Annotated in this window: 49 protein-coding genes, 6 tRNA genes and 2 pseudogenes (2 of these 57 only partly in view); 22 read left to right on the forward strand and 35 right to left on the reverse strand. The window is 71.2% G+C overall.

Going from position 1 to position 56,775, the window contains the following annotated elements:
- From ABZ801_RS38235 to ABZ801_RS38250, 4 genes are all read left to right on the forward strand, one after another.
- A protein-coding gene (locus tag ABZ801_RS38235; protein WP_360707972.1) for an alpha/beta fold hydrolase crosses the window boundary here: on the forward strand, positions 1-164 show its 3' end. It extends 592 nt beyond the left edge of the window; the window shows 164 of its 756 coding nt (coding positions 593-756); the start codon falls outside the window, past its left edge; its stop codon occupies positions 162-164.
- Positions 165-217: 53 nt separating this feature from the next.
- The gene (locus tag ABZ801_RS38240) at positions 218-931 is read left to right on the forward strand and encodes a hypothetical protein (RefSeq protein ID WP_344953750.1); all 714 of its coding nucleotides are present in this window, start codon (positions 218-220) and stop codon (positions 929-931) included.
- Entirely contained in the window at positions 928-2,031 is a 1,104-nt protein-coding gene (locus ABZ801_RS38245) for an XRE family transcriptional regulator (protein WP_360707975.1), read from the forward strand. Before ABZ801_RS38240 ends, ABZ801_RS38245 begins: the two co-directional genes overlap by 4 nt.
- Positions 2,032-2,229: 198 nt before the next feature.
- Positions 2,230-3,039: an alpha/beta hydrolase gene (locus ABZ801_RS38250; protein ID WP_360707978.1), complete on the forward strand. Its 810-nt coding sequence runs from the start codon at positions 2,230-2,232 to the stop codon at positions 3,037-3,039.
- A gap of 361 nt (positions 3,040-3,400) precedes the next feature.
- Here ABZ801_RS38250 and ABZ801_RS38255 read toward each other — a convergent pair whose 3' ends face one another.
- From ABZ801_RS38255 to ABZ801_RS38275, 5 genes are all read right to left on the reverse strand, one after another.
- Positions 3,401-4,381 (reverse strand): sigma-70 family RNA polymerase sigma factor, encoded by a 981-nt coding sequence (locus ABZ801_RS38255; protein ID WP_360707981.1) that lies wholly within the window; start codon positions 4,379-4,381, stop codon positions 3,401-3,403.
- A complete protein-coding gene (locus ABZ801_RS38260) occupies positions 4,378-4,641 on the reverse strand; it encodes a hypothetical protein (protein WP_344953762.1) in 264 nt (87 codons plus the stop codon). Before ABZ801_RS38260 ends, ABZ801_RS38255 begins: the two co-directional genes overlap by 4 nt.
- Before the next feature lie 85 nt (positions 4,642-4,726).
- Complete coding sequence (locus tag ABZ801_RS38265) at positions 4,727-5,485, reverse strand: cellulose binding domain-containing protein (RefSeq protein WP_360707984.1); 759 nt, start codon at positions 5,483-5,485, stop codon at positions 4,727-4,729.
- A gap of 757 nt (positions 5,486-6,242) precedes the next feature.
- Positions 6,243-6,455, reverse strand: a complete 213-nt coding sequence (locus ABZ801_RS38270) for a DUF397 domain-containing protein (protein ID WP_360707987.1) — start codon at positions 6,453-6,455, stop codon at positions 6,243-6,245.
- A 273-nt stretch (positions 6,456-6,728) separates the two neighbouring features.
- Complete coding sequence (locus ABZ801_RS38275; RefSeq protein ID WP_344953771.1) at positions 6,729-7,601, reverse strand: helix-turn-helix transcriptional regulator; 873 nt, start codon at positions 7,599-7,601, stop codon at positions 6,729-6,731.
- Positions 7,602-8,542: 941 nt separating this feature from the next.
- Here ABZ801_RS38275 and ABZ801_RS38280 point away from each other — a divergent pair.
- Positions 8,543-9,829 (forward strand): cyclic nucleotide-binding domain-containing protein, encoded by a 1,287-nt coding sequence (locus ABZ801_RS38280; RefSeq protein ID WP_360707990.1) that lies wholly within the window; start codon positions 8,543-8,545, stop codon positions 9,827-9,829.
- 108 nt (positions 9,830-9,937) lie between these two features.
- Here the strand turns inward: ABZ801_RS38280 and ABZ801_RS38285 are convergent, their stop codons facing one another.
- The 6 genes from ABZ801_RS38285 to ABZ801_RS38310 all read right to left on the reverse strand — a co-directional run bounded on the left by ABZ801_RS38285 (position 9,938) and on the right by ABZ801_RS38310 (position 16,271).
- Entirely contained in the window at positions 9,938-10,525 is a 588-nt protein-coding gene (locus tag ABZ801_RS38285) for a nitrile hydratase subunit alpha (RefSeq protein WP_360707993.1), read from the reverse strand.
- Positions 10,512-10,799 carry an SH3-like domain-containing protein gene (locus ABZ801_RS38290; RefSeq protein ID WP_344953780.1) on the reverse strand — a complete coding sequence of 96 codons (288 nt, stop codon included), beginning with the start codon at positions 10,797-10,799 and terminating at the stop codon, positions 10,512-10,514. The genes ABZ801_RS38285 and ABZ801_RS38290 overlap by 14 nt, the downstream gene beginning before the upstream one ends.
- Positions 10,792-11,055 carry a hypothetical protein gene (locus ABZ801_RS38295; protein ID WP_360707996.1) on the reverse strand — a complete coding sequence of 88 codons (264 nt, stop codon included), beginning with the start codon at positions 11,053-11,055 and terminating at the stop codon, positions 10,792-10,794. Before ABZ801_RS38295 ends, ABZ801_RS38290 begins: the two co-directional genes overlap by 8 nt.
- A 122-nt stretch (positions 11,056-11,177) precedes the next feature.
- Positions 11,178-12,065, reverse strand: a complete 888-nt coding sequence (locus tag ABZ801_RS38300) for a glycerophosphodiester phosphodiesterase family protein (RefSeq protein ID WP_360707999.1) — start codon at positions 12,063-12,065, stop codon at positions 11,178-11,180.
- A gap of 656 nt (positions 12,066-12,721) precedes the next feature.
- Positions 12,722-14,572: an adenylate/guanylate cyclase domain-containing protein gene (locus ABZ801_RS38305; RefSeq protein ID WP_360708002.1), complete on the reverse strand. Its 1,851-nt coding sequence runs from the start codon at positions 14,570-14,572 to the stop codon at positions 12,722-12,724.
- Positions 14,573-14,816: 244 nt separating this feature from the next.
- Positions 14,817-16,271: an amino acid permease gene (locus ABZ801_RS38310; RefSeq protein ID WP_360708004.1), complete on the reverse strand. Its 1,455-nt coding sequence runs from the start codon at positions 16,269-16,271 to the stop codon at positions 14,817-14,819.
- Between the two features lie 371 nt (positions 16,272-16,642).
- Here ABZ801_RS38310 and ABZ801_RS38315 point away from each other — a divergent pair.
- From ABZ801_RS38315 to ABZ801_RS38330, 4 genes and pseudogenes are all read left to right on the forward strand, one after another.
- Positions 16,643-16,720: transfer RNA gene (locus ABZ801_RS38315), tRNA-Asp, on the forward strand.
- A gap of 27 nt (positions 16,721-16,747) precedes the next feature.
- Positions 16,748-16,821, forward strand: a tRNA-Phe gene (locus ABZ801_RS38320).
- Positions 16,822-16,960: 139 nt separating this feature from the next.
- Positions 16,961-17,312: pseudogene (locus ABZ801_RS38325) on the forward strand (type II toxin-antitoxin system RelE/ParE family toxin).
- Positions 17,309-17,638 (forward strand): helix-turn-helix domain-containing protein, encoded by a 330-nt coding sequence (locus ABZ801_RS38330; protein ID WP_360708007.1) that lies wholly within the window; start codon positions 17,309-17,311, stop codon positions 17,636-17,638. Before ABZ801_RS38325 ends, ABZ801_RS38330 begins: the two are co-directional and overlap by 4 nt.
- 568 nt (positions 17,639-18,206) lie before the next feature.
- Here ABZ801_RS38330 and ABZ801_RS38335 read toward each other — a convergent pair.
- The 3 genes from ABZ801_RS38335 to ABZ801_RS38345 all read right to left on the reverse strand — a co-directional run bounded on the left by ABZ801_RS38335 (position 18,207) and on the right by ABZ801_RS38345 (position 21,719).
- The gene (locus tag ABZ801_RS38335) at positions 18,207-19,910 is read right to left on the reverse strand and encodes a sigma-70 region 4 domain-containing protein (RefSeq protein ID WP_360708011.1); all 1,704 of its coding nucleotides are present in this window, start codon (positions 19,908-19,910) and stop codon (positions 18,207-18,209) included.
- Between the two features lie 546 nt (positions 19,911-20,456).
- Complete coding sequence (locus ABZ801_RS38340; RefSeq protein ID WP_360708014.1) at positions 20,457-21,158, reverse strand: SMI1/KNR4 family protein; 702 nt, start codon at positions 21,156-21,158, stop codon at positions 20,457-20,459.
- Positions 21,159-21,308: 150 nt separating this feature from the next.
- Complete coding sequence (locus ABZ801_RS38345; protein ID WP_360708017.1) at positions 21,309-21,719, reverse strand: hypothetical protein; 411 nt, start codon at positions 21,717-21,719, stop codon at positions 21,309-21,311.
- Positions 21,720-22,679: 960 nt separating this feature from the next.
- Between ABZ801_RS38345 and ABZ801_RS38350 the strand changes: the two genes are divergently transcribed.
- Positions 22,680-23,219 carry a TNT domain-containing protein gene (locus ABZ801_RS38350; protein WP_360708020.1) on the forward strand — a complete coding sequence of 180 codons (540 nt, stop codon included), beginning with the start codon at positions 22,680-22,682 and terminating at the stop codon, positions 23,217-23,219.
- 19 nt (positions 23,220-23,238) lie between these two features.
- Here the strand turns inward: ABZ801_RS38350 and ABZ801_RS38355 are convergent, their stop codons facing one another.
- Positions 23,239-24,975, reverse strand: a complete 1,737-nt coding sequence (locus ABZ801_RS38355; protein ID WP_360708022.1) for a GMC family oxidoreductase — start codon at positions 24,973-24,975, stop codon at positions 23,239-23,241.
- Positions 24,976-25,198: 223 nt separating this feature from the next.
- Positions 25,199-26,212, reverse strand: a complete 1,014-nt coding sequence (locus ABZ801_RS38360; protein ID WP_360708025.1) for a hypothetical protein — start codon at positions 26,210-26,212, stop codon at positions 25,199-25,201.
- A gap of 441 nt (positions 26,213-26,653) precedes the next feature.
- Between ABZ801_RS38360 and ABZ801_RS38365 the strand changes: the two genes are divergently transcribed.
- Together ABZ801_RS38365 and ABZ801_RS38370 are read left to right on the forward strand one after the other, a co-directional pair.
- Positions 26,654-27,148 (forward strand): ATP-binding protein, encoded by a 495-nt coding sequence (locus ABZ801_RS38365; protein ID WP_360708027.1) that lies wholly within the window; start codon positions 26,654-26,656, stop codon positions 27,146-27,148.
- 233 nt (positions 27,149-27,381) lie between these two features.
- Positions 27,382-27,966: pseudogene (locus ABZ801_RS38370) on the forward strand (alpha/beta hydrolase-fold protein); the annotation flags it as partial.
- Positions 27,967-27,974: 8 nt separating this feature from the next.
- Here the strand turns inward: ABZ801_RS38370 and ABZ801_RS38375 are convergent.
- The 11 genes from ABZ801_RS38375 to ABZ801_RS38425 form a co-directional block, all read right to left on the reverse strand.
- A complete protein-coding gene (locus ABZ801_RS38375; protein WP_360708030.1) occupies positions 27,975-29,165 on the reverse strand; it encodes a VWA-like domain-containing protein in 1,191 nt (396 codons plus the stop codon).
- On the reverse strand, positions 29,165-30,373 hold the full coding sequence (locus ABZ801_RS38380; RefSeq protein ID WP_360708032.1) for an AAA family ATPase: 1,209 nt from the start codon (positions 30,371-30,373) through the stop codon (positions 29,165-29,167). Before ABZ801_RS38380 ends, ABZ801_RS38375 begins: the two co-directional genes overlap by 1 nt.
- A complete protein-coding gene (locus ABZ801_RS38385; RefSeq protein WP_360708034.1) occupies positions 30,370-32,166 on the reverse strand; it encodes an ankyrin repeat domain-containing protein in 1,797 nt (598 codons plus the stop codon). Before ABZ801_RS38385 ends, ABZ801_RS38380 begins: the two co-directional genes overlap by 4 nt.
- On the reverse strand, positions 32,163-33,311 hold the full coding sequence (locus ABZ801_RS38390; protein WP_360708037.1) for a gala protein: 1,149 nt from the start codon (positions 33,309-33,311) through the stop codon (positions 32,163-32,165). The genes ABZ801_RS38385 and ABZ801_RS38390 overlap by 4 nt, the downstream gene beginning before the upstream one ends.
- The gene (locus tag ABZ801_RS38395) at positions 33,311-34,723 is read right to left on the reverse strand and encodes an SDR family oxidoreductase (RefSeq protein WP_360708039.1); all 1,413 of its coding nucleotides are present in this window, start codon (positions 34,721-34,723) and stop codon (positions 33,311-33,313) included. The genes ABZ801_RS38390 and ABZ801_RS38395 overlap by 1 nt, the downstream gene beginning before the upstream one ends.
- 32 nt (positions 34,724-34,755) lie before the next feature.
- Positions 34,756-34,828: transfer RNA gene (locus tag ABZ801_RS38400), tRNA-Gly, on the reverse strand.
- Positions 34,829-34,874: 46 nt separating this feature from the next.
- On the reverse strand, positions 34,875-36,623 hold the full coding sequence (locus ABZ801_RS38405; protein ID WP_360708042.1) for a tetratricopeptide repeat protein: 1,749 nt from the start codon (positions 36,621-36,623) through the stop codon (positions 34,875-34,877).
- Positions 36,624-36,712: 89 nt separating this feature from the next.
- Positions 36,713-36,787: transfer RNA gene (locus ABZ801_RS38410), tRNA-Gly, on the reverse strand.
- Positions 36,788-36,826: 39 nt separating this feature from the next.
- Positions 36,827-38,236: a hypothetical protein gene (locus ABZ801_RS38415; protein WP_360708045.1), complete on the reverse strand. Its 1,410-nt coding sequence runs from the start codon at positions 38,234-38,236 to the stop codon at positions 36,827-36,829.
- An 18-nt stretch (positions 38,237-38,254) separates the two neighbouring features.
- Positions 38,255-38,328: transfer RNA gene (locus tag ABZ801_RS38420), tRNA-Ala, on the reverse strand.
- Between the two features lie 19 nt (positions 38,329-38,347).
- A tRNA-Arg gene (locus ABZ801_RS38425) sits at positions 38,348-38,423 on the reverse strand.
- A gap of 68 nt (positions 38,424-38,491) precedes the next feature.
- On the opposite strand from ABZ801_RS38425, the gene ABZ801_RS38430 reads away from it, so the two are divergent.
- Complete coding sequence (locus ABZ801_RS38430) at positions 38,492-38,854, forward strand: DUF488 family protein (RefSeq protein ID WP_360708048.1); 363 nt, start codon at positions 38,492-38,494, stop codon at positions 38,852-38,854.
- 505 nt (positions 38,855-39,359) lie between these two features.
- A complete protein-coding gene (locus ABZ801_RS38435; RefSeq protein WP_360708050.1) occupies positions 39,360-40,367 on the forward strand; it encodes an asparagine synthase-related protein in 1,008 nt (335 codons plus the stop codon).
- On the opposite strand, the gene ABZ801_RS38440 is transcribed toward ABZ801_RS38435, so the two are convergent.
- Positions 40,364-40,753 carry a hypothetical protein gene (locus ABZ801_RS38440; RefSeq protein ID WP_360708053.1) on the reverse strand — a complete coding sequence of 130 codons (390 nt, stop codon included), beginning with the start codon at positions 40,751-40,753 and terminating at the stop codon, positions 40,364-40,366. The genes ABZ801_RS38435 and ABZ801_RS38440 overlap by 4 nt on opposite strands.
- Before the next feature lie 97 nt (positions 40,754-40,850).
- Between ABZ801_RS38440 and ABZ801_RS38445 the strand changes: the two genes are divergently transcribed.
- The 7 genes from ABZ801_RS38445 to ABZ801_RS38475 all read left to right on the forward strand — a co-directional run bounded on the left by ABZ801_RS38445 (position 40,851) and on the right by ABZ801_RS38475 (position 48,129).
- Entirely contained in the window at positions 40,851-41,414 is a 564-nt protein-coding gene (locus ABZ801_RS38445; RefSeq protein ID WP_360708056.1) for an HD domain-containing protein, read from the forward strand.
- Positions 41,415-41,894: 480 nt separating this feature from the next.
- Positions 41,895-42,809: a hypothetical protein gene (locus tag ABZ801_RS38450; RefSeq protein WP_360708059.1), complete on the forward strand. Its 915-nt coding sequence runs from the start codon at positions 41,895-41,897 to the stop codon at positions 42,807-42,809.
- A 39-nt stretch (positions 42,810-42,848) separates the two neighbouring features.
- Positions 42,849-43,385, forward strand: coding sequence for a MarR family transcriptional regulator (locus ABZ801_RS38455; RefSeq protein WP_360708062.1), 537 nt, complete (start codon positions 42,849-42,851; stop codon positions 43,383-43,385).
- 165 nt (positions 43,386-43,550) lie between these two features.
- A complete protein-coding gene (locus ABZ801_RS38460) occupies positions 43,551-44,744 on the forward strand; it encodes a cupin domain-containing protein (protein ID WP_360708065.1) in 1,194 nt (397 codons plus the stop codon).
- A complete protein-coding gene (locus ABZ801_RS38465) occupies positions 44,741-45,574 on the forward strand; it encodes a hypothetical protein (RefSeq protein WP_360708067.1) in 834 nt (277 codons plus the stop codon). Before ABZ801_RS38460 ends, ABZ801_RS38465 begins: the two co-directional genes overlap by 4 nt.
- On the forward strand, positions 45,571-46,761 hold the full coding sequence (fahA, locus tag ABZ801_RS38470; RefSeq protein ID WP_360708070.1) for a fumarylacetoacetase: 1,191 nt from the start codon (positions 45,571-45,573) through the stop codon (positions 46,759-46,761). Before ABZ801_RS38465 ends, fahA begins: the two co-directional genes overlap by 4 nt.
- Before the next feature lie 291 nt (positions 46,762-47,052).
- A complete protein-coding gene (locus ABZ801_RS38475) occupies positions 47,053-48,129 on the forward strand; it encodes an Ig-like domain-containing protein (RefSeq protein ID WP_344953873.1) in 1,077 nt (358 codons plus the stop codon).
- Positions 48,130-48,219: 90 nt separating this feature from the next.
- On the opposite strand, the gene ABZ801_RS38480 is transcribed toward ABZ801_RS38475, so the two are convergent.
- The 6 genes from ABZ801_RS38480 to ABZ801_RS38505 form a co-directional block, all read right to left on the reverse strand.
- Positions 48,220-49,470: a DUF4032 domain-containing protein gene (locus ABZ801_RS38480; RefSeq protein ID WP_360708073.1), complete on the reverse strand. Its 1,251-nt coding sequence runs from the start codon at positions 49,468-49,470 to the stop codon at positions 48,220-48,222.
- A gap of 7 nt (positions 49,471-49,477) precedes the next feature.
- Positions 49,478-50,782 (reverse strand): ABC transporter ATP-binding protein, encoded by a 1,305-nt coding sequence (locus tag ABZ801_RS38485; protein WP_344953878.1) that lies wholly within the window; start codon positions 50,780-50,782, stop codon positions 49,478-49,480.
- A gap of 27 nt (positions 50,783-50,809) precedes the next feature.
- The gene (locus tag ABZ801_RS38490; protein ID WP_360708076.1) at positions 50,810-51,640 is read right to left on the reverse strand and encodes a carbohydrate ABC transporter permease; all 831 of its coding nucleotides are present in this window, start codon (positions 51,638-51,640) and stop codon (positions 50,810-50,812) included.
- Positions 51,640-52,575: a sugar ABC transporter permease gene (locus ABZ801_RS38495; protein ID WP_344953883.1), complete on the reverse strand. Its 936-nt coding sequence runs from the start codon at positions 52,573-52,575 to the stop codon at positions 51,640-51,642. Before ABZ801_RS38495 ends, ABZ801_RS38490 begins: the two co-directional genes overlap by 1 nt.
- 55 nt (positions 52,576-52,630) lie before the next feature.
- Complete coding sequence (locus tag ABZ801_RS38500) at positions 52,631-53,896, reverse strand: extracellular solute-binding protein (RefSeq protein WP_360708079.1); 1,266 nt, start codon at positions 53,894-53,896, stop codon at positions 52,631-52,633.
- 612 nt (positions 53,897-54,508) lie between these two features.
- Complete coding sequence (locus tag ABZ801_RS38505) at positions 54,509-55,228, reverse strand: hypothetical protein (RefSeq protein WP_360708082.1); 720 nt, start codon at positions 55,226-55,228, stop codon at positions 54,509-54,511.
- A gap of 322 nt (positions 55,229-55,550) precedes the next feature.
- On the opposite strand from ABZ801_RS38505, the gene ABZ801_RS38510 reads away from it, so the two are divergent.
- Positions 55,551-55,991 carry a GNAT family N-acetyltransferase gene (locus ABZ801_RS38510; RefSeq protein ID WP_360708085.1) on the forward strand — a complete coding sequence of 147 codons (441 nt, stop codon included), beginning with the start codon at positions 55,551-55,553 and terminating at the stop codon, positions 55,989-55,991.
- Positions 55,992-56,182: 191 nt separating this feature from the next.
- Here ABZ801_RS38510 and ABZ801_RS38515 read toward each other — a convergent pair whose 3' ends face one another.
- Positions 56,183-56,775, reverse strand: the 3' portion of a protein-coding gene (locus ABZ801_RS38515) for an SCO0930 family lipoprotein (RefSeq protein WP_360708088.1). The gene runs 391 nt beyond the window's last position; 593 of the gene's 984 nt are visible here — the last part of the coding sequence; the start codon falls outside the window, past its right edge; its stop codon occupies positions 56,183-56,185.

Here is a 56,775-nt window from a genome sequence, read left to right on the forward strand (position 1 = left end):
CGACGCTGGTGCTGTCAGGTGCCAAGGACAACGACAACGGCTCCGGGGAGGCCCTCGCCGACTCCCTGCTGAACGGCAGCTACGTCGAGATCCCCGGCGACCACATGAGCGCCGTCACCAAACGCGACCTCGGCACCGCCATCGCCGACTTCCTCGCGTCCTGACCCGGACGCCGCGGCCCGGCGGAATTGTCGGTGGGCGTGTCTATAGTCGCGGCATGGCCGAGGATCAGGAGGCGTGGGACGAGCTGCACGCGGCGGGCTTCCTGCATGCGGCGCGTGAGGCGCACCGGGAGGCGACGCTGGCCGTCTTCGGCACGCTGAGCCGTTCGGCGGGGTTCAAGGAGCGCTCGTTCGGTTACGCGTCGTTCGACGTGCTGGAGAGCTGGCTCGACCGGGTCTTCCGCATCGGCCGCCGCGCCGACGGCGGCGACCGTCCGGCGGTGGTGCGGGACGACCTCAACGGTTCGCCCGGGTGGCGGTACGGGCGGTACCGCGTGCTGCTCAAACGGCACGAGTTCGGCGCCGTGCGGGCCATCCGCTGGGACCGGTCCAGCCCCACCAAGCAGGCCGTGGCGCGGCAGGACTTCCCCGACGACCCGCAGCTCGCCCTCGATCTGGGCATCGAGCCCGCGCGCGACACGCCCGGGGTGGTGACGCTCGTCCTCGCGCACAGCGCCACCGAGGAACCGCTGGACATGGAGCTGTACCTGGGGCGTCCCCGGCTCAACGCCGACGGCGGCCCGGCCTGGCACTGGCTGCGGCCGTTGGACGACGACGCCCTCGGCCCCGATCCACGGCGTAAGCTCGTCGAGCCCACCCTGCCGTTGTGGACCGACGACGAGGCGGACGCCCCCGTACGCCTGCGCGAGCGGCAGCAGCGGCGGCACGGCACCACGAGGAGACGGACGAGCATCGAAACGGCCAAGTGAACGACCCCACCACCGACGACCGCACGGCCAGGCGGCTCGCCGAGGCACGGCTGCTGTTCGACTGCGAACGGCTGACCCTGGCGCGCCGGCTGCGCGGGCTGCGCAAGAACCAGCTCGCCCAGGCGGTCGGCACCACCCCGGCCGCCATCGGCCGCTACGAGGGCGGCGTGCATCCGCCGTCCGAGGTCACGCTGTCGCGGCTGGCGATCGCGCTCGGCGTGCCGGTGGAGTTCTTCCACGCCGGACGCAGCCCCGTCACGCTCGACACCGCGCACGCCCACTTCCGGTCCCTGCGCTCGGCCACCCAGATCGAACGCGACCAGGCTTTGGCCTTCGGGCGGATCGCCGCCGACATCGTCGCCGCCCTTGAGGACCTGGTGGAGTTCCCGCCCGCCGACCTGCCCGAGTACCCGGTGTCGCCGGAGGAGATCGCCGGGCCCGGCCCGGTGGAGGCGGCGCGCCTGGCCCGCAAGGCGCTGCTGGACGAGCCCGGCCCCGTCCCGCACGTCGTCCGGCTGCTGGAGAAGCACGGCGTGATCGTGCTGATCCTGCCGCCGTCCACCGAGCGGGTCGACGCGTTCAGCATCGGCGCCCACCCCCGTCCGATGGTGCTGTTCAACCCGGCCAAGGGCGACTACTGGCGCAACCGCTTCGACGGCGCCCACGAACTCGGCCACCTGGTCATGCACGCCGACGCCGAACCCGGCAGCAAGGTCATCGAGGACCAGGCGCACCGCTTCGCCGCCGAGTTCCTCATGCCCGAAGAGGACATCGCCGACCAGCTCCCCCGCACCGCCGACTGGGACCGCCTGGCCGACCTCAAGGCCACCTGGGGCGTCAGCATGGCCGCCCTCCTCTTCCGCGCCCGCACGCTGGGCATCATGACCGAGTCCGCGTACCGGAACGCGATGAGCGCCATGAGCCGACAGGGCTGGCGCCGCCAGGAACCCGGCCCCGCCCGCCCCCTGGAAGGCCCCACCATGCTCACCCGCGCCGTGGAACTGACCACCGAGACGGGCATCGACCGCGACCACCTGGCCGAACGCGCCCACGTCACCCGCGCCGACCTGGACCTCCTCGTCCCCACCCGCCCCCACTAGCCCCTCCCCCGCCCAGGCACCGCCCCAGCCACCGGCACAGCCCCAGCCACCGCGCGACCCGACCACCGCGTGGCCCAGGTTGGCGGGGTGCCTGGTGGTGGGGTGGGTTGCTCACATCCTCAGCGTGCATGGGGGGCGGTCGCGGCGGTTGTGTTGAACGGTGTTTAATGCAATTGGACATCGTTCAAGGAGGGTGTGGTGACGGACATTCACGTGACCGTGTGGGACGACAGCGGGGGTTCGGCGCGGGTGGCGGCGGTCTTCGTGCACGGTGTGATCAGTTGGGGTACGGACGACCGGTACGGGTTCGGGGCGCAGCGGCCGCTGGCGGACGCCTACCGGCTGTTGATGGTCGACCGGCGCGGGCACGGCGCCAGCCCGGACATCGACCGCACGGACTACGAGGTGGACGCCGACGACATCGTCGGCCTGCTGACGAACGTCCCCGGCGGCGCGCACCTGGTGGGGCACTCCTACGGCGGGGTGGCCGCGATGCTCGCCGCGGCGCGCCGGCCGGACCTGGTGCGTTCGCTGACGCTCATCCAGCCCGGGGCCCTTCGCCCGGCGGCCGACCATCCGGTCGTGGCGGAGGCGCTGCGCCGCAGCCGCCAGGCCACCGCGGAGCTTCCCCCGGACCTGTCGCCGGAGGACTATCTGCGCATGTCGACCGAGGGACTCGGCCTGCCCATGCCCGAGCCGACCCCCGAGCGCCTGCGGGCCACGCGGGCGGCGATGCGCGAGCGCCCCTGCTGGGACGCCGACGTGCCCCTCCAGCCGCTGGCGGACGCCTCATGGCCCACCCTGATCATCACGGGGACCTGGGAGGACGCCCCCGAGGCGTATCGCCGGTACGCGGGTGAGCCGCTGCTGGCCGCCGCCGACTTCATCGCCGACAGGATCGGGGCCGAACGGCTGCGCGTCCCCGGGTTCTATCCGCACACCGAGCAGCCGGGGCTCATCAACGACGCGCTGCGGAACCTGTGGCGACGCGTCGACGCCGCGTCCTGACCCGGGACGGCACGAACGCCCACCGCACCGGCCATGCGCCGACGACCTGGGGGTCGACGGAAAGGCCGCCGGCCTTCCGGACGCGGTGCGGTGGGCAGGCCTCGCGGGACAGGAATCCGCCGTCCGGATGTCCGCTTACCGAACGACGGGAGACACGACACCCCGACGAGACCACTTGATTACTCTACGCGATGATCGCATTACCCTGGGCGGCGTTTCTCGATCCTCCGCTTGAGATTCTCAGCGCGCCGCCCCGTCCAGCAAAGGACGGGAGGCCGACGCCCGCCATCCTGAGGGCAGCGCACGCCCGTGACCTGGGCATGCCAGACGGCGCCCGGTCTCGCCGCGCGTGGTCTGGCGGTCAGCTCACCCAGGCCAGAAGAGGATCCCGCCGGGACGGATCGCGCAGGCGCGCCAGCGCGCCCTTCTCGAGCTGGCGGACGCGTTCGCGGGTGAGGCCGATCCGGTCGGCGATGTCCTGGAGGGTGTGCGGACGGCCGTCGTGCAGCCCGTACCGCAGGGTCAGGATCAGGGCCTCGCGCGGCGGCAGCTCGTCCACCAGGGCGCGCAGCTCCTGCGCGAGGTTCTCGAACTCCAGGACCTCGGACGCCGGCACGGTGGTCGCGTCGGCGATCAGGTCGCCGACGCGGGTCTCGCCGTCCTCCCCGACCATGGTGTCGAGGCTGAGCGTCTCGCGCGCGGCCCGGCGCAGGTCGACGACCCTGTCGACGGGCTGTCCGGCGGCCGCGGCCACCTCCTCGGCGGTCGGCTCGTGGCCCGCCGTCTCCAGGCGGCGCTCGATGCGCGCCAGCCGGGTCAGCTCCTCCAGGACGTGGGCGGGCAGGCGGACGGTGCGGGCCTTGTCGGCCAGCCCGCGGCCGATGGCCTGCCGGATCCACCACATGGAGTAGGTGGAGAACTTGTATCCCTTGGCATAGTCGAACTTCTCGACCGCGTGGATCAGCCCGAGATTGCCCTCCTGGATCACGTCGAGCATCGGCAGCCCGCGTCCGGCGTACTTCTTGGCGGCCGACACCACGAGCCGCAGATTGGCCCTGATCATGTGGTCCTTGGCCAGCCGGCCGTCCCGGGCGAGCTCCTCCAGTTCCTCGCGCGTGGCGTCGGCCGTACGCGGCGTACGCCCGCTCTCTCCCGCGTCGAGCAGGTGCCGTGCGTACAGCCCGGCCTCGATCCGCTTGGACAGCTCGACCTCCTGCTCGGCGGTCAGCAACGCCGTCGCACCGATCTGCGACAGGTACTGCCCCAGCAGGTCCCGCTCCTCGTCGGGCCCGGACGGCTCGTACCGCGGATGGTTCTTGTAAGCGCGGGCCACCCTGCTCACCCTCGCTCGTCGCGATGGCGTTTGGACGCGGGCACCCCGTAGCCGGGCTTGGGGTGGGGCCCGCCGTCCTGCTGCTTGCCGCGGTGGATGTCCTCCAGCCGGTCGGCGTGCCGGTGCGGCTCCTGGCCGGGCCGCGTGTGGGGCTGTTTCGAGGCGCCGGTGGTGACGTTCTCGGCGCTCGGCGACGAACCCGCCGCCCTCGCCTCACGGGCCTTCTTGCGGCGCTGGGTCTCGTCGCCTTCCATCTTCTTGCGAACCATGGGCGTCCCCTCGGCTCGACTGCCTTTTCCGGGAGGCGCCTTAAATACCCGCAGAGCACACCCCAAACCCGGAGAAGAGGGATTCTCAGCCCGGCGTGCAGGCGGTTCCGTTGAATGTGCAGGAGTACGGACGCAGCGGATCGCCGTTGCCCTGGAAGAAGATCGTCGTCCTGCCGCCCCTGGGCAGCGCCCCGCCGCTGACCACGATCGTGTGCCCGAAGCGCTGCCACGCCTGCGGCCACAGCGCCGTCAGTTTCCTGGGCGGATAGCTGAACGTCAGCCGCCACGACGACAGGTCGGAACCGCTCTCGTTCGCCACGACGTAGGAGCCGTGGAAGGTGCCCCGCCAGTCGTTGGCGGTGACGTACCTGATTGTGACCCGCCCGTTCGTCCGGGACGGCTTCGACGGGGACGGCGAGCGGGTCCGGCTCCGCGTCGCCCGTGGCGTGGGTGACGTGGAGGAGGGCGAAGCGGAGGACGGCGACGCGGACGGAGAGGGGGACGCGGAGGCCGACCGCGTCGGGCGCGGCTCGCTCTTGTGATCGCGTCCCGTCGGCCCTTCGCTCACCTGCGGGACGGCCGGCGACTCGTCGGCACACGCGGACGGCTCGCACTCCGCGGCGGCCTGCGGGACGCGTGCGTCATCGCCGCCCCCGCCGCCCCCGAAGACCATGCTCATCACCAGGATCGTGGCGACGAAGGTGACCAGCCCCACCCCGCCGGCCGCCCACGCGACCCCGGACGGCCGGAAGCCGTGCACGCTCGCCAGCGTCCCCGCCTTGGGCCGCCGCCGCGTTCCCCCCTGGCGGCGGCGCCCCGTCGATCCTGCCCTGCGTTCTGCCATGGCGTCCCTTCCGGTCGTACCAAGAAGGCCACCGAGCGTCGTCCCTCACCCGGGGAACACCGTCCCCGCGCCCCCACCCACGCACAATGCCGCGAAGATCTTAATGGACGAAGGGGGCTCGGAATGCCCAGAACGCGTCCGTTCTCGCCGGCTGCTTGCATCTCCGCGACAAAGTCCAACCCATCGCGAACAAAACGACACGTTGGGTAGAACTTTCGCCGCTTCCGTCGACCGGCAAGTGCGCATGACGTCGCACCTCCCGCCCAGGGCGATGGCGCACAATCCACAGAAGACGACGCCCACCTTGTTGCGGAAACACATTCCGCTATGCCTCACGCACACCCCGCGACTCCGCCGCTCATCCCAGGACGCCGCTGCACCTCCGGCACAACTCCACCTGTTCACGCACGTCAGCACCGCAGACGGAGGGCCCGGCCAAGGCCCACATTCCGGGGCGATCAGTTGATGCGGCCGTCCGCATCGTCACCCACCGTTTGATCCCACGCAGTCACCCCCCGTGCAGTCTTCTTGCGCCCGCGCGGGGGTTTCGCGATGCGCAACAGGCCCGTTGGCGGTACGGACGCTTTGCGGAAGCACGCCGCCGTCCGTTTCGGCCGATGGCACGGCTACGTAAAACTGTGGACGCCTAATCGTGCGTTAGTCATGTCGGCATGGACGGGAGCGCGTCCGGGAGGGCGTCACCGAACGACCTCGGACCGTCCCGGACGTGGACACACGGCGGGCCTGGCCGAGCCGCTCATCGCGGTTCGGCGTCGCCGTTCTTGATGTGGTGGAGGAACGCGCGCCACTGCGTCCGTTCCAGGACGAGCATGCCGCCGGAGCGATCACGCGAATCCCTCACGAGCACGCGGTCTTCGTGCGCCGCCACCTCGACGCACTCGTCACCCTCCTGGCTTGCGCCGCTCTTGCGCCAGGCGAGCCGGCTCCTCGACGACGGACGATCGGCCATCCAGCACCCCTCTGTGAATGTCGCCGGCGGGGCCTGTCGCACGAGTCATCCAGACAAGATCACCCACCAGGCCCAAAGCCGAGCAGGGCATGACAAACCACGACCTTGTGGAAAATTTCCCGGACAAGAGTGTAAACGGTTTCAGTTATCCCGCCTACACCGGGAGCACAAGATCACATGATGTCGCTATGACGCCCACTCGGCCTAGGGGTGTCGGTGCGGCGCTCACCTCCGCGTCGATCGAGGTCAGGGATGCCGGAGCGGCATTCTCGGTCAGGTCATCAGGTCCTCGGCGGCCTGCCGGATCAGCTCGAGGGACTCGCCCGCCGGCAGCGCCTCCTCCAGCAGCACCTCGAAGTTGTCGCGGTACTCGGCGATGCGCGGCTCGTCGCCCGTGATCATCGCGCTGGTGCCCGGACGGCCCTCCAGATACAGGACGTCGCCGAGGCCGCCCTCGAACTCCAGGAGCGTGAAGGGCCCGTAGATGCCCAGGTGGGCCCCTCGCGAGAAGGGGATCACGCGGACGGTCAGCAGGTCGCTGCGCTCGGCGGAGTCGGCGATGTGGCGCAACTGGTTCGGCATGATCACCGGGTCGGTCTGGATGCCGACATGGCGGCGGATCACGGCCTCGTCGATGATGTAGTACTGCCGGGGCGGGTTCTCGCGTCTGGCGAGTTCCTCCTGGCGCTGCATGCGCAGCTTCACGGCGAGCGCCCGGCTCGTGGGATTGGCCATGCCGGTGGCGAGCACCTCGGCGTATTCGCGGGTCTGCAGGAGGCCGGGCACCACCGTGCCGTGGAAGTTCCGGATGAAGGACGCCCCGGCCGCGTAGCCGACGAAGTTCAGGAAAGTGTCGTCCAGCTCGTTCTTGTAGGCGTTCCACCAGGCGGGCTCGCGGGCGCCGCGGGCCAGGGCCTGCAATCGCTCCTGCCGGCTCTCCGACGTCACGTCGTAGACCATCAGCAGGGCCTGCAGGTCGGTCCGGGTGATGGCGTTCTTTCCGCCCTCGATCCGGATGACCTTGGACGGGGACCACTCCAGAGCCCGTGCCACCTGCTCCTGCGTCATTCCCTTCTCTTTACGGAGCCTGACGAGCTCACTGCGCAACAGCGCGCTCTGTACAACCGGGCCCTGATCACTAGCCATCGCAAACGCTCACTCTAGGTAGTCGCAGTGTGGTCGATATCACATGCCGATGTGCCACCTGGCAGTCGGGCACCTGGCGCGCCGGTCACCTGCAACTCGACAGCTGACCCCCGGCGTCGCCGTTCCGTTGTACCCCAACACCCCTCCGTCACGTGGCCGGTAACGCGGAATTCAGCTTGCGTACTGCTGCGCGGCACTAGACCATGTTGTACGGTGCTAGGTAGCAGATTAACAGGATACGCGCTGACATACAGCGTCACGGCATGTTAGAGTAAAGAAACGATCTTGACGCAGGGTCAGGATTCCGGGTCGACGCTCCACTCGGCCGGCCCGCACCGGCCCCGCCACGCCCGGGGCGCCCACGCCGGGCCGTCCGCACAAAGGAGGTCCCGCAGGCATCGACATTCCGAGCATTCACCTGGAAAAGCCAAGGGCCACCCTGCGCTCTCCATCGATCACCGGTAGCCAGCCAAGCGAATCGAAGGAAAGCGGAGGGCGACCCTTCGGAGCCGTCAGATGAGTTCGCCGAGCCGTGACCGCCCCGCGTCATCGCCGCAGTTCGGCCGTTTGACCAGGCAAAACACCTCCAGCGGACTCACCCAGTCTAACCGCGATCAAGCGGCAGAGGCTATAGGTGACCGCGACTTGCGCATTACACACCGCTCCATCGCCCGATATTCCCAGGCCACGCGACCGGATCCGGGTGCCCGCGCAAGCCGCCTTCGAGACTTGGGATTCTCGACCATGCGTACACAGCAGAATCCGCGTCGGAAAGCCGACGTCATTTCTGTGCGCCGTCGTCCCGCGGCCCCGACCGGGCCGTCGAGCTCCCTCACGACGTCGCTCCGCACCCCTCGCCGTACGCCCGTCCCGTCCGGTGTCCCCTCGCCCGGCCGCCCGCGCGCGGCACAGAGGGACGGCACCCGGCTCGGGAGGGCGCGATGATGACCTTCCACCCCCACCGGCACGACCCGGACGCGATCGTCAGCCGTCCGTCCCTGCGATCCGTGGACAGGACGCGCCGCCAGCAGGCCGTGCGCGAACATCACCACGCCCAGCCGGCAAAGCCCGCCGCTCACGTCCAGCCGACCACGGCGGCCCATGCCCAGCCCGCCACCGGCCGCGGGTTCTGGGGAGCCCTCACCCACGCCGAACGCAAAGCGTTCGCCAGGGACGCCGAGACGGTCGGGCTGCCGATCGGTCATGTGCTGTGGCGCGAGGGCGACGCCGCCGGCCACGTGCTGGTCATCCGGTCCGGCTGGGTGAAGATCTGCGTCCGGCGCAAGGGCTGGGAGCGGATCATCGCCGTCCGCGGTCCCGGCGACCTGATCGGAGAGCGCGCCGCCATGCAGGTGCGGCGGCGTTCGGCCACCGTGGTCGCGCTGGACACCGTCCACGCGCTGCGCGTGTCCACCGGCGCGTTCGCCGCCGTCCTGGCCGAGCATCCGCGCATCCTCCGCGTCATCGAGGAGCAGATGTACGACCGGCTCACCGAGCAGACCGCCACCTCCGCCTACGCGAACGACTCCCCGTGGCCCGTGGTGGCCTCGGCGGTGCCCCACCCGCGCGCGGCGGACGACGCCGTGGCGCCCTCCCCCGAGGCGTCCGCGCCGGTGACCGCGCCGGTGGCCGACATCCGCGCCGGGCAGAACTGCACGATCCTGTTCACCGACATCGTGCGGTTCAGCGGAACGCACCGCACCGACGACGACCGGCTCGTCGTGCGCCGCGTCATGTACGACCTGCTGCGCGGCGCGCTGGAGGACTCCGACGTCCCCTGGGAACCGTGCCACCGCGAGGACCGCGGCGACGGCGCCCTGGTGATCGTCCCCGCCGAGATTCCCACCCGCCGCCTCGTCGATCCGATGCTCGCGCTGCTCACCGCCGGGCTGCGCCGCCACAACCGCGCCGCCGGCGAGGCCACCCGCTTCCAGCTGCGGGTCGCGCTGCACGTCGGCCCCGTCGTGCCGGACGACCAGGGCGTCTCCGGCCTGGCGATCATCCAGACGGCGCGGCTGCTGAACGCGCCCATCCTGAAGGAATGGCTCGACCGGACCCAGGCCGACGTCGGCTTCATCGCCTCGGCCTTCGTCTACGAGTTCGTCATCGCGCACGCTCCGGGCCTGGTGAACCCGGCCAGCTACCAGCGCGTGACCTGCAAGGTGAAGGACGCGGAACTGACGGGCTGGATGCACCTGTCCAGCGCCACCATCCCGCCCGCGGCCTGACCGCCGCCTCTCACCGCTGCGCGCACCGCCGGGTCCACCCCGCGCCCGGCCTCTGCGCCCCCCGTCTCCGCCGCCGGGCGCTCATCATGAGGCGTCACCGGCCGCGTGTCACAGGACGGCCGTGCCGATGAGACCCTCTCGCGTGACCAGGGCCGCCAGCGCGTCCTCCGCCAGCCCCTCGGTGCCGTCGGGACGGCGCGGCAGCACCATGTAGCGCACCTCCGAGCTGGAATCCCACACCGCGATCTCGACCTCGTCCGGCAGGGTCAGGCCGAACTCGGCGAGCACCTCGCGCGGCTCCCGCACCACCCGGGCGCGGTAGGCGTGACTCTTGTACCAGGACGGGGACGGCCCCAGCAGCGACACCGGATAGCAGGAGCACAACGTGCACACGATCACGTTGTGGACGCGCGCGGTGTTCTCCACGACCTTCAGCCGGTAGCTCATCGGCACCGAACCGGACGTGCCGAGCCTCACCTCCGCGGCCGCGGCGTTGCCGTCGGACAGCAGGCGTTCACGGAAGGCGGGGTCGGTCCAGGCGCGCGCCACCAGCCGGGCACCGTTCGTGGGCGACGCGTCCCGCATGAACCGGCCGAGCGTCGCGTCCAGTTCCTGGTCACTGGTGAGCCCGGCCGCGATCGCCCGCTCCTCCAGGCGGCGGACGCGCGCGGCCACCGGCGAGTCAGCATGGCTCAAGGTAGGACTCCCACAGGTCGACGGCGACGGTGTGCCGGCCTGTCCCCCACAGGTCGCGGGCGGCGAAACGCACGCTGTAGACGGTCTCCACGCGCGGCGGGTCGATGCCGCGGACGCGGTCGTCCGGCAACGGCCACGCCCCGTGCGTCTCGACGACCTCGCCCACCTGGCCCCGCACGTAGCGCGGCACACGAGTGTGGTGCGGCGGGTCGACGGCGCGGACCCGCACCCGGTCCCCGGGCCCGTACACGGCGGCGCGTCCGTCGTCAGCCAAGGCCCTTCTCCTCCAGAAGGTTCTCTATGGCCTGCAGCCAGCGCTCGTAGTACGAGCTACGCAGATAGACCTCCGGCGGAAGCCTCTCGATGGCGTCGCGAAGCTCGTCCAGGTGGTACGCCCCGTTGCGCACCAGCGTCATGTTGAGCGCGTACACGCGAGCCTCCCAGTCGGCGTGGAACGGCGGCTCGTCCCCCACGACGACCGGCACGGGACCGAACCCGTCCTGGCCGCCCATGTCGTGCACCCTGCTCATAACCCGACGCTACCCCGCCCCCCGCCTCGATGCACAGGCCGCTGTGCGGGCCGGTAAATGGCCGCGCCGCCGACTACCCTTGCGGGGGTCGGCGGCGCGACGTACAGCCCGCGTGCCGAAGATCAGGCCGCCGCCCGCTCCCGCACGCCGCCGGTCAGGACCTGACGCAGCACGTCCGGCTTGTCGGTGATGACGCCGTTCACGCCGAGCCCGATGACGTTGCGCATCGCGGCCGGGTCGTTCACCGTCCAGGTGAAGACCTCCATGCCCAGCGCGTGCACCCGCTTGACGTACGCCGAGGTCAGATCGGTGTGGCGCGGGTTGATCTGGTCGGCGTCCGCGGCCAGGGCGGGCAGCTGCTCGACGGTGGGCGTGCCGAGCAGGCCGATCGGCACCCCCGGCATGATGTCGCTGAAGCGCTCCATCGACTCCCAGTTGAACGACTGCACGACCAGCCTGCGCTCACGCGGGTCGGGCAGCAGCCACAGCGGGTTGCGCCTGAGCTCGTCGGCGATCCGCTTCTCGATGCCGGGGTACAGCTCCGGCGACTTCACCTCCAGCAGCAGCCCGATACCGCTGTGCCGCATGGCGCGCAGCGACTCGCCCAGCGTCGGCACCGGCTCGCCCGCGTACTCGGCGCCGAACCACGACCCGGCGTCCAGCTTGCGGATCTCCGCGAGGGTGAAGTCGGCGACCCGCCACGGCGCCCGGTCGGGGAAGACCTCCTCCACGTTGGTGGTGCGGGCCAGCGTGGTGTCGTGGATGACGACCAGCTTGTGGTCCTTGGTCTCCTGCACGTCCAGCTCGAACATGTCGGCGCGCTGCTTGCGGGCCAGCTTGAACGCGGCGATGGTGTTCTCCGGCGCGTACGCGGAGGCACCGCGGTGCGCGACGACCGTGACCTTCCCGAGGTTCGACGTCGATGCGGCCGCGTCCGCGTCCGCCGCTGTACCGGTGACCAGCGTGGCGGCCACGGCGGCGGCGAGGGTGAGACCGAGCCGTCGGAACATTGGCACCCCTTGCAGGTAGGCGATGTCGGTCCAACCCTTGAGCCGTCCGGTGACACTCAAGTAACAGATCGATAGCAGCTCGCGTAATCCAGATGGACGAGACACGCCGCACCCGCCCTATCGGCCCGCCTTAATCCGCCCGCCTGCTCCCCCGCCACACCACCAAAGGCGACACATCACCCCCCGACACGCGCTCTGCGGCCCGCGACCCAAAAACGCCATCCGCCCACATTCCACCCGCCGCACGACACGGCCCCAATCAGCGAAAAGCCCCCCACCGGGTCCCGCCGCCACCGGCCCCACCCACCGCCCTGCCACTCAGCAACGCGTCGCCCCTCCCCTGGGCCGTACTACTGCGCTGGCGCCCCCGGCCCTCGCCAACCTTCGCTGCTGCTACACACACTGACCGCCTCGTCGCCCCCGCCCACCATCGTGCGCCACACCACGCCGCCCTGAACACCAATCCACCAACCGTCACCGGCAAAGACGCGCTCTCCCACACCTCACGAACAGGCCAGCACGAGCAGACACCAGAAAGGGAACCCACCAGGCACAACCACCGAACACCGCACCGGACGCCTCGACGCCGACAACCCCAACACCACGCGAACAACGCCAAACGGCCGCCGCCTATCACCCGGCCCGGCGCGATGAAATCAACCGTCATCCACCGTCGCGTCAACACCGGACAACGGCATCGACTCAACACCGCGCGACGGCATCGACACGGCCCCGGGCGAAGGTTTGGGTTCGGTGCTGGGCGAGGGTGTGGGTTCGGTTCTGGGTGGGGGCACTGGGTGGTCGTTCGCTATGGGGCGTGCAGGGGTGGGCGCGGACTTGATCTGGTTTGGGCGGGGTGCATCGTCTGCGGATTCGGATCGCTTGAAGGGCCTGAGGCCGGGGATTCTCGTGCGGGACGGCTTCGCCTGCCGGACGATCCCCGGCCACGGCGACGTGTCGCCCGCAGGAAGCCGTCGGCGGCGGACGACGCGGGGGCGCGGGAGAAGGCGCCGCCGGGCGGTGGGGACGAAGGGCGGACGAGGCATCGCGAGCCTGGTCGGCTTGCTGCGGCCGCGCAGGATGACCGAGGCGCCGAGCTCCCACTCCTCGGCCTCGGCCGGGCGGGCCTCCCGTAGCAGGGCGCCGGAGGCCAGGACCCGGCCGGGGAAGGTCTTGGCGAGGTCGCTGAGGCGGGCGGCTTCGTTCACCGGGTCGCCGATCACCGTGTACTCGAAGCGCTGCTCGGCGCCGATGTAGCCGGCGACGACCGGGCCCGCCGACACCCCGACGCCCGCGTCCAGCTGCGGCACCTCCGTGCGCAGCCGGGCGGCCAGTTCCCGGGCGGCCCCCAGCGCGGCGCCCGCGGCGTCCGGGAGACGGGTGGGCGCGCCGAAGATGGCCAGCGCGGCGTCGCCCTCGAACTTGTTGATCCAGCCGCCATGGCGGCCGACCACGTTCACCACCACGCCGAAGAACGCGTTGAGCAGTACGACGACCTGGTCGGGTGAGCGGCTGTCGGCGAGGCGGGTGGAACCGGCCAGGTCGACGAACAGCACGGCGACCTCGCGGGTCTCCCCGCCCAGCCTGATGTCGCCGCTCTCCAGCGCAAGGTGGGCGACCTCCTCGCCGACGTGCCGTCCGAACAGGTCGCGCAGCCGCTGGTGTTCGCGCAGACCGGCGACCATGTGGTTGAACCCGGCCTGCAGCTGGCCGACCTCGCTGGCGTCGTACACCTCGACCTGGGCGCCGAGGTCGCCGCGTTCGACGCGGGCCATGCCCTCCCGCACCGACGCGATGGGGTCGGCGACGGCACGGGTCGCGATGTAGGTGACCTGCATCCCGACCACCAGCGCGGCCCCGCCGAGGCCCAGCACGGTGATGGCGAGCTGCGCGGTGCCGATGCCGGGCGTGACCAGCGCCGCGATCGCCACGCAGATCAGGCCGAGGATCGGGATGGCGGTGCCGAGCGCCCAGGCGAGCATGACCCGCGTGGTGACGCCCGGCAGCCGCAGGCCGCGCGGCGGCTCGCTGGCCAGCACCAGCGCGGCCGCCGGGCGCAGCAGCCGTTCCGACAGCAGGTAGACGATGGTGCAGGTCGTCATCGCGCCGAGCAGGCAGGTCAGCCCCGCCTTGACGGCCAGCCGGCCGGTGAACAGCGTCAGGTCGAGCACGGCCCAGCCCGCGGCGCCGCCGCCCCACATCACCCCCACCAGCAGGGTCAGCCGCAGCGGCCCGAGCAGCACGGCGCGCCGCTGCGCCGCGTCGGGGACGCCCTTGTCGCGGACGAGCCGGACGACCGGGCGCCACAGCCGCAGCCCGACGAGCAGCGTCACGGGCGCGGCGACCACCGGATAGCTGAAGAACGCGACGGTGTTGACGACGCGCGCGTACTCGGGGTCGGCGAGCGGCGGGTCGGGCACCACGAAGATGGCGAACAGCAGGACCACCGCGGCGCCGCCCAGGTTGGCCAGGCCCACCACGACCAGCAGCACCCAGCGGACGCGCATCTCGAGCATGGTCCGGGGGACACCGGGGAGGTCCAGGCGGGCTCCGAGCCCACGTGCCACCGCCCTGCCGGTCACCTCTGCCCTCCCCGGTCTCCCGAGGTCCATGACGGCCGTCGTCCCCCGACCCCGGCGACACATTCACCCTAAAGCGCCCCGAAGTCGACGCGATGAAAAACTCCTCACCGCGAGGACATACGGCTGGACGCCGCCGTAAGGACGATGTGTCCCTACGGCGGCGCCCCGGTCAGGTGGTGTTGCGGGCGGTACTACTGGCAGATGCCGGGACGGCGGCCACAGGGGCCTGCTGGGAGCCGCGTCGGACGAACGGCCATCCCGCGACGACGAGCACCAGCCAGCCCGCCATCACGTACAGCGCGACACGGGTGTCGGCCTCCCACGCGATCAGCACGGTGACGAACGCGAAGAACGCCAGCACCAGCAGGCTCGTGAACGGCGCGCCCGGCATGCGGTACGGGGCGGCGGCCAGCCGTCCCGCGGCGACCGCGCGGCGGTAACGCATATGGGCGACGACGATGACCGCCCACACCATGATGGCGCCGCCGGTGGAAACGGAGGTGATGTACTCGAACGCCTTCTCCGGGACGACGGCGTTCACCACCACGCCGATACCCATGACCACCGCCGAGATCACCACCGTCAGGACGGGCACGCCACGGCCGTTGAGCCGCGCCAGGCTCCGGGGACCGTCGCCGTTGGCCCCCGCCGTCCGCAGCATCCGCGACGTGGAGTAGAGGCCGCCCGCGTTGCAGGACGACAGCGCGGCGGTCAGGACCACGAAGTTGACGATGCCGGCCGCGGCCGGGATGCCGATCTTCGTGAAGGCCAGCACGAAGGGGCTCGTGCCCTCCTCGAACTCGGTCCAGCTCACCACCGACAGGATCACCAGCAGGGACCCCAGGTAGAACAGCGCGAACCGGATCGGCAGCGCGTTGATGGCGCGGGGGATGTTCTTCTCGGGATCCTTGGCCTCGCCGGCCGTCACGCCGACCAGCTCGACGCCCAGGTAGGCGAACATGACCATCTGCAGCGTCATCAGGGTGTGGCCGAACCCGTTGGGGAAGACCCCGCCGTGCGACCACAGGTTCGTCACCGAGGCGGTGCGTCCGGCGTCGGTGAACCCGAAGATCAGCACCGCCAGCCCGACCAGGATCATCATCACGATCGCGGCGACCTTGATCATGGCGAACCAGAACTCCAGCTCGCCGAACAGCCGCACCGAGATCAGGTTGATCACGAACAGCACGACCAGCGCGATCAGGGCGGTCTTCCACTGGTCGAATTCGGGCCACCAGTACTGCACGTACTTGCCCGCGGCGGTCAGCTCGGCCATCCCGGTGGTCACCCAGATGACCCAGTACGTCCAGGCCGTCGCGTATCCCCAGAACGGCCCGAGGAACTCCCGGGCGTAGTCGGCGAACCCGCCCGGGGCGCGCCGGTAGGTCAGCAGCTCGCCGAGCGCCCGCATCACGAAGAACAGCGCCAGCCCCGCGACCGCGTAGGTGAGGATCAGGCTGGGGCCGGCCTTGGCGATGTTGGTCCCCGCACCGAGGAACAGACCGGTGCCGATGGTGCCACCGATCGCCAGCATCTGGATCTGCCGGGTGCCGAGCGCCCGGTGATAGCCCTCCCCGGCCGGTTGAGCCTCCTCAGGGGGCCTGTCGGCAGTGTTTGGAGCCATGTGCCTCTGGGCCTTTCTCTTCTCCGCCGTCCGATGGAACGGCGGCGTCTGCAGTCCCCTTGTGGGTGACCCCGGTCATACTAAGTACTCGCCCAAACCAGCAGGAACGCCGCACCGCCACATCCGAATGTCACCGTACGCGACGACACCGACACTTTGCGCGGCGCCACTGGCGCCCACCCGCCCGAAGCGGCTCCCACCAGCACCTTCTCCCTCTCAACACCCGTCCTCACCGTCCCACCCGGCCCCCCGGCGGCCGCGATATCGAGTTGGCGCTCACCTCGGGCATCGCGTATGCTCTCGGTCGTTGCCAAACACCGGCGAGGGCCGGTCAGGGAACACCTCCGGAGCGGTTAGGCTCAGGAGAGCAAGGTCCTGTGGAGCAGTTAGGAGTGCTCGCCACCCTGTCAAGGTGGAGGCCGCGGGTTCAAATCCCGTCAGGACCGCCAGGCGTGCCGCCGTCTCCGGCGCGTCATGGGCAGGTAGCTCAGTCGGTACGAGCGTCCGCCTGAAAAGCGGAAGGTCGGCGGTTCGACCCCGCCCCTGCCCACACCCTTGGAGCAGCCAGAACGCCCCGGAGCCAGCAGGCCCGGGGCGTTGTCGTTGACAGCAACAACCACCATGACACAGCGGACGGTCGGCCACTGATATGAGCTAGAGGTTATATTGGCGGTGCGGCCTGGGACGTCATCCTCCTGTCGAGAGCTGGTTCCTCAAGCTGTGCGAGTCCGACGTGGACACCGCCGCGTTGATCGAGCAAGCCATCGACAGGCTGGCCGAGGTCGGGCCGACGCTGGGACGGCGGCTCGTCGACACCCTCGACACAGCGAGCTCCGCAACCTCAAAGAGCTGCGTCCCGGCAGCCGAGGCCGATCCGAGATCCGCATGCTGTTCGTCTTCGATCCGGACCGTGCCGCGATCTTCCTCGTAGCAGGAGACAAGGCCGGGCGGTGGTCCCGCTGGTATGACGAGGCCATCCCACTGGCCGAAGCCCGCTACGCCGAGTACCGGGCCGCGAAGGACAAGGAGGCCGGACGATGAGCACTGGACGCCGCTGGCAGGACATCAAGGCCGAAGCACACCGCCGCAACCCCGAACTGGCCGACCCCGAGCGCCAGGCCCGAGCACGCGCCGAACTGGACGCCTACGTCGACGGCCACCACCTCAAGGAACTTCGCAAGGCCGTCGGCAAGACGCAGGCCGAGGTAGCCCAAGTTCTCGGAGTTTCGCAATCCCGGGTTTCCCAGATCGAGAACGGCGATCTTGAAGCCATGGAGTTGGAGACGCTCCGCGCCTACGCCACCGCGCTTGGGGGGCATGTTGACATCACCGTCAGCGTCGGCCCCCACTCCATCAAGGTCGCCTGAGCCGCCGAGGCTGACAGCAACAGCGGCCACCAGCCCCGGCCACGGGCGCACTCCGGCAGCCGGTCGGCCTCGGTCGATGTCTCACCGGCAGGGGCGTTGTCATAGCTGAAAAGCGGAAGGTCGGCGGTTTGGCCCTGCCCCTGCCCACATCCGGTGAGCAGCAGAAACGTCCCGGAGCTGTGCGGCCCGGGGTGTTTTTGTTGACAGCAACCCGTGGGCGGCAGGCGGCCGGTCAGCGAGGCTGATATGAGCCAGAGGTTAGATCGGTGGCGCCTCTCGTCCTGGAACCTGTCGAGAGCTGGTTCTTCGGGAGGATTCGCACTGCTGCATTGGTCGAGTAGGCCATCTACAGGCTGGCCGAAGTCGGGGTGACGGTGGGACGGCCGCTCGTCGACACCCTGGAACACGGCGAGCTTCGCAACCTCAAGAAGTTGCGTCGCGGTAGCCGAGGTCGGTCACTCCATGTGGGCCTGCATTTGGCGTGCTCCATACCTCTTGTCACAGGTCGAGCTGGCTTTCCTAGAAGGACATGGCTGGGAAGGGCTTCTCCGGGTTGGGCTCAGTCTTTTTATGGAGGGCTGAGGACTGTGCGGTCGCCGTCCCGTTCGTAGGCCACGACCTGGACGACCGGGAGGCGGGCCGTCTCCGGGGGTGTGCCGCCAGCGCGTGGGCCCGGTACCACCAGCAGCGGCGACCCGCCCGGCCGGTCCTGGCCCTTCTCGTGTGAGCCCAGTTCGCCGACCGTCTTCAGCCGTACGACGCTCGGACCCGCCGCCGCCACCAGATGCCAGCGCTGGGGCGACCGCCACCACAGGACGGCGGCCATCGTCCCTGCTGAGGAGGTGGTGTCGCTGTTCGTCCTGCCCCGCTCGGACAGTGCCCGTCCATCGTCGGAGATCAGGATCGAGATGCCCGGGGCGCCCCGCGGCGAGGACGCGTCCACGGTCAGCAGCGTTGCCCGGTCGCCGCCGTCAGGCAACTCGCCGCTCCACAGGTGGCCCAGCAGCAGGTCGCCCGACTCGCTCAGCGTCATCGCCGACTCGCAGGCGACGGCGTGCAGCGCCGCCCAGCGGAACCGCTCCTTTTGTTCCGGCGGGTCGCGGAACCACACCCGCGGCGCCGGGGACCGCGGGTTGTTCGAGGCGAGCTGCGTGACCGTCTGTTGCCGCCCGCCGGTGGCCGGACGGAACGTCATCTGGAAGACCACGTAGTTCTGGCAGCGCGGTGTGAACCAGTGCCACGGCAACGGATCGCTCAGCCCGTCCCGGACCGTCACCGGCAGCCAGTCCGGAGAGCGTTCGGACGGCACCGCCGCCCGAACGTCCCCCAGCCATGGCGGGACGAGGTAGCGCCACGTCATGCCCAGCATGATGAGCTGCCCCGCGCCCGTCCCAAGTCGGCCGACCGACTCCACGCCGCGTGACAGGCGCCGCTCGAAGTACTGCGCCACGCTGGGCGTCTCCCGCGGGCCGGGAGAGTCGCGCAGCACGACGAGGGACGCGCCGTCCACCATCCCGGCGTACAGGACGACGACGCGGCCGATCGGCGGGTCGCGGCGGTCGGCCCGCCAGGCGTCGGCGGCCCGGCGCAGCAGCCTCGCGTCGTGTCGCAGCCCGCCCTGGGCGGGCCACTCGTTGATGGTGGGCGTGCCGGTCGTCCGCCACGCGCGCGGGTCGATCGCGGAGGGCTCGCCGGCCCCCTCGTCCGGCCGGGTGAGGACGAACCCGGCGACCACCAGCAGCGCCCCCGCGAGCACGGCCGCCACGGCGGTGCGCCAGGCGGGCGGGCCGGCGGGTGGCGGGCGGAGCCGGACGAGGTCGGGGTCGAACGCCTCGATCTCGGCCCGCTGGGCGGCCTCGTCCAGTCCCGTCCGGCCGTCCACGGCGGCGGTGGCCCGGTCGACGTCCCGGAAGTCGACCTGGATGTGGACGCCCAGCTCGGCGGCGACCTCGGGTGCGGTGAGGCCGTCGCGGCGCAGCAGGTAGGCGAGCCGCTCGTGCGGCGGCAGTTCCAGCAGCGCCGCCCGGACCGGCCCCGGCGGGGTCCGCGCGGGCTCGAAGACAAGGCGGTGCAGCCGGTGCCGCCCGGTGGGCGGCTCGGTCAGCAGGATCGCGACGAGCCGCGCCCGCATGGCCGGGTAACCGCCGCGCCGCACCCGGGCCGCGCCGGCGGCGACGCGACGGGCGCGCATGAGCGGGGCGTCGCCGTCGTCCAGCACCAGGTACGCGAGCCGCAGAAGGTTGGCGTAGTGCTCGCGGTCGACCATCCGCATCGGGCACCTCCCGCCCGCATTGTGCGCACCGGCCGGTAACGGCTGGATTGAGATGGCCGTCGTATGCGCCGCGTTGAGGCCAATCCGGCAACTTGGCGGATACGGCCCCCGCTCCGACGAAGGTTGCCCGGTTTCAGGGAGTGTCGATACGGGACGGGGAAGACCGGCCCATCTGGCCGGTTCGGCCAGGTTTTTTGCGTTCGGCTTAATGCCTCGGGCCGTGACGCGCGAGGCGGATAGCGGGATGATGCGCTCGGGGTCGTCGGTTTCGGCCCGGACGAGCACAGCGCCCACCGCTCGCGAATGAGAGTTCTCTGTCGCTGCCGGAAGGAACAGCCCGGTGCCGGTCGACGAGAGGCGGTATTGCCCGTCCTGGAACCCGAACGCGGGACGGATGTCGCAACGCGGCGGCGCGTCGGCCACTGGATGCCTGTGGCGGGTCCGGTTTTAGACGCCGCGCACACCGCCTGGCTGAACCCGGTGGCGGCCTACCGACTGTTCTTATTCGAGCGCCGGGCGGCCGAGACGGGCTGGAGGTCGTATCCCTTACGCCTCTACTTGTGAGGCGGAACGGTCAGGGCCGTGGGATAGCTGGGCTTCGGCGTTGTCCAGCCACTGCCGGTACCACCGGGCGAATCCCATCGGGGTCCCATCGGTGTCGAGCAGCGGCCGGAAACCGCAGCCGTCGGCGGTGTCGTCAGCCCACATCTGGCCCCTTGCCGGTCCGCTGACGACGAGCGCCTCGCGATTCGCACAGCCCAGGTGGCACAGGTAGAGAAGCCCGATCGAATGCTCAGGCCGGTAGACGACCTCGTCGTGCTTCTCCCAGTAGGCGTCCTCGGCTGCGTTGAAGGCTTCCAGCGAACTGTAATCCTCTTCGTCGGGCGGGTCAGGCAACGCGTCGGCCGGGTTGAAGGCTTCACTGTGCGGAAAGGGCTGCGCCAGCGTGTCGAGGTCGGTGAGATCGGCGCCGTCGCCCTCCCAGCGCCATCGCCCATCCACTCGACGGACCGGGAAGAGGCCATACGCGGGGCCCGCCCCTCCTCTGCCTGCCTCCAAGAGGAACGATCGATACTCGCCAGGCAGCTCCACCCTCAGCTGCTCCTCGATCTCTCTTATCTCGGCGGCGCTCAGCGGCGGCTCAAGGCGCCATCCGTGACTCGTCGCCCCGAAGACATCGCCTGCGTCTGCGTCAGCGGCCAGGCGCGCGAGCCGTTCACCTACATCCGACCAGTCAGAGGGCGTCACGGTCGGCACGATATCTCAGGGCCGTCCCACCTCACGGGGTAACAGCGACGCGTTCACGTCGGTCGGGGCGAAGGGCTTGGAGCCGCGACGGCGCAGGCATTTTTGAGCAGGTCAGCGAGCCGGGCCGAGGTGGTTGGGGATGCGGAGGGGCTACGGGTGCTCGTGGGAGGGGCGGGGGGTGGTCAGGAAGGCCGTGGCGGCTGCCAGGGTGGCTATTCCTTCGCCTATGAGGCTGATTGTTTTCTCGGTGTACCAGGCGGGGTCGTGCATGGCGGGGATGGGGCCGAGTTGGCCGACGTCCACGTAGTAGTAGAGGAGGAGGGCGCCGACGGCGCTTCCGGCGACGAGGAAGGCGACCGCGTAGGTCCATTTGCGGGCCCAGGCGAGGACGAGGACGCCTGAAACCGCGGCGAGGACGGCCTGGGCTCGGAAGAGGTCGTCGCCGGGGATGGTGCCGTCGCCGCCGCCAGGGCCGGGGGCCATGTCCGGTGCGAACTGCCAGTGGACGTAGGCGTCGGCCGCCAGGCCCGCGGCTGTGAGTAGACGCAGCAGGATTCCCATACCAATGGAACGGTGCGCCGGCCGCTGACGGATCAATTCAGTGGCCCGGGAAAGCCTGGGTGTGGTTGGTGATGGCGGGGGGGCGGTCGGCTCCTCGGCGAGGCTGGCGGCGGTGGTCTGGTTGGTGAGCTGTTCGATGAGGTCGCCTGGGTGTCTTCGCGGGCGGCGGTGCTGCCGGGCTCTTGGTGGCTGCCGTCCTGGGGTTTTGGGTTGTTTGCGCCGGTTGGGCAGGGATGTTTGTGATTTGGGGCGTGGCATTCGGGCATTTCGGGGTGCGTTCGGTGTGTATGTTCTGGGGGCATGCATCTGGCGCGGGTGTTCGACGAAGGTGCGGGTAACGGGAAGCGGCCGTCGGTGTCGCGGCCTCCCGTGCCAGAGCACGAGGTCGAGCGGGTAGTGCAGTACCTGCGGAACGGAAAGGTGGTCATGGCGGCGCGGTCGTACGCGCCGGACCAGGTCGATCCGTCCCGGGGCGACGAGGTGCCCCTGGTCTTTCACACCGACGGGACGTGGGTGTGGGCGGGGGCCGTCTACTACTACCTCAAGGAGCACGGCATTCCACCGCAGCCCGAACTGGTCCATCACATTCGGGCGCGGAACTTCCAACCGGCTGAGGTGGACGACGCCACGATGGATGTGGCGATCGAAATCGCGACCGGTCAGCCGGAGCCGGATCCGCCCGCGCCGCTGCCTCCCCCTGGGCCGCCCCAGCCGGGGCCGCCTCCGGCACCGTATCCGGGGCCGTTCCAGGGGGCGCCGGGGGCGTACGGGCCGGGTGCAATGCCTTTCGCTGGGCCTCCGCCCGTTCCGCCCGCGCCCGCGTGGCCGCAGGGGTACGGACAGCCTTTCCCGGGTGGGCCGGCGCCGTTTCCTGGGGCGCCGCCAATGCCACCGCCTCACGCCCCCGTACCTCCGCAGCCGGCTCCGCCGGATGAGTGGGCGACGGAGGTGAAGCGGCGCTTGAAGGAACTGGGCGTGGACTCCGGCGCGTACCGGATCGGCGAGGTCGTGGACGGCGCCTGGTGCATGGTGTCGGAGGGCGGTCGCTGGGCGGTTTTCCAATCGCGTCATGGGGAGCGCCGCAGGCACGCCATGTTCGACGCCCCTGAGCAGGCGGCGACGTATCTCGTCGGTGGTCTGCTGTTCAAGCCCGGGCGCAAGCGTAAGGACGGGTCGATCGAGCCGCTTCCGGGTGAGCCCCCACTCAATCTGTTCCGTAACCGGCAGATGATCGAGCTTCCTCCGGGGACGACGGTCGATCGCTACGGCGACAACAGCGGGAACGTGGCGTTCACCGCGGGCACGCCCGTGCCGCAGCGGTCACTGCCACCGGACTGGGCGAACCGTCCCTACCAGGCGTTCCGGTTGCAGCGGCCGCTGAAGGTGCTGATGGGCGTGACGCTGCCGTCGTTCGAGCAGCCCGGGGGCGGCACCGCGTACATCTTCGAGCGCTCCATCGCGGAGTTGCTCGCCGACGGTTCGATGGTCGTCGCTCATTAGGTGTTCGCCGCACGGCCCCTCATGTCGGTGGCTTCGGCAGGGTCAGGGCGGCTGGGGCGTCGGGTGGGACGGCGGGGCTGCGCGGCGGGACGCTTTGGACGCGGCGGTAGGGGGTCCCCAGCGGGGGGCGTGGGTCGGTGTCGCCGCGGTTTGGCCAGAAGCTCATGGCGCGTTCGGCCTGGGCGGTGATGGTGAGTGACGGGTTGACGCCCAGGTTCGCCGTCACGGCGGATCCGTCGACGACGTGCAGGCCCGGGTGCCCGTAGACGCGGTGGTACGGGTCGATGACCCCTGTCTCGGGGGAGTCGCCGATGACGCAGCCTCCGATGAAGTGGGCGGTGGTCGGGATGTTGAACAGGTCGAACCACGTGCCGCCAGGGGTGGCGTCGAGTTCTTCTGCCAGCAGCCGCACGGCCTTGTGCGCGACGGGGATCCAGGTGGGGTTGGGTTCGCCGATGCCTTGGCGGGCCGTCAGGCGGCGGCCTAGGAGGGTGCGGCGTTCGGTGACGGTGATGGAGTTGTCGGCGGTCTGCATGACGAGGGCGATGATGGTGCGCCGTGACCAGTCCCGTAGGGAGAGGCCGCGTAGTACGACGTCGGGTCGCCGTAGGGCATGGCCCAGGAACTTCGCCCAGCGCGGGATGCGGCCGCCGCCGTCGATGAGAAGGGTCCGGATGAGCCCCATGAGGTTCTGGCCCGGCCCGTAACGCGTCGGTTCGACGTGCGTGTGCTCGTCGGGGTGGAAGGACGAGGTGATGGCCAGGCCGGTGCTGTGGTCGACGTCCTCGGAGCGGTGCCGCAGGGTCAGGCGTTCCACGCCCAGGAGCGCTTCGGAGTTGGTGCGGGTCAGTTCACCCAGGCGTGGGGACAGGTGGGGCAGAGCGCCCTTGGCCCGCATGCGGTGGAGCAGCCGTTGGGTTCCGTACGTTCCGGCGGCGAAGACGACGTGTTGCGTGGTGAGTCGTACCCGGCGGCGGCCGGGGAGCGCCCTGGAGCGGACGGCCTGTATGTCGTAGCCGCCGTCCGGGCGGGGGGCGACAGCCGTGACGGTGGTGTCGGGGACGATTTCGGCGCCGGCGCGCTCGGCCAGGTAGAGGTAGTTCTTGGTGAGGGTGTTCTTCGCGCCCACCTTGCAGCCGACCATGCAGCCGCCGCAGGCCGTGCATGCGCTGCGCCGGGGGCCGGCGCCACCGAAGTAGGGGTCTTCGGTCTCCTCCCCCGGCTTGGTGTGCGCGTCACCGAAGAACACCCCGACGGGGGTCGGGTGGTAGGTGTCGCCCACGCCCATCCGTTCGGCGACGCGGCGCATCGCCTCGTCCGCTGGGGTGACCAGGGGGTTGAGGGTGACGCCGAGCATTCGGCGGGCCTGGTCGTAGAACGGTTGGAGTTCGTCCTGCCAGTCGGTGATGTGTCCCCATTGGCGGTCGGTGAAGAACGGGCGGGGCGGCTGGTAGAGGGTGTTGGCGTATACGAGCGAGCCGCCGCCGACCCCGGCGCCGGCCAGCACCAGCACGCCGGCCTTGCCCCGCACCAGGTGCATTCGTTGGATGCCGCGCAGGCCGAGGCGTGGCGCCCACAGGTACCGGCGCAGACGCCAGGAGGTCTTGGGCAGGGTGGACTCGTCGTAACGTCGGCCGGCCTCCAGGACGGCGACCCGGTACCCCTTCTCGGTCAGCCGTAGCGCCGACACGCTGCCGCCGAACCCCGATCCGATCACGACCACGTCGACGTCGAAGCCGCCGGGGTCAGCCGCCATGGGCAACCTCCCGAGTACCCCCTGAAGCCAGAACACGGTCTCCGACTATCGGCCTGTCGCGGTGCCGCGCACCACGCAGAAAAGGTGGCAACTATGGGTGAGAACTGTGAGCAGCGTGATAAATGCCGGCTAACGGCCCATCCGAAAGGGCACCCAGTGGAGGGGCGGAATCGAGGGCCTTGCTCAAGGTGTTTGTTCGACGTTTGGGTGCACGCTTCGGATGTCAGCCCTCATACGGAACTTGTACGTTGACCGCGCGCGCTTGGCCCGGCCAAGCTGGGCGGCCGCTCGCGGGCCACTCGATGCGGTTCGTCTGGCGTGGCATGGACGGCGTACGTGCGCGGCGCCGTTCGTGCCTGGGGAACGTCAGCACCGCCAGCACGGCCGACAGCACCGCGGCGGCACGCAGCAGGAAGAGGGCGCGGTCCTGGGGCCAGGGCTCCCCGAAGATGAGGGTCGCCGACAGCAGCAGGTGAATCTTCGCCGTCAGCGTGAGGACGGTGACGAACACGCCCAGCCGGCAGCGTTGCAGGCCGATCGACAGCAGCCCCAGGCCGAGCAGCCCGGCGAGCAGGAACAGGTAGGGATGCGGGGTGCGGTGCACGCCGAGGCGTCCGTCGGCGAGCATCAGGGCCGTGCCCAGGCCGAAGACCTCGGCCGTGCCCAGGAGCACGCCGGCGCCCACGCCGTAGGCGATTCCGGTCAGGCGGCGGGCGTGGCGTCCTTGGACGGCGCGGTCGCCCACGCTGAACATCCACAGCGGGATGACGAGCGACGGCACCACGACCACCGCGACCGTCCACCAGGGCGCGTCCGGCGCGGCCAGTGCCTCGTCCCTGCCGGGGAGGGCGAAGGCCGCTGCGCGCGTCTCGAGGACGACGGACGCCGCCGCCAGGACCATCGCGGTGACCGTGAGGGCCACCCCCAGCCATTCCCGCCCGGCGAAACGCTCGCCGAACCACCGGTGCCCCACGAACAGCACGAGGGCCAGGCCGAACCCGTACGCGGGCAACGCGGCCACCAGCGGAAGGCTGAGCAGCGCGACGTCACCCATGGCGAACCCCGCGACGAGCAGCAGCAGGCCCAGCAGCCACAGCGCGCTGCCCGCCGCCTGCGTCAGCACCGGCAGGGGGCGGCGTCCCGTCAGCGGCGACATCGCGCCTGTGGCTCTTTTGAACAAGACGAACGCGACGATGTAGACGGCCTGGGCGGCGCATGCGAGCAGTACCGCTGTCACGGCGCACCTCCGGGGGCGGGGCTCACCACAGTGGGGGAGCCGGGGTGAAACCGGCGGGCGGCGTCCGTCCGGCCGTCGACACGGAAGGAATACATACCGCCAACCGGTGGACACCGCCCGTGATAGCGATGTTGGCACAAGCGTCCGGCCGTTGAATCTGCGTGAATGACGGAGATTGTCGTGGATATGTGTGCCGGATTGAGCAACTCGACACCCGAATGACGTCCTGTGGGCGCATGGTTTGCAGGCGTGTCCACATCAGGTCAACATCGGTGTGCGCGCCACATTGCCCATCACTCAGCGCAGGGGAATGATTGCGGTGCGCACCCGACCGCGGAATGGTGATCACGTGATGCTCGGCAGGACGAACCCGGCCCCGGCCCGACGGACGCGGGACCTCCCGCACTCCGCCGCGCGGCGGCCCCTACCGGCAGTGACGCCATGACCGCCGCGATGGACGCCCTCGGCGACCGGCTGGCCCTCACCGAGGGCGCACGGCAGGGACGGGCCGCCCGCAGGCTCGTCCGGGAACGCGCCGCCAAGGTGGTGGGCGATCCGGCGGCGCTGGACGACATCGAGCTGATGACCGCCGAGGCCGTCGCCAACGCCGTCCTGCACGGCACCGGGGTGGTGCAGATCGGCGTGGCCACGGACGGCCGGCGGCTGCGCGTCGAGGTCCGCGACGAGGGCCCCGCGCGGCGCCCGGGTCACGCGTCCGAGGACGGGGACGACGCGCCGTTCCAGGCGGGATCGTTCCAGCCGAACCGCCCCGCGGCCCCCGAGGCCGCCCGCGCACCGGCCGGGGACGCCGACTCCTCGTGCCGGCACCCGGCCGACCATGGCCGCGGGCTGATCGTCATCGACAGCCTCGCCGAAGAATGGGGCCTGGAGCAGACCCCCACCGAGACGCTCCTCTGGTTCGTCATCAACGCCTGACGCCGCTCGCCTCCCGACGACGCCGAAGGGGAGTGACAAAAGCGCCTGCGCGCGGGTGCCGCAAAGGGACTCACGACGGCTCAGTGGCGGGATGGTTTCTTGTCACCGGAGCCCATAGTTCTGATCGTCTTGAGCGTGGACACTCCCCCCCGGGAGACGCGCGGCCGTCTGGGGAGCGCGCAGCGTTGCGAGTGGGGGACACATGACACGCTCCGTCCGTCGCGGGCGGTACGCCCAGGTGGGAGACGTTCCACACCCTTGAGGTCCGGCAGCTCATGGAGCGCAACTACCGGGCCGGTGGCGCGCGCGCCGTGATCGGGAACTCGTCCGGCGGCGGCGGCGCGATGACCTACGCGGGACGTCATCCCGGCATGTTCAAGTACGTGGCGTCCCTGAGCGGTGTGCTGTCCATGCGTTCACCCGGTATGCCGGTGATGCTGGTGCTCACCAACGCGGGCAACGGGCAGGACCCGTTCGCCATCTGGGGCATTCCCTATGCCGACGACGCCAACTGGGCCGCGCACGACCCGTACGAGCTCGCGCCCAAGCTCCGCGGCACCGGGCTGTTCTTCTCCGCCGGGACCACCGGTCGCCCCGGGCCCGGCGACCCCGACGTGGCGCCCTGGGACATCGGCCTGCTCAGCGAGATCGCCATCGGCGCCAACAACAAGGACTTCCGCAAGCGGCTGGACGCGTTGCGCATTCCCTACACGGCGCACATCTACGGCGACGGGCGGCACAACTGGCCCGCATGGCGTCGTGAGGCGTCGTCCGTGTGGCCGGCGATGATGAAGGCGATCGGCGCCAACAAGGTCTGACCTGACGCTCAGGTCCTCGGCACGCGGATCGTCTCGGCCCAGGACGGCGGCTCCGGACCGCCCGCGCCGATGAGCACCGCGATCAGCCGGCACGTGGCGGGCTCGTCCGGCCAGGGCGTGTAGCCGTCGGTGAGGACGATGACGACGCTGGGCGGGTGCGGCGCGTCCAGGGCCCGGCGGATCCCGACGCGCATGTCGGTGCCGCCGCCGCCCTTCAGCTCGATCTGGTCGGCCGTGGTGACCCGCGACGCGGCCTGCACGTCGGCGTCGACGCTGAGCACGGTGACGCGGTCGCCGCGCACGCCGACCTCGCGCAGCACCCCGGTGACCTCGGCGAGCGCGGTGGCCAGCGCGTCGTCGCCCATCGAGCCGGAGGTGTCGATGACGACGGCGACGCGCGGCAGCGGGCGGCGCAGGCTCGGCAGGACGACGCCGCGCAGGGCCGGGCCGCGGCGGGACGGGCGGTGGTAGGTGTAGTCGGCGGCGCCGCTCGCCCACGACAGCGCCTCGCGGACGGCCCCGGCCAGCACGCGCCGCCAGTCGACGGTCGGTTCCAGCACCTGTTCGGCCCAGCGCCGCCATCCGGCGGGGAGGTTGCCGCGGCTGCGGTGGTGGGCGCGCATGGCCTCGGCGGTGTGCCTGCGGATCGCCTTGGCCTCGGCCTCGGTGACGCGCGCGGCGTTGCCGTCGGTGTCGCCGAGGTCCCACGGGGCGGGCTCGCCGTGGGCGCCCGATCCGCAGTCGAGCGCCCCGCCGGAGGCGGGCACGCCGGACAGGTACTCCTCGAACAGCCGTCCGGGCGGCAGGTCGTAGGTGGCGGGCGTGACGCGTCCGGCGGGCAGGCTCAGCCCGTCGGCGATCAGGTCGTCGTTGATCTCGCAGTCCTGGGCGATGTTGACGCGCAGCCGGTCGCGGCGCAGCCCCGGCGCCAGCAGGTCGGCGCGGCCGTGGTGGTCGCGCAGCAGGTGCGCGGCCTCGTGGATCCACACGCCCGCCAGCTCCTCCACGGGGGTGGCGTCGACGAACGCGGGCGACACGTAGCAGCGCCAGTACCGGTCGACGCCCATCGTCGGCACGGCGGTGGTCGGGACGACCGACAGCGAGTACAGCGCGGACGCCAGGTAGGGGCGTTCGGACGCGGCGCGGAACCGGGCGGCCAGCAGTTTCGTCCGGTCCAGATCGGGTGCGTGCCCGGTCATCAGCGGTCGCCGGTGAGCGCGCCCGACAGTTGCAGCAGGTCGACGAACGCGTCGATGCCGCTGGGCACGGGCCAGTCGACGTCGCGCAGGGCGGCCAGGTCGACCGCCGCGCGCGCCGCGACGTCCGGGACGCCCGCGTCGACCGCCTTGGCCAGCACCGTCCAGCCCGCCTCCCAGCGGCTCTGCGTGAGCCGTCCCTGGACGGCCGCGACCACCGAGGTCAGGAACGCCAGCTGCCGGTCGCCGCGGTCGGGCAGCGCGAACGCGTCCGGGTCGGCCAGCACGCGGTCGGGGTCGGGCAGGTCGAGGTTCTCCAGGTAGGACAGCAGTTCCAGGCCCGCGCCCTCGCCGACGGCGCCGACGACGACGGCCGACAGCGCCTCGCGTCCGGCGCCGGTGGCGTATCCGGTCGCCAGCAGCCGCAGCACCATCTCCCAGCTGCGGGGCGACGGCCAGGCGCCGCCGCGCGCCTCGGCGTCGCCGGGAAGCTGGTGGGTCAGGCCGGGACGCGCGGTGAGGAAGCCCGACACCGCGCCGCGCGCCCGCGCCACCGCGGACGGCATCCGCGCGGGCTCGATCTTCGGGACGGAGACCTGCGGCCAGGTGCCCGCCATGCCGCGCGCCACCGTCCGCGGGTCGTGCGTCCAGTGCAGGTGGACGAACCGGTTGGCCAGCGGCGGGCTCAGGTGCCAGCCGTCGGCGGCGCTGGACGGCGGGTTGGCGGCCGCGACGACGCGCACCGGCTCGGGCAGGGTCAGGCTGCCGACGCGGCGTTCCAGCACCACGCGCAACAGGGCCGCCTGGACGGCGGGCGGCGCGGACGACAGCTCGTCGAAGAACACCAGGCCGCGTCCGGCGCGGGCGACGCGCACCGCCCAGTCCGGCGGCGCCATCGGCACGCCGGTGACCGCCGGGTCGTCGCCGACGATCGGCAGCCCGGCGAAGTCGGACGGCTCGTGCACGCTGGCGATCACCGTCTCCAGGGGGACGCCGAGGCCGTCGGCGAGCTGGCGCATCCCGGCGGACTTGCCGATGCCCGGTTCCCCCCACAGCAGGACGGGCAGGTTCGCGGTGACCGCGAGCGCCAGCGCCTCGAACCGGTGGTCCTGGGCGGGTTCGGTGCGCCACGCCCCGGCACGCCTGTTGAGCTCGTCGGCCACGGCCAGGGCGTCGTGACCGCTGGTGGGTTCGTCGGTGGTGGCGGTCATGTGTTCCTCTCCCCCTGTGCGGCGATCCGCTCCTTGAGGAAGTCCAGGTCGCGACGCCTGCGGATGTCGATCAGCTCGGCGAGGTTCACGTCGCCCCCCGGGTAGACGTAGCCGTGGACGTCGGTGCGCGCCCCGGCGTCCACCAGGGCCCGGACGACGTCCGCCGAGGCGCCCCAGGCGACGGCGCGGAACAGCGGGGTGTGGCCGCGTTCGTCGGACGCCTCCAGGTCGAGGCCGGCCGCCAGCAGGCGCGGCAGCAGCAGCCGGTGGTCGACGTGGCCGATCAGGTGCAGGAGCGTGGTTCCTTCGCCGTCGCGGGCGTGCGGGTCGTGGCCGAGGTCGAGCATGCGCAGCACGCCGGGGGTGTCACCGTGCCGCATCCTGTGGAACAGCTCGTTGCGCTGGACGCGCAGGGCGCGTGGCATCCGTCCGGTGGACGTCCAGCCCTGCCGGACGGCGAAGCAGCCGACAACCTTGCCGCCGAACGCCTTGAGCGCCTGCTCGCGCCGCCGTTCCTCCTCGGTGTGGTCGTGCGTGTGCAGGACCCCACCCTGGTACGACACCCTGTGCCACACGCCTCGGCAGCGGACGCGGATGACCGGAAGCGGCCCGGGGTCGGGCGGGCCGATCGGGCGGCCGTCGCGGGGCGCGTCCCGTGCCGGGAACAGCGCCGAACGCACCAGCGGGTGCAGGTCGTCGGGGGTGAGCCGTCCGGCGCGCAGCAGCTCCAGGTCGGGCAGGCGTCGCCAGTACACATCGGGCAGCGGGACGGTGGCGACGGCGGGGCGGCCCTGCCGCCGGCGCTCGGCGGGACTCATCTCGCGGTGGAGGGTGAGGCGCAGGCCGTCGCCGGGGCACGTCGGGTCGTCGGTCTGTTCCACCGTCGCGACGAAGTAGCGCAGCACCCAGTGCGTGACCTGCTCGCCGATCGGAACGTGCCAGTTCCGGACGATGCCCTCGCGGGCGAGTCGCCGCAGTTCGGGACGCAGCCGGTGGAGGGCCAGCACGCTGGAGCGCAGCGCGTCCAGCAGATCGACACCGTGGCGGCGGGCCTCGTCGATCTCCAGGGCGACGTTCGCGGCGACGAACGCCCGTTCGACCTCGCCGCGGTCGTGCAGCAGCGTGATCCATTCGGCGAGGCGGACGGGATCGTCCGGGCCCGGGTTCTCGGTGGGCAGTTGGTCCGGGCGGCGCGGGGTGCCGTCGGCGTTGAAGAACGGGGCGCGGTCCAGGCTGCCGTGCCGGGCGAGGAGTTCGTGCGCGTGCCGCACGTCCCAGACGTGGCGCGCCGCCGACCAGTCGAGCTCGGTCCGCGAGGTCTTCGCGGTGCCGACGGCCACGGAGCCGAACCGCAGCGTCAGCCGTTGCCCGCCGACGCCCTCGGGGGTGACGATCTGCAGGGTGGCGCGCAGCCGCGGCCGGTCGTAGGCGCGCAGCACGATCACGCGGCGGGGCGTGATCATCGTCTGCGTGCTCCACTGCGGCTCCAGGCGGGGCAGGTGCCAGCGCAGCAGGTCGGGCGCGAGGTGCCGCAGGTCGTCCTCCAGCGCCTCGGCGATGGCCGGGCCGTCCTGGCGGGCCACCTCGGCGAGGTCGAAGGCGACGTCGACGCCGGCGGCGGCGCAGGCGCCCCGCCAGTCCCCGGCCAGGCGCCGTTCCGCCGCCTCCTCGATCATCCAGCGCGGCACCGCGTACCGGCGGGTCCGGGCCCACATGCCCGCGCGTTCACGGTCGAACGGTGCGCACGCGTTGGTGCCCGGTTTCGGCTGGACGGGGGTGTCGCGCTTGCTCACCGATAGACGCTCCCGATCAGCTGAATGTCGGAATGGGCCGGGGTCAGGGGACGCATCAGCGCGTTCAGCGCGCGCTTGACGCGGCGCGGAACGTTGGGGCCGAGCCGCACCCGCTCCAGGCGCGTCGCGTTGCCGCTTGCCCGGGCCAGCAGTGCCTTGGCGCCGCGTCCGGTGATGCCGGAGTGGGCCAGGTCGAGCGTGCGCAGGGGGCTGCCGGGGAGGGCGTCGGCCAGCGCGGAGGCGCCTTCGTCGCCGGTGGCGTTGGCGGGTGCGCCCAGCGCGCGTTGCGAACGTGGACGCCCCAGGTCGAGCGTTTCGATGCCGTCGAGGGCGTCTGCCAGAGCGCGCGCGCCGTCAGGGCCGATCCCGTTGCCGCCCAGCCCGAGCCGTACGGGACGAGTCGGGTCTGCCGCCCCGGCCAGGGCGGCGGCGCCCGCGTCCCCCAGGTGGCTCGACGAGACGTACAGTTCGCGCACGCCCGCGTCGCGTATGAGGGAGGCCAGTAGGGGCGCCGCGTCGGCGGCGAAGCCGTTGCCCCCGAGGAAGAGGCGTTCCACCGGTTGCGGACGTTCTGCCAGCGCGTCCAGCAGCACGCGCAGACCGTCCACGGTGATGCCTGTGTTGACCAGGTCGAGGGTGCGGATCGTCGTGTTGCGGCGGAGCATGGCCGCGAGCGCGCGCACACCCTCGTCACGGACGGGGTTGCGCTTGAACCACACGGCCCGCACCGTGTCGTCGTCCGCCAGCCGTTCGGCGAGCATGGCGACACCCTCGCCGTCGATACGGTTGCAGCCCATGTAGAGCGTTTCGACGCCGTGCCCGGGGACGAGCGCTTGGGCGATGGCACGCGCGCCGTCGTTCCCCATGGCGTTGGTGCCCAGCAGCAGGTGCACGGCGTGCGGCGACGCGGCGGCCACCGGCAGGAGGCGCGCGGTCCCCTGCGCACCCAGGCCCTGCTTGCACAGGTCGACACGACCGTCCGGACGTAGCGTGCCCAGGGGGAACGTCTCGTCGGCGTCGACCGCGGCCGCGTCGCCCAGGCGTACCAGCAGCGGTTCCAGGGCGGCCGGGTCGGCCGCCGGGACGTCGGGGTGTTCGATGGCGGGGCAACGCACCGGGGTGGGCCGTGTCTCGGGCTCAGTCATCACCACTCCACTGGGCGGTAGTCCTTGAGGAACAGTCCATGGACGGGTTCGCCGCGCACGCCCCGCACGATGGGGTCGTACACGCGGGCGGCCCCGTCGATGACGTCCAGCGGGGGGCGGAACCCAAGCGCGCGCTGCGCCGTCCGGCTGGGATGGGGCCGCTCGTCGGTGACCCAACCGGTGTCCACACTGTTCATGTAGATGCCGGACGCGGCGTAGTCGGCGGCCGACGTCCGGGTCATCATGTTCAGCGCCGCCTTGGCCATGTTGGTGTGCGGGTGGCGGACGGACTTGTAGGCCCGCGAGAAGCTGCCCTCCATCGCCGACACCTGCACCACGTACCGGTCCGGGTGCGGGGACGCCTCCATCAGGCCGCGCAGCCGGGAGGTCAGCAGGAACGGCACGAAGGCGTTCACCACGTGCACCTCCAGCCATTCCCCGGGCGGCACCTCCTCCAGCCGCAGCACCCAGCTGTTGCGGTCGCGCAGGTCGAGCGGCTGGCCGGTCTCGTCCGTCCGCCCGGCCGGGAACAGCGCCTCCCAGCCCGCGTCCGGCAGTGCCTCCAGGGCCTGCCCGGCGGTGAGCGCGGGACGGGCCGCGCCGGAGACGGTGACGCGGGCGGCGCCGCCGGTCAGCGCGCGGTCCTCGGCGGCGCGCACCTCGCGGTGGTAGGCGGGCGGGCGGCGGATCGTCTGGGCGGCGTTGTTGACCAGGATGTCGAGGTGGTCGAACCGCCGGTGCGCCAGGGCGACGAGGTCGGCCACGGCGGGCAGATCGAGGAGGTCGACGCCGTGGACGTGCAGGCGGTCGAGCCAGTCGTGCGCGTCGGCCACGGCGGCGAACCGGCGCGCCGCGTCCCGGGGGAACCGGGTGGTCACCAGCACCTCGGCGCCGTCGCGCAGCAGCTTCAGCGCCGTGTGGAAGCCGATCTTCACCCGTCCGCCGGTGACCAGTGCGCGGCGTCCGCGCAGGTCGGCGCGGGCGTGCCGGCGGGCGGCGTTCTCCTGCGCGCACGGCGGGCACATCATGTGGTATTGCGGATGCACCTGCCGGTAGGGCGTCTTGCAGACGTAGCAGCGCCGCGCGCCGATCAGCCGCCGCGGCGCCTGCCCACGCGCGGGGCCGGGTGCGGGGCCGGGAGTGGGGCCGGGTGCGGGCTCGGGTGCGGGATCGGGCGCGGGGTTCTGCTCGCGGTGACGTTCGGACGCGGCCAGGGCCTCCCTGTCGTGCCGCCGCCGCTCCTCGCGCCGCGCCGCCTTGCGCGCCTTCTTGCCCGCCCGGTACGCGTTGCCGACGGCGCGCCGGACGTGCAGCCAACGCGGATCGTCGGGGTCCGCCGAGGCCGCGTGCTCCAGCACCCGCAGGCACGTGTCGATGTCGGCCTGTGTCGGCTCGGATTCGGTCGACGCCACCGCGCTGGCTCCCCCACGGACGAAACGGGGTGATGGACCGGCCGGATTCGAACCGGCGTCCTCCCGCTTGGCAGGCGGGCGTGACGACCTCTGCACTACGGCCCATCACCGACGGTGAGCCTACCGACCGACCTGCCGGACTTCTTCGGATTCATCCCTCGTGCCGTTGCAGTTCGTCCAGCACCTCGGCCAGAGCGGCGCGCGGATCGAACAGCCCGGTGCCCATGGCGCTGCGCACGTGGTGGTGGACGTCCACGGCGGTGCGCAGCCACCGCGCGGCCTCCTCCAGGCGGCCCTGGCCGCGCAGCGACAGGCCCAGCCAGTAGGCGGCCTCGTGCAGCGGACGCTCGTCGTGGCGGCCGTCCCAGGCCAGCCGCAGCAGCGGCTCGGCCTCCGCGTACGCGCCGCGCCGCACCATGCTGCGCCCCGCCGGCCAGCCGCACCACGCCACCCCGCGCCGCGCCGCCAGCGCCCACATGCGCTCGGCCTCCTGCACGTCGCCGTACTCGTCGGACCTGTCGCCGCACCACCACGCCGCCTTGCCGTGCCCGAGCCGGGCGGCGCGGCGCAGCCACTTCTCCGCGTTGAACGCGTCGTTGGCGATCATCAGCAGGTGCCCGACGCGCTCGACGAGCCCCACGTCCTCCTCGTCCGGCTCGGACGCGGCACGGGCCCGTTCGTAGGCCGCCTCGGCCGCCGGAAGGAACCACCCGACCACATGCCGCGGCTCGGCCTCGCAACGTCCGTAGAGCAACTCCCCCAGAGCCAGCCCGGCCGCGACGTCCCCCCGCTCGGCCGCCATGCCGTACCAGTGCGCGGCCTCGGCGAACCGTCCGGCCTCTTCGAGCAGCCCGGCCAGTTCGACGGCCGCGTCCACGTTCCCGCCCTCGGCGGCGGCGCGGAGCCCCTCCAGCCGCCCGGCGTCCGCCGCCGTGACCGCTCCGGCCGTCCGCCGCAGCGTCTCCACGCGCTCCAGCGCTCCTTCGACGTCGCGGTTGTCGTTGTCACCGGCGTGCTCGCCGTAGGCCGCGTACCAGTCGCGCGCCTCGGCGAAACGGCTCTGGCGCAGGCACAGGCCGGCCAGCTGCCACATCGAGGACGCGTCCGCGAGGGCGGCGCCCCTCCTCAGCCAGTGCTCGGCCTCCCCCACGAGCCCCCGCTCCCTGCACAGGACGCCCAACGTGAACGGCGCGTAAGGCCGACCGGGAAAACGCCGTGCCGCCTCCTCCAGCGTCCGGTGGGCCTCGTCCCATCGGTCGACGCGCTCCAGCAGCAGGCCCTTCCAGACGAGCGGCCTGTCGTCGTCCGTCAGGTCGGCGACCTTGTCGAACAGTTTCACCGCGTCGTCCTGGAAGTACGGATGGGCGCGGAAATCGGCGACGTCCTGGCCGAGTTCGGCGACGGCCTGAAGCGCCGCCGCGTAGTCCCCTCCCGCGATGGCCTCGGCGACCATGTCCTCGCGCTCGTAGACGAAGGAGCGGAACCGCTCCATCGCCTCCAGGGCGTGCCCGGCCGTCTGGTCTCCCCGCGCCAGGGCCTCCTCCAGACGCCGCTCCGCCTCGTCCTGCCGCCCCTGCGCGGCCAGCAGCAGCGCCCCGTTCGTCCGGCACTCCGCGCTGCCCAGCTCGGCGCCCCGGGCGTACCACCGCGCCGCGCCCGCCGTGTCGCCCGACTCCTCCAGCAGCGTGGCCAGGCCGAACGCGCACCCGCCATCGCGCTCGGCGGCGACGCGGTACCACCGCTCGGCCCGCTCGTACTCGCCGCGGTCCCGCAACGCCGCGGCCAGCGCGCGGACACACCACGCGTCCCCCGCGCGCCCTGCCTGTTCAAGCCAGGGCAGGGCCCCGTCGATGTCTCCTCGGTCCAGAAGCCGCCGGGCGTACGCGGCCGCATCGTGCATGCGGTTTTCGGTTGAGGGCGGGGAGGCGAATACGGACATCCGGCATAGGTACCAGAGAACACCGTGACGCGTCCGCGATTCCCCGAGGGGCGGGCCGACCGGATTCGAACCGGCGTCCTCCAGGTTTGGGAGACCCGGCGCGACGACCTCTGCGCTACGGCCCGCCGCCCCGCAGCATAACGGCAGCCCCACCCGGCCGGCCGTTACGGCATGACGACCGGACGCCCCGAAGAGTCGCGCACGTCCAGATCACAGCCGAGTTCCCGCATGCGCTGCAAACCGGGCCCGTCGCGGTGCCGCGCCCGGGCCATCACCTCACGCCGGTAGGCGCGCAGGCGCCTCGGCAAGCGGACCGTGCCCTTCCCCCAGGCGTCCAGGACGGCGAAACACCCGGAACTCCGGCCGCCCAACGCGGCCATCGCCTTCTCACGTAGCCATTCGCCGTCGTGGTGCCTGGCAGGACGCAGAACACCGTCCACCATCACCAGTTCGTGCCACTCCCCACGGCACCGCACCCGCACGACAGGAGGCGGACCCGGATCAGGCGGACCGACCGGCCCGTCCGGGGCGGGCCGTTGCGGGAAAAGCGCCGAACGCACGAGCGGATGCAGTTCGTCGGGCGTGATGCGTCCCGCCCACAGCAGGTCCAGATCCACGTACCGCTCCCAGTACACGCGGGGCAGGCGGCGGTGAGGCCCGTGGAGCCGCGGGGGCGCCTTGGTCACGCCCAGCGTCCCGCCGTCCTCGTCCCACTGGAAGTGCAGGGCGAGCCGCCCGGCGCGGTCCTGTCCAGCCAGATAGTGATAACCGAAGGCGTCGATCGCGTCCTCTACGAGGAAGTGGCGCGCGTTCCATCGGCTCATCACCTGCTTGAGCCGGAACGGAGCCAGGGGAAAACGATGCGCCCGCTCCAGGGGATCGCCTTTGGGGTCTGTCTCGATGCCCGCCACGGCGAAGGCCGCCGCGATGTCGCCACGCTGGTGCAGCAGCGTGATCCATTCGGTGCGTCCCACCGGATCGGCAGGGCCGGGATCACACGCCGGCAGCTCCGATGCCGTGAGCGGCGTGCCGTCGGCGTGGAAGAACGGCGCCCTCCCGTCGCCGCCGCACCAGGCGAGGAGTTCGGGGACGCGCCGCGCATCCCACAGGTGCCGAACCCCGGTCCAGTCGTTCGGCGTCTCCGGCCGCCGCCCACCCAGGTAGACCTCCAGGACGACGCCGTGCAGGTCGGACCCGTGACGTGCGGGGCGCACCCGCAGCAACGCGCCCTCGTAGGAGGCCAGCACCAGTGGCGAACGCAGCGTTATCTCGTCGTCGCCCCACAGGGTGCGATCGCGGGGCAGGTGCCAGCGCAGCAGGTCCGGGGCGAGATGGCGCAGGTCGTCCTCGATCGCCTCCGCGACCGCCGCGCCCCGCTCACGGGCGACGCGCGCAAGGTCGATGCCGGCCGTGTCGACGTTCGCGACGGCGCAGGCGCCCCGCCAGTCCCCCGCCAGGCGCCGCTCGGTCGCCTCCTCGATCATCCAGCGCGGCACCGCGTACCGCCGCACCCGCGCCCACACACCCGCCTGCAGCCGGGGGAAGAACGGGCACGCGCCCCTCCACGACGTCACCTGCACCTCCACAACCATGTGGGCCGACCGGATTGAACCGGCGTCCGCCTGGAATGCGGTTCCAGGCGCGACGACCTCTGCGCTACGGCCCACCGGGCAACGCCTTCGGGGAGCGGACCGGCCGGATTCGAACCGGCGTCCTCCCGGATGCGCCGCCGGGCGCGACGACCTCTGCGCTATGGCCCGCCGCCCGGCAGCTTAGGGCCCACCGGTGCACCGCGAATAGCGATAAAGGATGCGGGCACGACCCAGAACATGAGCAGACCGGCCAAGCCCAGGGTGCGCCGGGCCTACGACGAGCCCGAACCCCAGGACGGCACGCGCGTCCTCGTGGACCGTCTCTGGCCACGTGGCCTGTCCAAGGACTCCGCGCGGATCGACGAGTGGCTCAAGGACGTCGCCCCGTCCACCGAACTACGCCGCTGGTACGGCCACGACACGTCCCGCTACGAGGAGTTCTGCCGCCGCTACGAAACCGAACTCGCCGACGAGGCCCGCACCAAGGCGCTGGACCATCTCCGGGAACTCGCCGCGTCCGGCCCCCTGACCCTGCTCACCGCCACCAAGGACATGGACCACAGCCAGGTCCCCACTCTCCTCAAGGCCCTGTCAGGTTGAGCAGGGGGCGCCTCCCCACCTGCAACGTTGAATGTCAACGCGGATGTCCTTGGGGCGTCGTGGTGCCGTGGGGGCTCGGGTGGATGCCGTGTGCGCGGATGGCCCGTGCCGCCTCCTGCGGATGCGTCGACTGCAGGTGGTGCCCCGCGTCCGCGACGACCGTCACGATTTTGGGATGACGGGCTCGCGCGGCGAGCACTGAGGAAGCTTCCCCGGTGGGAGCCTTGGCGGACGTGTCCCGCAACGCGCCCTGAAAGCACTACGCCATCCAGGCCCCGCTCGCCGCGTTCACCGAACGGGAACTGACGGACCGGTGCACGGCACTGGCGTGGAACAAGGAGGCTCCGCGAACGAGGTCCTGCGCACGTCCCCGCACCAGTACGTCGCCTGGGCGCTGGAGCACCCGGCCCGTTCAATCCCACCCTTCGGCACCCGGTCAACGACGCGCCATGGTTCGCAGCGGGACTCGCCTGACGCCACCAGCCCAACCGGCACTATGGAAAGGGTGAAGGACATCTTCTTGGCGCCGCCGACTTCCGAGCCGATGGAGTTCGTCTCGGACCTGCTCGGAGACCTCTCGGTGCCCGACCCGGACGCCCGGACGCTCACCGATCCGCGGGCAGCCGCGAAGCTGATCGCGGACGAGACCCGTTCCCGCGTGCAAGCGGTGCTCGAACGTTTCCCCGGCACCCCGTCGATCTTGCTCAGCGGGGGCGTCGACTCGATCTACGTCGCCGCCATGGCGGCGGATCTCGGCGTCCGCGCGCGGGCGATCACGATCGTGACCGGCGATGGGGCGGACAGGCCCCATGCCGCCGCCGCAGCGGCCGCGCTGGGGCTTCCGCACGACATCATCGAGCTCACGGCTGATGAGGTCGTCCAGCTCGCACGGGACGTGATGGGCCGGATCGGAACGTCCGAACTGTGGGAGGTCACCGCCGGCATCCCCTTGCTCGCCGCCCGCCGCAGCCTGGACCGTATCGCGAACCCGGGGCCGATCCTGACAGGCAGCGGTGCCGACGCCATCTTCGGCGGTGGCAGGAAGCCGACTCACCCTCTGGACAGCGACGAGGCCCGGGCCGAGATCGATCGGCTGATCCGTGAGGAGTCGGCGGCGAACTTTCGTTACGACCGCCTCGTCCCAGATTTCTATCCCGCCCTCCTGGACCGCTACGCCGACCGCCTGATCCATGTCTTCCAGACCGTCCGCTGGTGGCGGCTCGCCGCGCGGTTCGCACCGCGCGCCCTGTTCGGCGACCATGACGGCAGCCCTGTCGACAAGCTCGCGCTTCGGATCGCCTGTGACGCGCTGTTGCCCAGCGGCGCGAAGCACCTCGCGTGGACCGCTAAGTCGCCCATACAAAGGGCGTCCGGCTTGATGGGCGCGCTCGCCACCGCCGCCCGCGCCTACGCGGCCGGCCTGCCCGGTGCCACGACCTACACGAATCCGAAGACGGAAGACCCCGAGGCCGTGGCCACCCGGCTCTATCTCGCCATCCTGAAGGGCGACTAGCTCGACCTGTTTCCGCTGAGCCGAAGTGCCCGTCCGCGCGAACGGCGGCGCGGCCCCGTGCGCGTGTCGCCGAGGCGCTGGTCGCTGCGTCCGACCATGAGCACGGTCGTTCCGGCGGCCGCGAGCGAGCGTGCGATCGCCTCACCGATGCCGGAGGTCGCTCCGCTGAGGCCGCCGCGAACCCCTGACCAGCTGATCGCGGCACGCCTGCTCAACGATGGCCCGTGGGCACGGGCCGGGACTTGGCTTGCAGTTCGGCAGCGGTGCGTCCGGCGGCTGCCAGGAGCCGTGGCGCGGTCGATCACCCCGTCGTTCCGGGCGCTCACCGAGCCGGTGAGCTTCTTCCCTTCGGGCGCGTAGAGAAAGACGTCGAACATCATCGTCATGGCGCGTGACTGTAACGGGGAGGGGCTTGGGCTGAGCGGGTGACGTCTGCGTCTTCCGGGCAGGAATGGCGGACGGTCGTTGAGGGGGAGGGTTCACATGGGGCAGACGGCGGGGTTCTTGTACGAGCTGGGGCTGCTCAAGCGGTACAAGCGGACCGGCTGGCTCATCGCGGGTGTCAGGGATCCGGAGAGCATCGCGGAGCACTCGTTCCGGGCGGCGGTCATCGCCAGTGTGCTCGCCGAGATGGAGGGGGCCGATCCGGCGCGGGCGGCCCTGCTCAGTCTGTTCCATGACAGCCAGGAGACGCGCCTCACCGACATCCCCTACCTGGCCAGGCCCTATGTGACGAAGGCGTCCAACGAGGAGGTCACCGGGCATCAGGTCCGCGGCCTGCCCGAACCGGTCGCCGAGATGATCAAGAGGGTCGTCGGGGAGTACGAGGGCAAGGCCAGCGCCGAGGCCGTGTGCGCGCGGGACGCCGACAAGCTCGAATGCCTCCTCCAGGCCGTCGAGTACCGGGAGCAGGGCAACCAGAACACCCAGCCGTGGATCGACAGCTCGCTGACGCAACTTCAGACCGAGTCGGCCAAGCGGCTCGCCAGGGAGGCGCTGGAGACCGGGTCGCTGGAGTGGCTGGCGCGGGCGGTGAACGGAGACTAGCCAACGCACCAGGGCGCGCACACGTCTTGGGCGTTCACTCCAGGCAGCGGCGTGGCCCGGCCCCCGTGCCAGGCCCGAGCCTGCCCGACGTGCCGGGCCGGTCCGTGTGCGGCGAGCCGGGCCGGAGGGTGCCGAGCGAAACGGCGGTGGGTGTGCCTGGTCGAGCCACGTCCGCCGTGTCCAGCCAGGTCATATCCGCGGGACAAAGCCAGGCCGCGTCTGCGGCTCCGGGCCGGGGCGTGTCCGGAGCGCCGGACGGGGGCGTGTCTGGTGCGCGGCCGGGAGGCAAGGACCCGGAGGGGTGATCTTGCTTCCCCCGTGTGGGGGAACAGGTCGCCGGCGGTTCCTACCGTGGCGGGTCCCGCGCGGGCGGTGGGTCCGGAAGGCTCGCCGGTGTCCAGATCGGCCGGCGCGCGGGGAGAGTTCAGCGTGACGCAGGGATCAGCGGCTGCGGCGGGAGTCGGTGCGCGTTGGAGCGCGGTGCGCAGGGTCGCCGGTTACGCCGCGGCGCTCAGCATGGCGCTCTACCTTGTTGTCAAAATCCTCTGGGTCGTCGCCGCCCTGCTCGGGCACGGTCCGGACGACTTCGGCACCGCGGACTGGGTGGTGCTGAACTTCGTCACCGTGGTGATGGCGGCGACCGGGGTCGCTCTGGGACTGGCGCTGGCCCAGCGCTGGGGGCGTCGGCTGCCCGCAGCGCCGGTGATCTTCTTTTCCTGGGTGGGCGCGGGTTTCCTGGTCCCGATGCTTCCGTACGCGCTGATCAGCGGAATTCTCGGCGCGTTCGGGGGCGAGCGGGGTGACGGCGGCGGATCCGACGCGGCTCCGCGCTGGGAGACGGTGTTCATCACCATCGGGTTCGCCGGGATGGCCGTGGGCCTGGCGGTGGCCCTGCCGATCTATCTGAGGGAGAGATGGCCGCGGGCCTTCCTCGGACGGGCCGGGGACGGCCGTGCCCGCCCGTCGCCGGTCGTGACGGTGGCGATGGCAGTGGCCGGCGGCCTGGGTCTGCTCTGGTCTTACCGGGCGCTGGGCGGGACGCTGGGGCTCGATCCGGCTCATCGCGATCACTGGGATCTCAACGGGCGGCTGCTGAACGCCAACTCGGGGCTGTGGGCCTTGCTCGGCGTCTGGGGCACCTGGGCGCTCACGCACGGTCGGCCCGCCCGGCTTCGGGTGTGGATCGCCATGACGCCGGCCTACGCGGCTTCGGGCTCGTTGTTCGCGTGGAGCTGCTGGAAGCTGCCGATGGTGATCCTCCAGCCTGGAGGCTTCGTGGCCGCGGAGTACACGACGTTCGCAGTCGTTCAGCACGTCCTGGGCATCGTCGTGGGCCTGACGCTCGTGGGCGCCGTCCTGCGCTCCATCCCAACGGCGCCGGGAGATTCCGAGTAGTTAATACATGTATTAACTATCGGCGGCTAGCCTGGGCGCATGGCGGGTGAGGGTGGGACGGACGCTCTGGACTTCTGGTCGTTCGTCGAGCTGGCCGAGCGGAGGCTGGCGGAGGAGTTCGGGTTCCGGCACCGGACGGCCACGCGGCTGTTGCTGACGCTGAACCGGGCCTCGGCGATCGTCACCTACGACCTGGAGGCGGCGGTGCATCGGCCGCGCGGGCTGTCGTGGGCGGGGTTCCGGCTGCTGTTCGTCACCTGGCTGGCGGGTCCGCTGGAGCCGGGACGGGCCGCCGCCGTGGCCGGGATGACCAGGGCGGCGGTGTCCAACCTGGCCAAGTCGCTGGAGGCCGACGGGCTGCTGGTGCGGTCGCCGGGCGAGCGGGACGGCCGGACGGTGGTGCTGTCGCTGACCGAGCAGGGGCAGCGGGCGATGCTGGACGTGTTCGCCGCGCAGAACGCCCGCGAGCAGGAGTGGGCGGACGCCCTGACCGACACCGAGCAGCACATCCTGATCATGCTGTTGAACAAGCTGATCGCGGGTCGCCAGCGGTTCGACGTGCGCGAACGCAGCTGACGCACCGGCCGGCGCGGTCGCCTGGCCGATGGTTCGACTGCCCGGCTGAGCGCTCCAACGGACGCACGTCCGGTTCGCCCCTCCCGGGGGGGTGGCGGACGGCGGCGGGCGGTGCGATAGTACATGTGTTAACTACTTTGCCCCGGTGGCGGCGAGGAGGGACGCATGGCGTACTACCGGCGGGTCGGCGACGTGCCGCCCAAGCGGCACACCCAGCATCGGGACGGCGGCGGACGGCTCTACTTCGAGGAACTGATGGGCGAGGAGGGCTTCTCGGCCGACTCCTCGCTGCTCTACCACCGCGAGATCCCGTCGGCGATCGTGGATTCGCAGCCGTGGGAGATCCCGGACGTGACCACGACGCCCAACCATCCGCTCAGGCCCCGGCATCTGAAGCTGCACGACCTGTTCCCCAAGGAGACGTGGGGCGAGACCGACGTCGTCACGGGCCGCAGGCTCATCCTGGGCAACGGGGACGTGCGCATCTCCTACGTGGTCGCGGCCGCGCCCTCGCCGCTCTACCGCAACGCGCTGGGCGACGAGATCGTCTACGTGGAGTCGGGGACGGCGACCGTGGAGACGGTCTTCGGCGCGCTGCGTGCAGAAGAGGGCGACTACGTCGTCATCCCGACGTCGACCACGCACCGGTGGCTGCCCGAGGGCGACGGGCCGTTGCGCGCGTACGCCATCGAGGCCAACGGGCACGTCGCACCGCCCAAGCGCTACCTGTCGCGGTTCGGGCAGTTCCTGGAGCACGCCCCGTACTGTGAGCGCGACCTGCACGGCCCCGAGGAGCCGATCCAGCGCGACGAGACGGACGTGGAGGTGCTGGTCAAGCATCGGACGTCCGCCGGGGTCGTCGGCACCAGGCTCACCTACGCGCGGCACCCGTTCGACGTGGTGGGGTGGGACGGCTGCCTCTACCCGTTCACGTTCAACGTGAACGACTTCGAGCCGATCACGGGACGGGTCCACCAGCCGCCGCCCGTGCACCAGGTGTTCGAGGGGCCGGGGTTCGTGGTGTGCAACTTCGTCCCGCGCAAGGTCGACTACCACCCGCTGGCCATTCCGGTGCCGTACTACCACTCGAACGTCGACTCCGACGAGGTCATGTTCTACTGCGGCGGCGACTACGAGGCGCGCAAGGGCTCGGGCATCGCACAGGGGTCGGTGTCGGTGCACCCGGGCGGGACCCCGCACGGGCCGCAGCCCGGCGCCTACGAACGCGGCATCGGCGTCGAGTTCTTCGACGAGCTGGCCGTCATGGTCGACACGTTCCGGCCGCTGGAGCTGGGTGAGGGCGGCCTGGCCTGCGAAGACCCGGCCTACGCGTGGAGCTGGGCGGGAGGGCGGCGATGACCGTTCCCGCCTTCGCCCGAGGGCTGTGCGATGACGCGGCGGTGTTCCCCCCTGGGTCGATGCCGCTGCCCGACGCCGTTCCCGCGCACCGCGCGCACAAGCGCGCCGGGTACGCCGAGCTGGTCGGCTCGTTCGTCGTCGCGGCGCCCATGCTGGACGACCTGCGCGCCCTGCCGGGAGATCCGCTCTCGCTGATCGTGACGGCGCCCGAGGGGCCGCGCCAGGCCGCCGAGGCCGCCGGGGCCGAAGGCGTGCGGTCCGTGGAGGTCGCGGTGCCGGCGGGCATGCCGGTGGACGTGTTCTTCGCGGAGTTGCGGCAGGTGAAGGGCACGACCGTGGTCGTGGAGGTGCCGCGGGACGAGCGGCGGGCGCAGATCGTCGCCGGGCTGGCCGGCACGGACATGAAGGCCAAGTTCCGCACCGGCGGCGTGCGGGCCGAGATGTATCCGGACGAAGGCGAGCTGGCCGCCGCGATCAAGGCGGTGGTGGACGCGGACGTGCCGTTCAAGGCCACCGCCGGGCTGCACCACGCCGTGCGCAACACCGACCCGGAGACGGGCTTCGAACAGCACGGCTTCCTCAACGTGCTGCTCGCGGTCGACGACGCGCTCGACGGGCGTTCCGAAGGCGAACTGGCGCGCACGCTGGGCGAACGCGACGGCGCCGTCCTCGCCGACCGCGTCAGGCGGCTGGACGGGGCGCGGGTCGCCGCCGTCCGGAGCCGGTTCCTGTCGTTCGGCACGTGCAGCATCGCCGATCCCCTGACCGACCTGGTGACGCTGGGGCTGTTCCCGGCGGCCCTCGCGGAATCCGAAGGAGATGTCCGATGACCCGGATCGACGTTCCCGACGGCTCGCCCTTCGGCGTCGGCAACCTCCCGTACGGCGTTTTCTCCACGCCCGGCACCGAGCCCCGCGTGGGGGTGCGCCTCGGTGACTCGGTGATCGACCTGGCGGTGGCGCTGGACGACGACGTTTTCGCCCGGCCCACGCTCAACGCGTTCATGGCGCAGGGCCCGCGCCGCTGGGCGGAAACACGAGAACGGATCGCCGAACTGGCGCAAAGGGACGTACCGGACGCGGCAGTTCATGAATCGTCCCAGGTCAGGCTGCATCTGCCGATCGAAGTGGCGGACTACGTCGACTTCTACGCCTCCGAGCACCACGCGTCCAATCTGGGCCGGTTGTTCCGCCCGGATTCCGAGCCGCTCATGCCGAACTGGAAGCACCTTCCCGTCGGCTACCACGGCCGCGCCGGGACGGTCGTGGTGTCCGGCACCGACATCGTCCGGCCCAGCGGGCAGCGCAAGGCCCCGGCCGACGCCGCGCCCGAATTCGGGCCGAGCCGCCGTCTCGACATCGAGGCCGAACTCGGATTCGTCGTCGGCGTCGGTTCGCCGCTCGGCAGCCCGGTGGCGTGCGAGGAGTTCGCCGAGCACGTTTTCGGCGCGGTGCTCGTCAACGACTGGTCGGCCCGTGACATCCAGGCGTGGGAGTACGTGCCGCTCGGGCCGTTCCTGGGCAAGAGCTTCGCCACGTCGGTGTCGCCGTGGGTGGTGCCGCTCGCCGCGCTGGAGAACGCGCGCGTCCCCACCCCGCCGCAGCAGCCCGAGCCGCTGCCCTACCTGCGGGAAAAGGAGCCGTGGGGGCTGGACATCGAGATGACCGTCACCTGGAACGGCCAGGTCGTCTCGCGTCCGCCGTACCGGGAAATGTACTGGTCACCGGCGCAGATGCTGGCGCACATGACCATCAACGGCGCCAGTGCGCGCACCGGCGACCTGTTCGCCTCCGGCACCGTCTCGGGCCCGCAAAAGGAGCAGCGCGGCGCGTTCATCGAGCTGACCTGGGGCGGCCGCGAGCCGCTGCGGGTCAACGGCGAGGAGCGCACCTTCCTGGAGGACGGCGACGAGGTCGCCATCTCCGCGACCGCGCCCGGTGCCGACGGTTCCGTCGTGGGGTTCGGTGAAGTGCGCGGACGCGTCCTCCCGGCGGCGTCCGGCCGCCGGAGCGAGTGACCGCCGTGATCGACTGATTCCAAATCGTAATGTCGCGGGCCGTCCCCGCAGTCTGAACAACCGGTATTTTTCCAACATCATCTACTTTTGACCTATCATTCGAGGTCACTCCTGTCCTATCTGCAGGGCGGGAAAAGTCGGGGACGGCCTGGGGTGGCACAGTTGCGCACACGCGGCATCGCTAATCGACGTTGGGCGGCCGGAATCGTTCTGCTCGTCGGAACGCTGGGGCTGACGGCCTGTTCATCCTCCGAAACCCACGAGACCACCACGGCGGGCGGGGACACCAAGGTGCCCGCCGCCAAGGTGACGATCACCCCGGCACAGGGCTCCGAAAAGGCGCGCCCCGACCGCGGCGTGGTGGTGAAGGCGGCCGGCGGGACGCTGCAGTCGGTCAGCGTCACGGCGGGCGGCAGTCAGGTGGAGGGCGCCTTCAACGCCCAGCGCACCGAGTGGCGGTCCAAGTGGACGCTGCGCCCCGGCACCAACTACACGGTGACGTCCACGGCCAAGAACTCCATCGGCACCGTCTCGCAGGCCACCAGCACGTTCCGCACGCTCAGGCCCACGGCCGCACAGACCGCGACCGCCTCCCTGGACTGGATCCTGGAGGGCAACCGCGGCAAGACCTACGGCGTCGGCACGCCGATCATCGTCGACTTCAGCCGTCCGGTGGCCAACAAGAAGGCGGTCGAGCGGGCCCTGGAGGTCACCGCCGAGAAGCCGGTCGAGGGCGCCTGGCGGTGGATGGGCGACCAGAAGGTCATCTACCGCACCAAGACGTACTGGCCCGCGCACCAGACGGTGAAGCTGAACGCGCACCTGGCCGGGGTTCGGGTCGCCAAGGGCGTCTACGCCACCAAGGACCTCAACCGCACGTTCAAGATCGGCGCCGCCCGCATCACCACCATCAACATGAAAAAGCACCGGATGGTCGTCAAGGTGGACGGCAAGAAGGTGCGCTCGGTCCCGGTCAGCGGCGGCAACGGCACCACGCTGGAGTACACCACCACCAGCGGCACGCACCTGACCATGGAGAAGGGCAACCCGGTCCGGATGATCGCGCCCGGCCGTAAGAAGGGCGACCCCGGCTACTACGACCTGCTGATCAACTACGCGGTCCGCATCTCCAACAGCGGCGAGTACCTGCACCAGACGGCGGGCGAGGAGTACTGCCTGGGCCGCGCCAACTGCAGCCACGGCTGCGTCCGCCAGCCCGCCGACGACGCCCAGTGGTTCTACCGCACCGTGCAGCCCGGTGACATCGTCAACATCACCGGCACCCGGCGCAAGCTGCAGTACGACAACGGCTGGTCGTTCTGGCAGCTCCCCTTCGAGACCTGGAAGAAGGGCAGCGCGCTGCACTGAGCCCCCTCCCGGCCCCACCGACGGACGCGGTCACCGGCGACGGTGCCGCGTCCGTCGGCGTTCACGGGTCCACGCCCCCCGCGACGCCCCCTAGTCACCGGACGGGAGGACGGGCTTGATCGTCATCTCGTCCGGGACGTGCGGCAGGACGTTGCGGAAGTAGTCGCGGGCGGCGGTGGTCGTGCCGACGTCGCGGCCCAGCTTCTCCGACAGGAACCAGCGGTGTTCCAGCACCTCGTGGAACAGCTCGACCTCGTCCAGGCGGCCGCGCAGGTCGTCGGGGACGGCGCGCACCACCGGGTCGTACACCTCGGTCAGCCACCTGCTGGCCGCCACCGCCTCCGGCACGGGACGGCCCGACTCGCGTTCCAGGTGGCCGCGGTAACCGGCGATGTCGTTGAGCAGGCGGCGGGCCTGGTTCTCCTGGGCGTTCAGGCCGGTGCGGGCGAACAGCAGCCGCCGGTGGTGGCCGGGCTCGGCGACGAGCGTGCGCACCCGCAGCATGTTGCCCGGCCTGCCGTCGGCGGTCTCGCCCGCGTCGACCAGCTCCACCTCGTCCACGTCGAAGCCCAGCTCGTTGATGCGGCGCAGCCGGTCGGCGATGCGGAAACGCTGCTCCTCGGGGCCGATGACCTCCTCGCGGGTCAGCTCGTCCCACAGCGCGGTGTACCGGCGGACGGTGTCGTCGGCCACCGCCACCGGGTCCAGCTCCGGCGGCAGCAGCCCGGCGGCGTGCAGGTCGAACAGCTCCCCGGCGATGCGCTCGCGGGCCAGCTCCACGTCGTAGGTGCGCTGCCCCTCCGACAGCGACGGATGCAGCTCGGCGGTCTCGGCGTCCACCAGGTAGGCGGAGAACGCGCCCGCGTCCAGCCGGAACAGCGTGTTGGACAGCGAGCAGTCGCCCCACATGAAGCCCGCCAGGTGCAGCCGGACCAGCAGCTCGACCAGGGCGTCCAGCAGCCGGTCGGTGGGGTGGTGGCCGCCGCGCGGGTTGGCGAACAGCGCCCGGTACGAGCTGGCGTAGTCCAGGAACCGCGTCACCAGGACCGCGTCCTGCCCGTCCGGGCGATCCACCACGATGCCGGTCACCTCGACGGCCGGGATGCCCAGCTCGCGCAGCCGCCGCAGCAGCCGGTACTCGCGGCGGGCGAGCCGCTCGTCCAGCTCCTTGAGCGCGTAGACACCGCCGGCCTCGGCGACGAACCGCACCGTGTGCCGGGACAGGCCGCGGTGGCGGATCTCCACCAGGCGCTCCTCGCGCCACTGCCCCAGCGGCCGGTGCCACGGCAGGCTGAGCAGCCCGCTCGCCGCCTCGGCCGGCGGTTTGAAGACGAACCTCATCCGCCGCCTACCCGGCCGCGGCCTCGGCCCCGTCGCTCTCGGCCCCGGACGCGGCCGTGCCGCCGGACTCGGACGGCGTGCCCCGCTGGACCCGCCGCTGCGCCTCGCGCTCCTTGTCGGCCAGCCGTCCCAGCGCCGCCACGCGCTCCTCGTCACGGGTGAGGTTCTCGCCCGTCGCCGGGTCGAACAGGTGGATGCGCGAGGTGTCGATCCACAGCTCGGCCTCGTCCCCCGGGCTGATCAGGCTGGACGCGTCGAGCGCGACGACCGCCTGGGTGCGCATCTGGTCGCTGTCGAGCTCCTGCGACAGCTCGCGCAGCTGCGCGGCCACGTCGGCGGGCGCCTCGTAGGGGATGTAGGCGTACAGCTCGTTGCCCAGCCACTCGGTGACGTCCACGTGCACCCGCAGCACGGAGCCGCGCTCGCGCCGCTCGTCGCCGACGAGCGAGGCGTCCTCGAAGTGCTCGGGACGGATGCCCACCAGCACCAGACTGCGGTCCCCGACCGCCTCGACCTTGCGCCGGTCGCCCACGTCGAAGCGGCCGAGCGGGGTGTCCAGGACGGTGCCGTCCACGGTGGCGGGCAGGAAGTTCATCGACGGCGACCCGATGAACCCGGCCACGAACAGGTTGGACGGCTGCTCGTACAGCTCGCGCGGGCTGCCCACCTGCTGCAGCACGCCCTTGCGCAGCACCGCCACCCGGTCGCCCAGCGTCATCGCCTCGGTCTGGTCGTGCGTGACGTACACGGTCGTCACGCCGAGGCGCCGCTGCAGCCGGGAGATCTCGGTGCGCATCTGCCCGCGCAGCTTGGCGTCCAGGTTGGACAGCGGCTCGTCGAACAGGAACGCGTTGGCCTCGCGGACGATCGCGCGGCCCATCGCCACCCGCTGCCGCTGACCGCCCGACAGGTTCGCGGGCTTGCGCTCCAGGTGGTCGGTCAGCTCCAGCAGCTCGGCGGTCTCGTTGACGCGCCGCCGCACCTCGTCGTCGGGCGTCTTGGCCAGCCGCAACGGGAAGGCGATGTTCTCGAACACCGTCAGGTGCGGGTAGAGCGCGTAGTTCTGGAACACCATCGACAGGTTCCGCTCGCGCGGCGCGACCCTGTTGACGACCTTGCCGCCGATGCGCAGCTCGCCGGAGGTGATGTCCTCCAGGCCCACGATCATGCGCAGCAGCGTGGACTTGCCGCAGCCCGACGGGCCGACGAGGATCATGAACTCGCCGTCCTTGATGTCCAGGCTGACGTCGTTGACGGCCGGATAACCGTCGCCGTACCTCTTGACGATGTTCTTCATCGTGATCTCGGCCATGGCGCAACCCTCCTCGTGTCAGCCCTGTCAGCCCTTGACCGCGCCGGACGTCAGCCCCGCGACGATCCGCCGCTGGAACAGCAGCACGATCACCACGACCGGGATCGTCACCACCACGGCCGCGGCGCAGATCGCCGTGGTGGGCTGCTCGAACTGCGACTGACCGGTGAAGAACGCCAGCGCCGCCGGCACCGGCCGGGCCCGGTCGGTGGAGGTGAGCGAGATGCCGAAGACGAAGTCGTTCCAGCAGAAGAAGAACGTCAGGATCGCCGCGGTGAACACCCCCGGCGCCGCCAGCGGCACGATCACCTTGCGGAACGCCTGCCAGGTCGTGGCCCCGTCCACCTGCGCGGCCTGCTCCATCTCCCAGGGGATCTCGCGGAAGAACGCCGACAGCGTCCAGATCGCCAGCGGCAGCGCGAACGAGATGTAGGGGATGATCAGCCCCGGCCAGGTGTCGTACAGCCCGAGGTCACGCCACAGGTCGAACAGCGGCCCGACCAGCGACACCACCGGGAACATCGCGATGGCCAGCGCGAACGAAAGGATCAGCCGCTTGCCCGGGAACTCCAGCCGGGCGATCGCGTAGGCCACCAGCGTCGCGAACACCACCCCGACGAACGTGGCGATCAGCGAGATCCCGATCGAGTTGATCAGCGCGGAGGTGAACAGGCTGGTGGAGAACACCGTCCGGTAGTTCTCCAGCGTCCAGTCCTGGGGGAGGAACCCCTGGACGTTGCCGATCTCCCCGGGCTGCTTGAACGACAGCATCACGATCCACAGGATCGGGAAGATCGTCCACACCAGGATCAGCAGCGACGCGACGATCCACAGCGCTTTGGAACGCCCCGTCTCCATCAACGATCACCTCTCACCTGGGACAGGTCCACCCGGAAGCCGCGGATGAACACCGCCGCGATCAGCACCACGGACAGGAACAGCAGCACCCCGACCGCGTTGCCCATGCCGATCGCGGTGCGCGTGATGGTCTGGTCGTAGGTCAGGAACGACAGCGTGGCGGTCTGCTCCTGGCCGCGCGTCATGACGAACGGGTTGTCGAAGATCCGCCAGGCGTCCAGCGTGCGGAACAGCACCGCCACCAGGATCGCCGCCTTCATGTTCGGGATCGTGACCCGGCGCAGCCGCTGCCAGACGGTCGCGCCGTCCACCGTGGCCGCCTCGTCCAGGTCGCGCGACACCTGCGCCAGCCCGGCGAGCAGCAGCAGCGAGATGAACGGCGTCGTCTTCCAGATCTCCGACAGGCAGATCACGAACAGCGCCGCCCACCGGTCGGAGAACCAGGCGAAGTCGCCGAGCCCGAACCAGGAGTTGACGAAGCCGGACTGCAGGTCGAAGGCGTACCGCCAGGCGAACGCCGAGATCACCGTGACGATCCCGTACGGCACCAGGATCGCGGTGCGCACGGTGCGCCGCGCGAAGATCGCCCGGTGCATCACCATCGCCAGCCCGAACCCGAGCACCAGCTCGACGCCCACGGTGATCACGGTGATCAGGAACGTGGTGAACACGTCCTGCCAGAACAGTCCGTCCGACAGCGCGGTGGCGTAGTTGCGCAGGCCGACGAACTCGCGGTCCTGCGGGGCGGTGAGCCGGTAGTTGAACAGCGACAGGTACAGCGCGTTCAGCAGCGGGTACCCGGTCACCAGCAGCATGACGACCACCGCCGGCGCCGACAGCAGCAGGCCCAGCCGGCGTTCGGCCCGGGCCCGGTCGGAGATCTCCGCGCGTCCGGCCGGTCCGGCGGCCGGCGCCGTCTCCACCTGGGCGGTCATGACGCACCTCCTGGCACAGCGGGGGCCTCCCGTCTCCTCACAGCACGACCCCCCGTCACAGCAGCGCCTCGTCGCGCAGCACCGCGCGGATGAACTCGGCGGAGCGGCGCGGTGTGGTCTGCGGGTTCACCGACGCGGGCGGGTGCCACCTGCTCTGCACCGCCGCGGACACGTCGGTGTAGTACGGGGTGATCGGCCGGGGCGCCGCCGCGGTGATCGAGTCGCGGATCAGCGTGGCCATCGGGAACTCGCGCTTGATCTCGGGATCGTCGTACACCTCGGGACGGGCCGCCGGGTTCCCCGAGTCGAGCATGTACTTCTTCATGTTCTCGGGCGTGGTGATGCACCGGACCGCGTCGACGGCGTGGGTGTCCTTGTACTTGCCGAACGCGCCGATGCCCAGCTCGATGCCGCCGAACGGCGGCCTGCTCGGCTGGTTCGCCGTCACCCGCGGGTAGGGCGCCCAGCCCAGGTCGCCCGGGATGTTCTTGTCGATGACACCGTTCTTGGCGTCGTCGTTCTCGGCGCGCCAGATGTAGCCCCAGTTCACCATGAACCCGCCGCGCGGCCCGTTGAGCATCGACCGCGCCTGCTCCTCGATGTCGGTGGACAGCGACGGGCTCGCCGCCTTGGACCGGGCCAGCTTCTGGATGATCCGAGCCGCCTCGCGCCCGGCCGGGGAGTCGATGTCGATGGACGCGTCGTTGCCGCGCTCGGCCGCGCTGATGATGCGGCCGCCGGCGGACGCGACGAGGGCGTTGACCCACACCATGTAGCCCTCGTACTTGTTGCCCTGCGCGCCGACCGTGAGGTTCGAGCGGACCGCCGCGTCGATCATCTGGTCCCAGGTGAAGCCCGGGGAGGTCGGGTCGACGCCCGCCTTCTGCGCGGCCGACTTGCGGTACCAGAGGATCTGCGTGTTGGCCCAGAACGGCGCCGCGTACAGCCGGCCCTTCCAGGTGGAGCTCTGCACGGCGGCCGGGAACACGCCCTGGGTGAACCGCTGCGCCTCGGCGGAGCCGAACGGGCGCAGGAATCCGGCGTTGGCGGCCTCGGCGACGAACACCGGGTCCAGGCTCATGATGTCGAGCTGGTCGTCCTTGGCGGCCAGCCGCCGGATCAGCTGCTCGCGCTGCTGCGTCGCGTCGTTCGGCAGGATGGACGTGACGATGCGGTAACGGCCGGCGGCCGCCTTCGTGCACGCCTCGGCCAGCCGGGCCTGCCCGCCGTTGTCGGGATTGATGTACCAGTGGAGCGTCGGCGTTCCACCGTCGCCTCCGCAGGCGGCCAGCCCGCCGGCGAGCAGCGCGGCGGCGACCACGCCCCGCAGTGTCCGCCCGGGCGCCCTTGGCCGGGTTCGTCCTCCTGGACCATTGCGGGCACGTTCACCCTGGTCACCGCGCTCGTCCCTCGCCCCTTCGCTCACGGAACCTCCCGACGGGTCCCCCGCGTTCCGGACACTTCGGCGGGCCCGTCGCGGCGGGACTGGATCTCCACTCAAGCACCGGCGACTACGGAATGTCGAGATCCGTATCCGTACCGATGCAAAAGCGACTGCTGACTACCCTCCAAGTTCGATAAATCACCCGACTGTGCGATAGAACACACACCCGGCAGATAGATGGCCACACCTGGCCCGCCCGGAAGGCGGCTCGGCCGTCCACCGGGCTGACGGCTTGTAGAACATACATAAACAACCCGCGATGCCACAACGCACGACGCCAGATGGCACTTCGCCAGGTGTCAGCCGCCGTAGCGCCCACCGGCAGGGCGGATCGGGGCACCCGGCCGCGCCGGGGCGGGCCGCCGCCGCCCGCGCCCCGCCGCCGGGCGTGTCGCGCCCGGGACCGTCCCAGCCGCGGGATTCACCGGCCTGGGATTCGGTGTTCCGACAAGGCCGGGCGCATGGATTTATCGGGCATTCACGTGATCATCAGCGGACGGCGCCGGGAAAGGCGATCGCCTTTCCCGGCGGGCGCCCACCGGACGAATTAATCTCCGCTTCCGGGTGGAAAACGTAGCCCTGGTAGCTGATTTTCTTCACGGTCATCCGGATGGGACGGAAACAGTGCGGAGGCAGTGCGCAGAAGCCCGTGCTCACCACATCGCGGTAGACCAGATCGGACACCGCCAGGGCGAGGTCCCGGTCGGGCCGCTCGTCGAGCAGGCGGCGCAGCGCCCGGGCGTCCAGCAGGCGGCTGGCCACGACCGGGGCGTCCCCCGCCGGGCCGAACGACGCCTGCGGGCCGAGCACCAGCGTGCCGTGGTGCATCGCCATCCGCACGCGCAGCCGGCGGCCCCTCCCGCGCCCGCCGTTCACCTCGCCGAGGGATCGCTCCAGGGCCAGGGGAAAGGCGCCGACCACGTGGGCGAGGTCGATGCCGTCGGGGAGCACGGCGAGCTCGCCGTCACCGGCGCGCTGCAAGTACCAGTCGGTTCGGTCCAGGCGGGTGGCCGCGGCCGCCTCCTCCAGCGCCGCGCACAGGCCCACCTGGGCTTCGAGCTGGTCGAACGCGTGACGGGAGCTGTAACCCTGCACGTCGACCGCCAACACCAGGCGGGACACCAGCCGAGGCTCGCCGCCCGCGTCGGCCTCGGCCGGTCCTTGGGGGTTCACCGCCCGCAGCGGCGGTGTCGTCGGAGTCAGCGACATGCCATTCCCCACAGCGGTAGTGACGCCCTTTGCGAAAACAAGGGTCGACGTCGCCAGTTTGGCACGGGAATGGCAAAAATGTAAAGCGAGTCTGTTGACTCACCGCGAAAGAAATGCTATATACCGCACTGCTTTCCGGCGTGCCGATGGGACGCGTACGGCTTCGTGGCCGACCGCCACATGGCAGCCTGAAACGCGCCACTCATGCCAATCGCGTTGTCGCCCTCGGAGGCCCGCCTGAAGCCGAGCGGATCGGCCCTGCCAGGCCCTGTCCCGTGCATCATGGATTGGTTCGGGAGCTTGTGTGCGAGGATGGGCGGCTGTGATCGACATTGGCCCGCTGCGTCCCGAGGACCGCGCCGCCTGGGAAGTTCTGGCGCGCGGCTACAAGGCGTTCTACCGCACCGTCGTGCCCGACACAGGGTACGAGGAGACCTGGCAGCGGCTGCAGAGCGGCGCGGAGTTGCACGGCATCGGTGCCCGCTCGAACGGGCGGCTGGTCGGCATCGCGCACTATCTGTTCCACGTCACCTTCTGGTCGGCCGACTCCTGCTACCTCCAGGACCTGTTCGTCGACGAGTCGGCGCGCGGTCACGGCGCCGCACGGGCCCTGATCGAGCACGTTGCCGAGGAAGCGCGGAAACGGGGCGCCGCCCGCCTGTACTGGACGACCAAGCAGGACAACGTCCCCGCCCGCGCTCTGTACGACAAGGTGGCGCGCTTCCACGGGTTCATCCGCTACGACTACCCACTTGGCGGGTGACCGGCCATCACGCAACGGGTCACGGAGCCGGCTCCGGACCAGGCAAGGCCCTGAACCGCCTGGCAGCGGTGGAATGGGGGAAGGCGTGGAGACGCCTTGGGCCCCGACCGACCCTTGGCTTCTCCACGCCTTCCGTCTCGGGTGCGGCCCGGGTCGGCCGCGTCGTCGCCGTGGGGATGCGTCCTCGTAGCTCAGTAACCCGAGCCGCCCGCCCCCTTGGTGATCTTGGCGCCCTGGGGTGAGACGACCCACCAGACGTTCTGGACGCCCTGGCCCTTGGTGTCGCCCGGCTTCTCGTCCTTGGCGAAGTAGTACATGGGCCAGCCGTTGATCGTGAGCTGGCAGGAGCCGTCGTCCTTGCGCTCGATGAAGCCGATCCGGCTCCGGTCGACGCCCTCCACCTTGAGCTTCTTCCAGTTGGTGAACTTCACCACCGGCCAGGCCTTCTTGCACTGGCCGAAGCAGTTGGTGACCTTGGGCCGGTCCTTGTCGAAGCGGTACATCACGCGGCCCTGGCCGTCGGTCACGATCATGCCGAGCCGCGGGTCCTTCCGGACGTTGACCACCGTCCAGCCCGCCCAGCGGTCCCGGCCACCGTCGTCTCCGCCGTCTCCGCCGTCCTGCTGCCGTTCCCGCTGCCCGCCCGCGGCCTTCTTGCCGTCGGGCGCCGCCGCGAACCAGGCCCCGCCGACGCCCTGTCCCTTGACCTCGCCGGGACTCTCGTCCTTGGCGTACCGGTACAGCGGCCAGCCGCCGAGCGTGACCTGCCAGGAGCCGTCGGGCC

This window comes from Actinomadura sp. NPDC047616, from assembly GCF_040642915.1.
Taxonomy (GTDB): Bacteria; Actinomycetota; Actinomycetes; order Streptosporangiales; family Streptosporangiaceae; genus Spirillospora; species Spirillospora miaoliensis.

Excerpts from the sequence above, each read along its gene's own strand:
- ABZ801_RS38330 (WP_360708007.1), top strand. The coding sequence starts at position 17,309 with ATGAGCACTGGACGCCGCTGGCAGGACATCAAGGCCGAAGCACACCGC.
- ABZ801_RS38355 (WP_360708022.1), bottom strand. The coding sequence starts at position 24,975 with ATGGCGGCTGACCCCGGCGGCTTCGACGTCGACGTGGTCGTGATCGGA.
- ABZ801_RS38495 (WP_344953883.1), bottom strand. The coding sequence starts at position 52,575 with ATGACCGCCCAGGTGGAGACGGCGCCGGCCGCCGGACCGGCCGGACGC.
- ABZ801_RS38485 (WP_344953878.1), bottom strand. The coding sequence starts at position 50,782 with ATGGCCGAGATCACGATGAAGAACATCGTCAAGAGGTACGGCGACGGT.
- ABZ801_RS38335 (WP_360708011.1), bottom strand. The coding sequence starts at position 19,910 with ATGCGGATGGTCGACCGCGAGCACTACGCCAACCTTCTGCGGCTCGCG.
- ABZ801_RS38260 (WP_344953762.1), bottom strand. The coding sequence starts at position 4,641 with ATGGTTCGCAAGAAGATGGAAGGCGACGAGACCCAGCGCCGCAAGAAG.
- ABZ801_RS38465 (WP_360708067.1), top strand. The coding sequence starts at position 44,741 with ATGACCGTTCCCGCCTTCGCCCGAGGGCTGTGCGATGACGCGGCGGTG.
- ABZ801_RS38430 (WP_360708048.1), top strand. The coding sequence starts at position 38,492 with ATGAGCAGACCGGCCAAGCCCAGGGTGCGCCGGGCCTACGACGAGCCC.
- ABZ801_RS38280 (WP_360707990.1), top strand. The coding sequence starts at position 8,543 with ATGATGACCTTCCACCCCCACCGGCACGACCCGGACGCGATCGTCAGC.
- ABZ801_RS38240 (WP_344953750.1), top strand. The coding sequence starts at position 218 with ATGGCCGAGGATCAGGAGGCGTGGGACGAGCTGCACGCGGCGGGCTTC.
- ABZ801_RS38270 (WP_360707987.1), bottom strand. The coding sequence starts at position 6,455 with ATGGCCGATCGTCCGTCGTCGAGGAGCCGGCTCGCCTGGCGCAAGAGC.
- ABZ801_RS38365 (WP_360708027.1), top strand. The coding sequence starts at position 26,654 with ATGACCGCCGCGATGGACGCCCTCGGCGACCGGCTGGCCCTCACCGAG.
- ABZ801_RS38300 (WP_360707999.1), bottom strand. The coding sequence starts at position 12,065 with ATGTTCCGACGGCTCGGTCTCACCCTCGCCGCCGCCGTGGCCGCCACG.
- ABZ801_RS38505 (WP_360708082.1), bottom strand. The coding sequence starts at position 55,228 with ATGTCGCTGACTCCGACGACACCGCCGCTGCGGGCGGTGAACCCCCAA.
- ABZ801_RS38390 (WP_360708037.1), bottom strand. The coding sequence starts at position 33,311 with ATGACTGAGCCCGAGACACGGCCCACCCCGGTGCGTTGCCCCGCCATC.
- ABZ801_RS38405 (WP_360708042.1), bottom strand. The coding sequence starts at position 36,623 with ATGCACGATGCGGCCGCGTACGCCCGGCGGCTTCTGGACCGAGGAGAC.
- ABZ801_RS38490 (WP_360708076.1), bottom strand. The coding sequence starts at position 51,640 with ATGGAGACGGGGCGTTCCAAAGCGCTGTGGATCGTCGCGTCGCTGCTG.
- fahA (WP_360708070.1), top strand. The coding sequence starts at position 45,571 with ATGACCCGGATCGACGTTCCCGACGGCTCGCCCTTCGGCGTCGGCAAC.
- ABZ801_RS38295 (WP_360707996.1), bottom strand. The coding sequence starts at position 11,055 with ATGAGCAGGGTGCACGACATGGGCGGCCAGGACGGGTTCGGTCCCGTG.
- ABZ801_RS38345 (WP_360708017.1), bottom strand. The coding sequence starts at position 21,719 with ATGGGAATCCTGCTGCGTCTACTCACAGCCGCGGGCCTGGCGGCCGAC.
- ABZ801_RS38440 (WP_360708053.1), bottom strand. The coding sequence starts at position 40,753 with ATGACGATGATGTTCGACGTCTTTCTCTACGCGCCCGAAGGGAAGAAG.
- ABZ801_RS38460 (WP_360708065.1), top strand. The coding sequence starts at position 43,551 with ATGGCGTACTACCGGCGGGTCGGCGACGTGCCGCCCAAGCGGCACACC.
- ABZ801_RS38265 (WP_360707984.1), bottom strand. The coding sequence starts at position 5,485 with ATGGCAGAACGCAGGGCAGGATCGACGGGGCGCCGCCGCCAGGGGGGA.
- ABZ801_RS38455 (WP_360708062.1), top strand. The coding sequence starts at position 42,849 with ATGGCGGGTGAGGGTGGGACGGACGCTCTGGACTTCTGGTCGTTCGTC.
- ABZ801_RS38445 (WP_360708056.1), top strand. The coding sequence starts at position 40,851 with ATGGGGCAGACGGCGGGGTTCTTGTACGAGCTGGGGCTGCTCAAGCGG.
- ABZ801_RS38375 (WP_360708030.1), bottom strand. The coding sequence starts at position 29,165 with ATGACCGGGCACGCACCCGATCTGGACCGGACGAAACTGCTGGCCGCC.
- ABZ801_RS38480 (WP_360708073.1), bottom strand. The coding sequence starts at position 49,470 with ATGAGGTTCGTCTTCAAACCGCCGGCCGAGGCGGCGAGCGGGCTGCTC.
- ABZ801_RS38275 (WP_344953771.1), bottom strand. The coding sequence starts at position 7,601 with ATGGCTAGTGATCAGGGCCCGGTTGTACAGAGCGCGCTGTTGCGCAGT.
- ABZ801_RS38305 (WP_360708002.1), bottom strand. The coding sequence starts at position 14,572 with ATGCGCGTCCGCTGGGTGCTGCTGGTCGTGGTGGGCCTGGCCAACCTG.
- ABZ801_RS38380 (WP_360708032.1), bottom strand. The coding sequence starts at position 30,373 with ATGACCGCCACCACCGACGAACCCACCAGCGGTCACGACGCCCTGGCC.
- ABZ801_RS38310 (WP_360708004.1), bottom strand. The coding sequence starts at position 16,271 with ATGGCTCCAAACACTGCCGACAGGCCCCCTGAGGAGGCTCAACCGGCC.